Genomic DNA, 57,671 nt, shown 5'->3' on the forward strand with positions numbered 1-57,671 from the left:
TAATGGTGCTGGTGTAGCAGTAGCACCTGCTGGTTGTGTCAATTTAAAAGAACTGTCTCCATTTTGCGTAATCGTATATTCGATAGGTATGCTCTTCGTTGGATCTGGATGAGGATCAAGCTTACCGTCACCGTCATCGTCCTTTAAGAAGTTAGGCACGATAATTCTTCCTGTGACACTTGCTGAATTCAAATCCGTAACTAGTAGGTTTGGATTGTACTCTAAAGGCTCCGCCGTATTAACCGCACCATTTTTACCATTAAGATTCACATCTAAAAAGGTCACTTGTCCGTTATAAAAGGCGATCTCGCGTGTTGTCTCAACTGTCTGATTCGCGTTTTTTACTTTAATAGTAACCAAGTTTTTTCCTTTGTTCACCGTAATCGGAGAAGCGGCAAACTGATAATTGTTGGAGCTGTTAACCGAATAGGTTTTGCTGCTCCCGTTCACATCCACCGTTACTTGCTGCGCATTTGGAGCGAAACCAGTAATACTGATATCAGCGGATTGTCTGCCAGCGGAAGTCGTTGAATGTACAACCGTTGTTCCAACTTCTTCAATTGCAAATTTGTTACCGTCTAATTGGGCAACTAAATCGTAAAATACAGGCCCGTTGTGATACTCAATATAGATCGAGCTTGTCACTTCGCCGCCGCCTTGAATACCTCTGAACGTAATGCGGTTCAAGCCAGGAAATAATTCTACGTTATATACCTGAATATTAAATCCGCTAATATAAATATTGCTCGTTATGTTCTCACGTTTAGAGCCAAGATCGTCATCTGTAGGGTCAGCAGTGCCCTTGTTATTAATAACTTGAACAATACTGTAAGAAACCGAAGTAGGATCTACACCAGTGATTGATCCATTCAATGTAAAACGCGGATCGGTTGTGACTCTTGCTTCCGTAGATAGTTCCTTTTCCGTCGGAAAGCTGAAGCTTCCTGTTGCAGCTGTTACCGTTTGTGAAGCTCCAAGCGGCGGCAACAATGTAATCAACAGTGCCAGCGTTAGCGCTAATGATAGTAATCTTTTCAAAACAATGTTCCTCCTTTATGTATATGACGAGCATGGGTATTTGAATGATAGATGGCCTGACGACTATGCGGCTTACCTTTGAATAAATCTTCCTCCCTTTTCCTCTTTAGTCAGCTTTGATGCAATTGCAGTTAAGAGATCTGACCGCAGAAAAGTTCTGTACAGTTGTTATCGGCTTTTGGCTCCCAAATTTTTAGCTATTTGGTCGATTTTCAACAAAAAAAGAGCCCTGATTCCGTTAAAGGATTCAGAGCTCTTATTTATTTGGAACGGGATTCAGCATCCAGCTTGAGTCTAAGTCTCATTCGAGCTAGGAAATTAATAAGCGGCCTGCGTGTTTTGTCCACGATACCGGTTATTTCTGCTCCGATCTGCAAGAAAAACATTAGCATACATATGACGGCAAAAGTGATCCAGTTCGCCGCACTCGACTGTACGACAGCCGATTGCACGATTGCGAGTCCGCCGAATATAGCAGCTACTCCCCAAATGATAAGTACGGTACGACGGTGGCTGAAGCCAAGGTCGCGCAGACGATGGTGCAAATGCCCTTTGTCTGGTGCAAATATCGGTTTCTTGTTTACCCAGCGGCGAACGATTGCGAAGAAGGTATCCGAAAGCGGAACGCCGATAATGAGCAGCGGTGTTACAAACGATACCATCGTTACCTGCTTGAAGCCAAGCATCGAAAGCGTTGCTAGACTGAAGCCGAGAAACAGCGAGCCCGAGTCGCCCATAAATATTTTTGCGGGATGAAAGTTGAAAACGAGAAAGCCGACAATTCCGCCCAGCAGCAATGTACTCAGTAAGATAACTGGTTGGAAGCCCATCAGTGATGCCATCACAACAATCGTTGCAATCGCGATGCCTGACACGCCGGCAGCAAGCCCGTCCAAGCCGTCGATCAAATTAATTGCATTCGTTACACCGACGATCCAGAGAATCGTAAGTGGAATGCTGATCCATCCAGCAATTGGCTGCATCGTTTCGCCGAACGGAATGTTCAGCAAGTCGATCTTTACGTCGAAAACGAAAACGACTACGCATGCCGCCGCGATTTGACCGAGCAGCTTCACTTTAGCTGAAAGCTCGAAGCGGTCATCGAAAGCACCTAAAATAATAATCATCGTACCGCCGACTAGCAGCGCGTTGATCATATTGGAATCCTGCGGACGGAGCAAGCCGTCTGGTATAAATGGCGATAAAATAAAGAATGCGCCAACGAATGCAATATAAATAGCTAGACCGCCAAGACGCGGCATAATGCGCGTGTGTACCTTGCGGTGATTTGGTTTGTCTATTGCGCCTACTTTGAAAGCAAATTTCTTAACAAGCGGCGTCATCGCAATGGCTAGAACAAGAGCGATTATGAACCCAATTGAATACAGCAAGCCTACCGGCATGTGTGCAACTCCCCTTTTCTTTCTACCGAAGTGAATTATACTCCGATTGGAAAGGAAACTCCAACCCCGTTTTCAACCAATTTTGATGGTTTTAACGAGAATTTCACGGTGTAGGTCGAGGTTTTGTAACGTTTTCTTTGTCGCGAACCACTTTCACTACGAATTTCGGCAAAACAAGCATTCTTTTGTAGCGTTTAGGCTCTTGCAGCAAGCGATAAAACCATTCAAGCCGAAGTTTTTGGAAAATATTCGGAGCTCGTTTTAGTTTACCCGAAACAACGTCGAAGCTTCCGCCAACGCCCATAATCAATGGTACGCCCAGCTTTTGCTTGTATTTCACAATCCACGGCTCCTGCGTATCCGCACCTCGTGCCACAAACAATAAATCAGGAGCAGCCGCACGGATTTCTTCGATGACTTCCTCATCCTGATCAGGGCCAAAAAATCCGTTCCGATAGCCTACAATTTTCACTTGAGGATATTGCAGCTGCAGCTTCTCTGCTGCCGCTTCAATAATCTCCTGTGAGGTGCCAAGCAGGTAAGCCTTCCATCTACGCTTTTCACCCTCATGCAGCAAGCGATGAAGGAGATCAAACCCCGTCACACGTTCTGCAACAGGCTGTCCTACGTATTTGGCCGCCCATACAACTCCTGCACCATCAGGCACAATAAGATCTGCGCGCCGCATCATCGCACTATACTTGGGGTCCTCGACGGCAGACATAATCATGATCGGATTAGCGGTAATCACATGGGTTACGCGTCTTTCTTCGATCGCTTCTATTAAGTAATTGACTGTGTCATCCATGCCCACTTTGGAGAATGGTATGCCGTATAACGGCACAGTTGGTAGTTGTTTCGACAAGAGGAACTCACCTCGATAATGTATGACGCAGCAAATGTACAATTTGTTGCGCCGGTCTTTGCGATTGTTGTTTTAAAAGATCGATTGCTGGCTTGTGCTTTGCCTGCCAGCCCTCTTTGTCAGACAGCAGCAAACTCGCTGCTTCTGCGAATTTTTCGGCATCGAGCTGCTCCGTCGTGCCGATGGCTTTGATGCCAAGTCGACCCAGAAATTGGTCGATCTTCGGGTCGTACGAGAGGCCAAGCATGGGAACCCTTTGGCCGGCGGCATAAATAAGCGCATGGAGGCGCATGCCGAACAAAGCATCGCACCGGCTGACCTCCAGCAGCATTTGCTGGGGGTCGTCGCCGGGCGCGGCCAGCTCGGCGGTGGAACCGTCGCCGAGCCTGCCGCGCAGCCGTTCCAGCACCTGCTCTGACGCTACAGTGTCGGAGGGTGTGTGGAACGGCAGGAAGCGCAGCCGGACAGGCATGCGCTTCGATAGCGCGACTAGCGCATCGGCGGCGCGTTCGAGATCGGCGCCGTCACTGCGCCAGGGGCGCAGCGATACACCGACCAGCGGCGCAGCAGCAGGGTCGGAAGCTTGTCCAGCCGCTGATGAACCCGCAGGGAGCGGCAAGCCCATGACCGGATCAGGAACAACATCGATCCGATCACTAGGCACGCCGATTCGTCCAAGCAAAGCAGCGGATTCCTCATCTCTAACGGATACATATGCGCTTTGCTTCATTACTCCGCGAATCATAGGGTCCATCCAGCGCCGAATCACAGGGCCAATCCCTTGCGAATAAGCGAATGTTGGCTTACCCAGCAATTGGGCCAGCTTCATGACGCCAGTATAATAAGGAATCGTTTTGGCGCCTGTAACGTCCTGCAGGAGGCTTCCGCCTCCGCTTATTAGACCGTCGCTGCCTTTCAATGCTTTCCATAGATCTCCTGGATGCATGCGGCGGACAGCTTCAACCCCGTACATACGGCTTGTCCAATCTGGATCACCTGATAAAACGATCGGCTGAATTTGTACGCCCTGCGCCTTGCCTTCTTCTTCTAGTGCTAGCAATATCGATTTGAGTACCGCTTCATCACCGCTGTTGTAGAAGCCATAATAGCCTGAAATTACTATTCGACGAACTTGCGGATGATGGCTGGTGCCCATTTACGAATTGCTCCTTCCACGATCTGCCATGCCAAAATCAAGATACATCCGATTATGATACCTGTACCCAAGCCGAGCGCTACACGAATCATCGAAATGTGAAGTGGTGTATGAAGATGTGCAAACGTATCAACCATCGTCAATTGACCGATCGAACCAATGATAACAAGCAGCCATGCCGCACGATAACGAAGTGCAAGGAACAAGCCAAGCAGCAGCGGCGGATGACCAAGCATGAACTCTTTAAAGCGCGGTCGTACGCCGAATGTATTTTCCAGCCAACCGCGAATAAGCAGCTCAATAGCAGGTGCTTGTCCACCATTCCCTGTACGAGACAAGTAATAGAAGCCGATAACGCCAATAACTCCAGCTACTATAATCCATGTTAAAGTAATAGGTTGAGAAAGCAGCTTGCGCAGCTTTCCGATTGATGTTTGACCGTTATAGAAAAACACATAAATGGCCACAAGGATAATCGGAGCCAAATGCAGCACACTTACGCCGCGGAATTGTTCCAATACAAGATTGTACGTAATATTGTTCAACAATCCGAATATCATCGGCGCTCCCATAAGAGAGATGAGCGTCGCCACAATAAACCAATTCAGAGCAAGACCAAAACGTCTTCCCGTAGATATGGCAGGGAATATCCATTTCATACGATTGCCGTTCTCATATACAGCACCTGGCTGCTGAGGAGTCTGCCCTTGCTGGCTTCTTCCTACTGACCATTTCGTTCCGCCAATAACACGACGCTCGCCAACGGTACGGGAATAAATCCGATTCATTACCCATATAAGAGCCAGCGTAGGGGCTGCAATTGAAGCACCTAATGCAAGTCCTTGCTCCATAAGCGAACTGTTTAGCTTGTACAAGCCTGCGCTTCCAACTAAGCCAATCGCATAAACTGGAATATAAACGCCTGGAATAAATGCGCCGATTAACAAAGTAATCAGTGCTACTGCAGCCGCAGCAACGATTGCACGCAGCGGTTTATTCCAAGAAGGCTGCTCATGATCAAACGGTTTTGGCTTGCCTGGCGTAAAGCCGGCGTCCGAGAGCTTATCTACGATTCCGCCCTCGTCACTCATTGCCTCAGCAATGCGGTCCAAGGAGTGAACTACCTTTGCTTTATCCGTATTGGACTGAGCTGTCCCGTTCAAGAAAAACATCCGGATATTACGATCCTTCGCCGCTAAAAGAAAACGATCAGCAATAGCTTCCGGCGTCATCGTCATACCGTCGTTCTCCGACAATGAATATAATCTCACTACATTATAATTTGTAATATAAGCTAATTTATTTATGCCTTGTTGCGGTTTTTTCAAATTTTCTATGGTCGCTACGCCCATATCGTATTTTTTGAGTAGTTCTCCGAACTGATAAAGGCTGTTATCCATCGCTTGATCGGATGCACCCTTTACTTTGTCACCGTCGAACAATACGCGGTCTACATCGTATTCCTTCAATTTCGCAAGCATAGCATCTGTTGCCTGCTGATCATAAGGCTTAATACGGTCAGATAAGCGAGGCAATATTTGAAGTCCGGCATTATGAATCGTTTCAAGTGAAATCGGATCAAAATCCATCGTCTTCATAACTGCCTCTGCAATAGGCATCTCAACGACTAAGCCATTTCGGCCACCGTACGACCAATTGCTATACACAGCCTCGGAACGATCAAGCGCTTCGCGAACAATCGGTCCAATCATTTCTTCTTCTTTGGGCCCATTGAACAAAATATAAGTAAAGTTTTGGCCTACCGGCTCAAATTTACTTTGAAGCAATGCAGCATCTCTGGAGCTGTAAAAAGTAAGTCTGCCGGAAATTTGCAGATCCTTCAGAGAGCTCTCATAAACAGCCATTGTAGTGACGCCAGCTTCCTTGAGCATCTCCAGCTTTTCCGTTAAAAATTGCTGCGGACGAGCCTGACGCTCCGCCACCTCAATAATATCCCGATAATCAAATACATATTCTACTTGCTTCGACGATTTTTCCATTTCCATCCGAACGGCACCGAGCGGCAATGCTGCCGCCACCCCGATAATTGCAATGATCCATAATGCGAATCTTGCGCGCCGATTCCATTGCTGCCAACGTAAAAACACACAATTCCTCCGTTCTAAACAGGTTAATTATTGTACTATTCGGTAGAGTCTACCCGTTCCATAACGGAGGCTTGCAATGTTTGCAGTGCCTCAACAGCAGCATCCTTCGACTCACTTTTAACCGCAAAATAAACTTTGATTTTTGGCTCCGTGCCAGATGGACGAAGGCAGAACCATGAGCCATCTGCGCGCAAATATTTCAATACATTTTCCGGACGCAAGCCATCTTGGCCTTTGCCGTAATCAAGCACACGCTCCACTTTGACGCCGCCGATTTCTGCAGGCGGGTTTTGACGCCAGTCATCCATAATAGCGCCAATTTTTTGCACGCCATCAAGTCCCTTAAGTGTACGCGACTCCAAGCCTTCCAAATAGAAGCCATGCTCAGCGTATAACTCTAAAAGAACATCATATAGCGTTTTTCCTTGACTGCTATAATAAGCTGCAGCTTCAGCAATTAATAGCGCAGCAACGATCGCATCTTTATCACGCGCATAAGTTCCAGTTAAATAACCGTAGCTTTCCTCGTAGCCAAATAGGAAGGTATGCTCTCCTGTTTGCTCATAACGAGTCATTTTCTCACCAATATATTTGAAGCCGGTCAACGTGTTCTCAACCGCTACACCATAGGAACGGGCAATATCTGCGCCTAGTTCACTAGTTACGATCGTTTTGATCACTACGCCATTGTCTGGCAGCTGTCCACGTTCCTTCAACTGGCTTAGCACATAATGAACCATTAGCGCACCCGATTGGTTGCCAGTGAGTACCACGTACTCGCCCTCATTGTTTTTCACAACCGCACCCATACGGTCTGCGTCAGGATCAGTACCGATAATGATATCGGCATTCACCTGCTGCGCCAGTTTAATCGCAAGCGTGAACGCTTCGCGCTCTTCCGGGTTAGGAGACTTTACCGTGCTAAAATATCCATCCGGCTGCTCTTGCTCCGGTACGATGTGTACATTTTTAAAACCAACCTTTTTCAACACTTCGCGAACAGGCATGTTGCCAGTGCCATGTAGAGGTGTGAAGACAACACTAATTTTTTCTCCAACTTCACCTTTAATAAGGTCAGCATTCAAGCTCTGAGCAACTACCGTATCAATAAATTGTTGATCGGCGTCATCTCCAAGCCAGCGCAGCAAGCCTTTTCCTTCAGCTTCTTCACGGCAAACCCGTTTTACTTCATCGAAACCCGCGATTTGGCTGATAGCAGAAATAACTTGTTCAGCTTCCTCAGGAATAAGCTGGCAGCCGTCAGCGCCATATGCTTTGTAACCATTATATTCAGGTGGATTGTGGCTTGCCGTAATGACAATTCCACTGGCTGCATTCAGCGCACGTACCGCAAAAGAAAGCTGTGGTGTTGGACGAAGCGCTGTGAACAAATAAGTAGTGATGCCGTTGCCCGCAAGCACAAGCGCTGCATCGAGTGCAAACTCAGGTGAGTTATTGCGGGAATCGTGAGCGATAACAACAGAAGGAGCCGCTCCATCCGCCGACTTGCCAGCAAGCAGCCAATTTGCGAGTCCCTGTGTTGCTTTACCAACCGTATACGTATTCAAACGATTCGTTCCTGCACCCATTACGCCGCGCAAGCCGCCCGTACCAAATTCAAGGTCACGATAAAAGCGATCCGTAATTTCTTTTTCTTGTCCTTCAATACCGCGAAGCTCGTCCTTTGTTCCTGCATCAATCAACGGATCATTAAGCCACGCCTCATATTTAGCAATAACATTAGCATTCGTTTCGTTCGTCATATTTAGCAGCCTCTTTCATTCATGAATTTTAATTTATGAAGGATTAGATAAAGCAAACATAAGCTCGCCTTCGGCAACGATTTGATCGCCAACCCGTGCTGTTCCTTGTCCTTTTCCAATAGAGCCCTTCAGCCTTGTAATCTGGACCTCAAGCGTCAACGTATCGCCAGGCTTAACTTGACCGCGAAAGCGGAAGCCGTCGATGCCTGCAAAAAAACCAAGCTTTCCACGATTGGCTTCAATCATCAGCATCGCTACAGTACCTACTTGCGCAAGCGCTTCTACTATAAGCACGCCTGGCATAACCGGATAACCCGGAAAATGACCTACAAAGTAAGGTTCATTCATCGTAACATTTTTAAGACCGACTGCGCGTACGCCTGGCTCAACCTCCAAAATACGGTCGATTAGCAGAAACGGCGGGCGGTGCGGAATGATTTCTTGAATTTGGTTAATATCCAACATGAAAAAAAAGCCCCTCTCAATAGTTAAGTTAGGTAGTATAAAAAGTGTCATTCTGTACGACACTATACATATCCCTCATAAACTGCAGTTTATGAAGGTTAAGATAAGAGGCTTGGCTGCTTGGACCCGAAGTGTCCTCCGCCAAGCCTCTTTGTTCATATGTAGTGACTTGATGATCACGAATGTCCAGTAGGTGTTTCTGTTATGTGTTTATTCAGCGCTTTAAACATGACGATATACATCATTGAAGTAATGAATGAAAAGCCAATAACGCCCCACAAATAAACATGAGCATTCGGCGCTTCAAAGAAAATGAGCATTATCGCTGCATAAAAGAGCACAGTTGTCAGCTTTCCCATCCAGTTGGCAGGCACCGTCTTTTTCCCTCGGAAGTGAAAATAGAATCCCCCCGCTATCATGCCCAAATCGCGCAAAAACATCGCTGCAGCCGCAGCCCAGGAAATATGGCCGGATACGAGCAGCGATACAATAACAGTGATCAGCATCATCTTGTCCGCAAGCGGATCAAGCATCATTCCAGCCGTTGTAATCTGACCGGTTCTGCGCGCGATATAACCATCAAGAACATCGGTTATTCCGGCTGCTACCATAATCAAAAAGGCAGGAATCATATGTCCTTCCGCAAAAATCACGATGTAGACAGGGATTAATAAAAAACGCAATGATGTTAATAGATTCGGCAGATTCAACTATTCACGCTCCTCTACCTATAACTGACGGTCCACCATGGTTCCCAACTATTATACAACTACCTCCCGTAAAAATAAAACTATCCGCTGTTCCTAATAAGCGGAACAAATTGCAGAAGTTAGTTCTAACTGACTATTTGCAATTTTTTTATGTATACATTTTGTGATCGTTATTCATTTTCACCATCTTCTTACCGTTATAAATAGAATACCAATTACTTTAAACAAGAAAGGACAGGGATGTAGTGAATTTTAGTTTACGCTTGAATAAGTCGTTGAAAATAACTCGCAGGTGGCTTGCAGCTACAATTGCAATCGTAATGGTTATGACTTCCATGACCGGCATTGTCAACGCCGCAGAAGATACGGTTACCGGCCTTGATTTCACCTATGACCCATCGGACTACAACAGCAACACATCATCACTGGAAACATTTGTTGAAGATGATAAGGTTAATCTAGCCGTTTTCGCAACAGGCTCAGGCACTAGAAAAGAAGTTACTGCCGATGCGACATGGAAATCATCGAATACCGCTTTCGTCAAAGTGGAAAAAGGCGTCTTAACGGGTGTAGGCAAGGGAACCGCAACGATAAGCGCTACTTATAAAGGCTTCACCATTTCTATCAAGTCTTCATCTGACTATATCTATGATTCCGTAAGCCTCATGCAGAACGGAGTAACCGCTCCAACAACGCTGGATATCGAGATTGGTCAAAATCTAGCCTTCACGCTAAACGGCTTGAAAGCAAACAAAGAGCCGCAAAATGTAACAGGTGACGCTGTCTGGACAACATCGAACGCAGCGATCGCAACCGTGGATGAAGGTATTATTAAACTGTTAGGTGTTGGAGCTGTTACAATTACCTCCAAGCTTAAAGGTAAATCCGATGCGATTACATTAAATGTAACCTCCCCTTACAAATCAATTACGATTGATTCAGGTACTTCTGGCAAGCTAGTCGAAATCGACATCGGCAATGATGATAAAGTATTAACGGCATCCGTCAATCCAAAGATCGGTTCGATCCTTGATGTAACAAAAGATGCAAAATGGGTTAGTGCTAATGAAAAAGTTGCTACAGTTAAACAAGGCGTAGTATCTGCAGTAAGCGCCGGAAAAACGACGATCACCGTATCTCATAAAGGGGTTAGTACAACGATCGATGTGGTCATACGTACGCCTTACCAATCAATCAGGCTCTCTCCAGAGAAGGAATATCATCTGCAGCTTCAGGACGCAAATCTTCAAGTAACAGCCGATGTTCTCGACAATAAAAATTTCTCTTCTCCAGTAACCACCTTAGCCGATTGGACATCTTCAAACGTTGTAGTCGCTACTGTATCAAATGGATTGGTTAGCCCTAAATCCGTCGGTACAACTAGAATTACAGCCAGCTACAAAGGTGTAAGCCGCAGCATCGAGATTACAGTGTATCCGAGCATAACTGAACTTAGTATTGAAACGGAAACGATCGATGGTTATACCGATATTAGCGAGGATCTTCCTAGAGTCATGGCAACAACATTTGATGGCTCGAAGGTAGATGTATCCAAAATCGTAAAATGGTCATCCGCAGATGAGAAGATTGCAACAATTAAAGATGGTCAATGGACAGCCAAAGCACTCGGAGAGTCCGTTCTTACAGCATCTCTTCAAAACTATAAAGCGGATGTAAAATTAGTCGTTCACATGAAGCCGTTAAAGCTGATTGCCGACGTTAAGGAACTTAGCATTATTTTAGGTAAAGAAACGCCTTTCCCTTCCGTAACCGTTATTAATGAAGACGGAGAAGAAGAGAATATTTCGAGCAGAGTGAAATGGAAGGCTTCATCAGATGATATCGTATTGAAAGAAACGACGATGAAGGGCTTAGATGTGACAAGCATCACGCTCACTGCTACTTACCTGACTAAGAGTGTAACGGTACGTGTAAGAATAGAGGAAGAAATCGTCAAGCTTGTTGTTGACCCTATCTCTCTAGATCTTTACCCTGGAAAATCCAAATCCGTTAAGGTTACAGGTTACTACAAGAGCGGCAAGCAGGTTTCACTAGGTTCAAAAATGAACTGGGAGTCTGGCAATCCTAATATCGCAACCGTTAGCAGTACCACTGTTAAAGGAATTGCCGTAGGAACAACTAAGATTACTGGTTCATACCAAGGCAAAACGGTCACCGTTCCTATCGTGATTTCACCTAAACTGAAATCACTTGTACTATCCAGCAAATCGGTTCAGCTCAGTCCGGGAGGAAGCTATTCGGCTAAGCTGCAAGCTAACTTTACGACTGGAAACCCGGCTGACGTTACCGACAATGCCGTTTGGACATCCTCCAAAGCGAGTGTCGCAACCGTGGTTAATGGTAAAATCATTGCAGTTAGCAAAGGTTCTGCCTCCATTAAAGCAACCTATGCAGGTAAAAGCGTTACGATTAGAGTAAGTGTAAAATAGTTCAAAAATGCAGCAAGTGAGAAGCTCGTTACCTCGTTACACGACGAGTTTCTCACTTGCACAAATAATGTAGGCTATCAAAAAAAGGGATGCCCGCTGCGCAGCATACACTGCAAAGCGGGCATCCCTTCTTCTATTTAATTGATTACGATTCAGCAAACACTAAGTCATAGAGATGCTGCCATGTAGCCCAGCTAAAAACCTCATCCTCAGGCTGCTTGCCTATTACAGCGTAACCAATGTACAAGCCTGCCACAAGCATAATGATCATTATGAGCGGTACGATGCTTTTGCGCAAAAGCCACAGCAGCATGCTTACCCCTTTGGGCCGTTGCTTCTTATTGGAGCTCTTCTCTTCAGCCTTCACGCGACTGGCGCGCTTCTGCCTCCCTGAGCTTTTCTCTTCCGCTTTACTCCCGGATCCGCTTGCTTCGTGGTCCATTCGCTCATCGGCCATACTCATTCACATCATCCTATCCTTATGCGCGCAGCCCGTTGGTAAGACTCATCATCGTATCACTTGACGATAACGCTCTAGCTGCCAATTGATAAGCGCGCTGCACATTAATAAGCTCGGTAATCTCGTCCGTCAGCTCGACATTTGACTGCTCCAAGTAACCTTGACGCAGCACAATGTTATTTTCAGAGTTCGGCACGGTCTGCTGCACGACATCACCAGCATTAATTCCGTTTGCAACGACAAACAGGTTATCAGAAACAGCAGTCAATGCCGCAGGACGCGAAGCTTGGAGCAGCTTAATGCTGCCAAGCGGAATTGTGCGCTCGGAAGATACTCCTAGCACCGTTCCATCTGGATTAACCCGCAAACTGTACCCTTGTGGTACTACGATATTGCCCTCAACCACGTTTCCTGTCACAGCATTTCTTACATTAGCTACGACTGGATATCCGTCTTCCGTTGCCAAAATCGTATCACCGTTTGCGCCGACCGTCAACTGAAACGCTCCATTGCGTGTATAAGCACGGTTGCCAGCGTTGTCCACTTCCACCTCGAACAATGCATTTCCCTCGATCGCAATATCCGTGTCCTTATCGGTTCCCTGCATTGGACCTTGGGACAAATTGGGCTGAACCATTGTCATTCTTGAGCCCCAGCCTTGTGTGAAATCCATCGGCGTTTTACGGCCAGGCTGATTGAAAGCTTCCGGCTGAGTTCTTAAGTTCGTAAGAAGATCCTCAAAGGTAGCTTCCTTCTTTTTGTAACCAACCGTATTCACATTAGCAATGTTATCCGCAAGAAGATCCAGCTTTTGTTGAAGACCATTCATGGATACCATAGCGTTAATCATTGAACTGTTCATGTTTCGTGCACCTCCGCTACTTCAACCTGTTGTTACACGCGACCGACTTCGTTGACGGCTTTGCTTAAGCTTTGATCATAAAATTGGATAACCTTCTGGTTAGCTTCATAAGCACGCAGCGCTGACATAAGGTCAATAGCTGCTTGCGCGGTATCAACATTAGAACGTTCTATGTAGCCTTGTCTCACTTCCACGCGTTCATTCGGAGCGATAGCGACAGCTTCGCCGCCCTCTCCCGAGAATCGGAAGCTTCCGTTCCCTTCGCGCACAAGCATATTCGGATTATCAACACGGCTAATTAGCAATTGAACGCCGATATCTTGCCCATTGGCATCAACGAAGCGTTGATTATCAGTCAGTACGAGTCTGTCTAGACCTACACCGGCAGGCATCCGAATCGGCTGACCATTCGTTCCAAGCACGCTCGAGCCGTCACTTCCCATAAGAAAGCCATCCTCGGTCAGCGTAAACTTCCCGCCCCGCGTATACCGAACCTCGCCATTTTGATCCTGTAGTGTAAAAAAGGCTTGAGGCTGAAAAGTAATCTCTCCGTCCGGGCTTATATTTTTACCGGAAGCGTCAAAGGACAACCCGTCTACTTCAATGTTGGAGATCAAAGCAAAGTCAGACGAGTTGTTCGTCTGTGTTAGATCGCCCTGCAAATGAATAGACAAGCTTTCTTCCGCAAATACACCGTTAGTCAGTTTACCGATCTTGGTAAAATTCTCCGGACCCGCGCCTGTCAATGACAGCATCATTTCCGGAAACGAACGAGTTACAGCGTTTGTCTGCTTATAACCAGGCGTATTAATATTCGAAATATTGTTCGTCACCGTATCATGTCTGCGCTGCTGAGAAATCATGCCTGACGCCGCGGTGTACAATCCTCTTAACATCCGTTGTTACCCCCTTAGTGCTTCCAATCGATCCTAGCTATATATGTTATCGGTTGAAAGCAAGGCTGCCTGAATAGCTTGTCCATGCGACCTATGACTCATTTACGCCTCGGCTACGCCCCCCTAAGGCTCCCTACCCGCGCAAATCATCTATTATATAGGCCGCATACGGTCTTTACTTCTTCCCGAGCTTGTCCAAGTTATCTAGAAGGATTCCCGTTCCCTTAACGACGCAGTGCATCGGATCTTCCGCAATAAGCACAGGTACTTTAAGCTCTTCTGCTAGAAGCGAATCTAGTCCGCCAAGCAAAGCGCCTCCACCTGTCAAAATAACACCACGGTCAATAATGTCCGCTGACAGCTCAGGCGGCGTGCGTTCCAGCACAGCCTTAGCAGCCGATACGATGGACATTACGGAATCCCATAGCGCCTCACGAACTTCTCCTGAACGAATCGTTAATGTGAGAGGAAGCCCTGAAACCATGTCGCGACCGCGAATATCGATCTCTTCCTGTTTTCCGCCCTCTAGCACAGTACCAATTTTAATTTTAATATCCTCGCTTGTTCTTTCACCGATTAGAAGCTTGTATTTGTTCTTGATAAACTTCATAATCGCATCGTCAAACTTGTCCCCTGCGACTTTAATGGAGGAGGCAGTGACAACGTCGCCCATAGAAAGAACGGCTACATCTGTCGTGCCTCCGCCAATGTCAACGACCATATTGCCGCTAGGCTGGAAGATATCCATTCCAGCCCCTATCGCAGCGGCTTTTGGTTCATCCTCAAGAAATACTTCTTTTGCTCCGCTGCGTTCTGCAGCTTCACGAATAGCCTTCTGCTCCACAGAAGTAATGTTGGTTGGAGCACAGATAAGAATACGGGGACGGCTAAACCATTTCCGTCCCTCCACGCGATCAATAAATGCTTTAAGCATAATTTCCGTAATTTCAAAATCCGCAATAACACCATCACGCAGCGGACGAATCGCAATAATATTGCCCGGCGTTCTGCCTACCATGCGATGCGCTTCCTCGCCAACTGCCAGCACGCGTTTTGAATCACTCTCAATGGCAACTACAGAAGGCTCATCGAGAACAACGCCTCTTCCTTTTACATGTATGGATACATTAGCAGTACCAAGATCAATCCCAATATCCTTGCTCAACATAAGGCTTAAGTCCCCCAACGAATAATAATTACAAAACGTACATTTGGTTCCCTTGACACAGAAACCGCTAACGTTTATTATTCGCCAAAAAAGACAAAATTCCTCTATAATTCGTGAAAAAACTTCAATGCTTGCCTGCTGCGAGTACTTCACGCTTTTTTGTACTCGTTTTTTTATATTTAATTTTGGTCGCTTCTCCTCCCCTCAGATGCCTAATCGATTTGTGGTACTCGAGAATGTGCTTTACCTGATCGGCCAAATCGGGGTTTATTTCAGGAAGCCGCTCAGTTAAATCCTTGTGCACAGTGCTTTTAGACACACCAAACTCCTTGGCGATCGTCCGCACCGTATGCTTCGTTTCCACGATGCAGCGGCCTATTTTAATGGTTCGCTCCTTAATGTAATCGTGCACGTTCCCGCCTCCCTACTCGAGATAGTTTGGTACATTATATGAGTAGGCACCGTATATATTCGTTGTGGCCAAGCTTGACAGGCAGGAATGTGAATAAATTTTCATAAAAACGTAAAACAGGCAGGGAATTGCTCCCCGCCTGTACGACTAAAGTCCTATTTTTACTAACCTGACGTTATGGTTTAACTTGTATTACTCTTGGACTAACGAGCTTGGGTTTATCGCCTTGCCATTGCTTCTTGTTTCATAATGAAGGTGGATACCCAAATCGCGTTCCAAATCATTGCGACCGGCTTTTGCGATTATTGTTCCTTGCGTAACATCATCGCCTTCTTTAACTGTTACATCCGCTAAGCTTTGGTAAACAGTCACTAGACCGCCCTCATGTGTGATTTCGACGGAGTTGCCGTTAGTTGGATGCTGCTCCACATAAGTAACCTTGCCTGATAATGCTGCAAGCACATCAAATGTTTTTCCATTTGGGTCAACAAAGTCGATACCCATATGAGGAGAGAACTTGTCACCCGTTTGGATCAATGCAGCTTCGCGTTCTGCGTCACTTGCTTTTGCATCGTAGAATGGAAGCTCTTCTTTAAGTACTGTTTTGTCAGCTAGCGGCCAATGGATCGATTCGTTGGCAGCAATAACTTCTTGCACTTCTTCATCCTTGCCTTGCGTTCCTGACGCTTCCCCTTGTGTAACTTCAGAAGGCTCGGTTTTTCCTGTTGTCGCTGTCGGTTTTGTATCCGCCCCCTGATAGATCCACATTAAGGTTACGATAATTGCTGCCGCGGCCATGAAGATTGCTGGAGATACCCATCGCTTTGCAAAAAGGTTCTTCCATCCACTGCTAGATTTGGCGGCAGACGTTCCTCCCAGAACAGTTTTGGGAGTTTCTTCTGGTCTTTGCTTCGGTTTACTTTGATTTTGATCATTCATTTTCTATCACCTCACTAGCCATTGTTACCAGATCTGCTAGGTTTATACGTGAGGTGAATACGAAATATTGAAAGAGTTCAAATTACGAGCGAGCTCTCAGCTCTTCCGATAGCTTCGAAGCTTGTTCCACTTGAACGCTAGAATAATAATGAGCCAGAATAGCTTCGGCTTTTGCCCCTGATTGCGCCATTCCATTGGCTCCCCACTGGCTCATGCCGACTCCATGCCCATAACCAAAAGTCGTTATGGATATCGATTTATCTTTTATATTCCAAATAAATTGAGAGGAAGCAAGTCCTAGCAGCTCTCTCACTTCTCGGCCTGTGAACGTTTTGTCTCCGATAATCATCTTGCTGATTCGATTTCCTTCCGTCTTCTCTATTACACGAATGGAAGGTTTGGCAGAGTTCTTCTTTGCTACTCCTAGCTTACTGTAAAACTCGTTAAGCGACAGCTTGACCGTTTCTTTATATTTCGGCGACAGCTCTTTGTCCCATGGGCTTGCTACGCTGCGCAAATACGGAATTTCTTGCGTCCAATAGTCCTCCGAGTTTTCGGTGAATCCATTGCTGGTAGAGAAGAACGCAGCATCTATCGGTTCGCCTTTATAAGTGATAACCTTGCCCTTCGTCTGAAGGATCGCTTCATTAAGCTTACTCATATTGTTTTTCTGCTCATTCTTTGGCCATTTGGCTGCGAGCTCTGCAACTGAAATATACACTTGATGATCGGTCGTGTCCGTCACATCCGCTCCTTTTACCGGAACTCCGCTATCATTGCCAAGAAAAATTCTACGAATCATATACGTACGTGCTGCAATGGCTTGCGCCTTTAACGCCTCAAGCTCGAATCCGATTGGCATTTCCGCAGCTACTACACCGCGAACATACGCTTCAAGCGGAACTCGCTCTATCCGCTTTTCCTTCGTTAAATAAACACGAATAACGAGACGATCAATCACATCCAGCGTTTCACCGTTCTTCCCATCACCAGCCGTTGGCCGATTTAAAAGATCATTTTCAGAAGATGGAATGAGCGCATCCGCATCATCCAACATGTCCGTTTTCGGCATCGTTTGATTACCCGCTTTAATAGATGCGTTGTCTGTTAAAGACCTAGCAGCCTTCGCATCGTGAAGCTCGTCAACTGAAAGCCTTACTAGAATGACAGATGCGCCAAGCATCGCTCCGATTGCAAACAAGGCCATCGGTCTGCTTGTCCGCATACGATCGATCATCGAAACTATTGAAAACGTCCCTCTTCTTCGCCTCATGAGCTCTCCTTCCATCTTGGCCGGAAAAAGGAAGCAGGAAGCAGCCACTGCCGCCCCCTCTCTCTTAATACGGGTCCTGATGGTTCATTCTATGAGCACAAATAATAGGGTAGAACCTAAAAGTCTAATCATGGCGAAGCGCGTCAACCGGCCGCAGACCGGCCGCTTTATTTGCAGGCAAATAGCCAAATATAACGCCTACGAGGGCAGAAAAGACAAAAGCTAACCATACAGTATCTAAAGGTACTTCCGTTTCCGTCTTCATAATCATTCCAATAGTATAAGAGGCGATATATCCAAGCCCAATTCCTAGTGCGCCTCCCAAACCGCTGATGCACACCGCCTCTACTAGAAATTGAAACATAATATCCCGCTTTTTTGCTCCCAATGATTTACGAATGCCAATCTCTCGCGTTCGCTCTGTTACAGACACTAGCATAATATTCATGATGCCGATGCCACCAACGATAAGAGAAATGATCGCTACATAAATGAGCTGCCTGTTCATCGTTTCATTAACGGAATTTAATGTTTTCATCGCTTCCTCTTGATTAAACACCCTGTAGGCATTCTCATTGCCTCGGAATTTCTCATAGAGAACAGCTTCAACGGCAGTAACCGTCGCAGCCATGCGATCTATATCCGAGACAATTAAGTTAATAGTAGAAACGCCGCTTGTTTGAAATATTTTCTGAGCTGTCGTTATCGGAATTAATATTTTCTCGTCATTTGAGCCGCTGAGTGAGCTTCCTTGCGATTCCAGCAATCCAACAATCGTAAAATTATAACCGTTTATAGTTATCTTTTTCCCTACTGCCGCCGCAGGGTCCACTCTCTCGTCCTCAAATAAATCCTTCGCGGTCTCCACGCCAATAAGCGCAACCTTTGTGTTGTTTGTTATATCTGGAGAGGCGATATACCTGCCATCCTGTACGGGAAAGCTTTTCACTTCCTCATAAGCGGCGGTTATTCCTTCTACGGTAACGGATACCTGCGTCTTGCCGTATTTCGCATATCCTGTTGTGCTCGTCACAGGCGCAACACCCGCAATATTCATGACATCGCCAAGCTCATTCGCTTCATCGACTGACAGCGTCGTAACTGTTCCACGTCCAAGAATATTAACGGAGAGCGAGTTAGGGCTGCCAAGGGAAGATACCTGCTTAGCCACTTCATTGGAGGAAGCCTTCCCCATAGCTACAAGCGCAATGACCGTTGCGACACCGATCAATATACCGAGCATCGATAATATTGTTCTAAGCTTGTTGGATAAGACGCTCTTGACTGCCATCCTGAGACCTTGCGTAAGCTTCATCGCTGTCCCTCCTCTCTTGCTCCCGCTCCGTCAACACCCCATCCCGAATAATGACCGTACGGCTTGCTCGTTTGGCTACTTCCATATCATGAGTAATCAAAACGATAGTCTGACCCGCGCGATGCAGCTCATCCATCATATTGAGCACTTCCATGCCTGTCTTAGAATCAAGCGCGCCTGTTGGTTCATCGGCAAGCAGTATAGGCGGATTAGTCGCCAGAGCGCGCGCAATGCCAACACGCTGCTGCTGCCCGCCCGACAGCTCGTTTTGGCGATGGTTTATTCGATCACCTAGCCCTACTCTATCCAGCGCTTCCATCGCGCGCATACGTCGCTCCTTGCCCGGCAGCCCCCGATAAATAAGCGGAAGCTCGCAGTTCTCAAGTGCTGTGAGCTTCGGAAGCAAATGATACCCTTGAAAAATAAATCCAATTTTTTTATTTCGTATTTCTGTCAGTTTATTATCGCTTTGTCCAGTCACCTCAAGTCCCTCAAGCTTGTAGCTTCCTTCGCTCGGCAAATCAAGACAGCCAATAATATTCATAAGCGTCGATTTTCCAGAGCCGGATGGACCCACGATGGCTAGAAAATCACCGCGTGCAACCGTGAGTGAGACCTCATGGAGCACTGTCATTTTTTCACGCGCCATCGTATAAAACTTCGTGATCTTATTCATTTCTATTAATGGACCATTCAGCGTTGAACTCATCGTGGACCACCTGTTCCTGTCCGCATTCCTCCGCCCATGCCTCCTGGGAAAACCATAACGTCGCCAGCAAAGCCGCCCTGCCGCATTGTCGTCTCCGCAGAGCTGCTGCCCATGCCAGCCGTTCCTTGGGCAATCGGAACAAGCACACTGTCCCCTTCTTTTAACCCTGAGACAATTTCCACAAAGTTTTCATTGCTGAGTCCTGTGGTCACCTCAACCAGCTGACCGCCAAGCGCATCCGGCATGCGGCCGCCACGACCGCCAGCTGCAAATCCGCCGCCAGCAGCTGCACGACCTGCTCCCGATTGTCCTGCTGAAGCCGAACCGTCTGCTGCAATGGATTGACCTGTGCCTGCTCTTACACCATTGCCTTGCGCACCCTGAGCACCTTGCCTCGCTGCCCCTGTTCCTGTTCCCCCCGTCGGAGCTTTCTGCGCTCCGCTTGTTGTAGTGCCTTGTCCGGTCGCCGTTCCTTGTTTCCCGTCTACAGCTCCACCAGGAGCAGCTGCCCCTTCTTGCTGCTGCCCAGCCTGTCCAGCGCCTGCCGATGTACCCGCTCCGCTATTGTCAGATGGAATACGAACGAAAGACCTTGTGCCCATTTCGACGACAGCATTTACCGGTACAAGAATGATGTTTTCCTTAGACGCAATTGTAATGGCTGCCTCACCTGACATCCCCGCCTTCACGCCTTCGATGTTCTTTAGCAATAAATTCACTTCAAATGAAGATGAACCGTTATTGGAAGTACCCTCCATCGCAATATCCGATACGGTTGCATTAATCTTCTTGTCAGTCAGCGCGCTTAAGGACAAATCTGCCGATTGATTAACCTTTAAAGCAGATATATCAAGCTCATCCACAGATGTAACAAATTCCAGCTTCGTATAATCTACAATTGTAGCTATTGCCGTATTGGCATTCACCTCATCGCCTACCTCAATAGACATTTCGGTAACTTCGCCATCTATGGAGGCTGTCACTACTTTTTCCTCTTTTGCTTGTGCTTCATAGATATCTTGCAGTTGATCTTGGTAGTCTGCAATCTCATCGTTTGCATTTTCAATATTCTTTTGAAGCGATGCCTTCGTGGCCTCTTCGTTTTCAGTGCCCGTTGCTTCCTTATAGCTTTGTTGGTATTCCGTAATCGTATCTTGTAGTTTTGTGATGCTCTTATTGATCGATTTAATTTTGTCATCATTGTCGTCCGCAGACTCAAAAGTAACAAGAATTTGTCCCGCTTTAATCTTATCTCCTTTTTTGACATTCACAGTAGCTATGGTGCCGCTCTTGCCGGCAGTCACCGATTCCCTCGAATTAGCTGCTACCGAACCTGTCCCGTTAATTTGTTTTACGATTGACCCTTTTGTCGCCTGCACCGTCAGTGACGTAGGCATTACACCTGCTGCTTCCTTATCCTTAGCAAAATAAAAATAATAGGCACCTGCTCCAGCTGCGGCTAAAATAATTAAAATGCCGAGCCCTATCGTCCACTTCTTCATCTGCTTTAATCCACCTTCCATTGGTCTTAGTGAGATCGACTATAGCATTCAAAAATGAACGGAAGATGAACAAGCTTGACGACAAAAAGCCCCCATCTAGTGTTCATATGGGAGCAGGAGTATGATGTAAAAGATTACGTAAGGCGGCAAAAGTTCAGTAATAACAGGGTTCCTACTGAATAACGATATAAACGGACTAAAAAAGAGCGGAGATCCCTCTCCGCCCTCATTCTTTATATTCTAGTGAATTGGTGGTATGTTTTGCGGTCAATGAAGTTACTCATGACAGCCTTAATTTCGTCCTCCGTCAATCCAACGGGCTCGCCATCTTCATCCGTTCCAGTGAAAATAGCATTTCCAATAACTGATACTTTAGGCTCGTATTCATCTTGGTTTGTGATTCGCGATTTCTCGGTCAGATGGAAATTGAATGCCGATCCATCGGACTGCAAATCCATGTTAAACCATAAAACAACGTCATTCCATATCGTGATAGATTCTACGTTGCCTTCAGCTATTTCATCTAAGGCGTCATAGATGTTTCCCTTTATCTCTATTTCTTTAACTTCTAATTCTTTTTCGATTTCTGCAACAATGACTTTCATCGTAGCCAATGGACAACACACCCTTCGTTCTGCCAAAACCATTATTTTAATTCATTCTATGACAAGTGCTTACCCAATTACAAACTTTCACTTGAATGCACATTTATCAACGTTTGCGAGGAGTTATAGCCATTCAGTCATCCATTCAAAAAAAGAGTATGTTTCATTCTCCCGAATTGGCGAGAAAAAACATACTCTCAAAACAGATACAGCGTTGATTACAAAGGAGGAAGCTCCTGCAAAACAGGCAGCGACGAAATCGCGCCTGCTCTTGTTGTCGTAAGAGCAGCGGCGGCGTTCGCAAACGAAACCAAACGTTTGGCCGTATCGGCATTCATTTCGCTTAACGCCTCTTCACTTCTCTGCATCTGGTACAGCAGCGCTCCGATAAAAGCATCGCCAGCCCCAGTCGTATCCACAACGGCTACTTTCTGGCCAGGAGTAGATACTTCGTAGGAAGACGTATACCACACCGCACCATCCGCTCCCTTTGTGTATACAACAGCTTGAACGTCTCCGACAAACAAAGAAGCAATAGCCTCTTTCTCGTCTTCAATTCCCGTCACAAAAGCAAGCTCATCCGAGCTTATTTTGACAAGATGGCTCAAAGGAATGAATTGCAGTATCGTTTGTCTGCACTGCTCGTGATCTGCCCATAGCGGCAGGCGCACGTTAGGATCAAAGCTGATGAGTCCTCCTGCTGCTTTCATCCCAGCAATCGCTTTGAGATGCGCATATTTCACAGGAGCTTCAATAAGATCTACTGAGCAATAGTGCAAAATATCTCCTTTAGCGAACCACTCTTCGTTAATCTCATCCTCTGAAAGCAGCATATCGGCACTTGGATTTCGGTAGAATGAAAAATCGCGATCCCCGTCGGCTTTTAAACTTACAAACGCAAGAGCAGTATTTGCTTCATTCGTTTGGAGCACATGCTGAGTATCAACACCTGACGCTTTCATCGTTTCCAAGAGAAAGTCACCGAAAGCATCTTTACCCAGCTTACCTATGAAGGCACTGCTGCCGCCTAGCTTCGCAACCGCACAAGCAACATTAGCTGGAGCGCCGCCTGCTTCCTTCGTGAAACCAATGACATCTTTGAGCTCAATGCCGCGAGTATCCGGAATAAAATCAATTAACGCTTCACCAATCGTATATAGTTTAGACAGATTAAGCCCCCCTAGCTGATGTCCCATTTTTTAAAGGATACCATAGTACAAGCACCTTCTGCGTAGGCGAATATGCCGAGAGATTCAGTACCTGGGTAAATACGGCCTGTCATCACCTTCTCGCCGCCTTGAATGAACACCTCGACGGAGGATTTATCAACGAAGATGCTCAAAGCCAGCAAACCATCCTTTAGTTCAACACTCGTCCTGCGCTCACCGCCAAGACCAATTCCTGACTTATCGCGATTAAAACGGAATTTGCCTTCTGCTTGCTGATAAGACAATACGGTTTCTTCCTCGCTGTGCACCCTCAGCTTCAAACCAAATTCCTTGGCTTGATCTGCCTGAAATACGACCTCTAGCTCATAACAATCTCCGCTAACTCCCAGATCTTTAACAACATCTGATAAGTTAATATCGCTTGCCTCATAAGCATTTTTCCGGTAATTTTTCATTTCCTCAAGCGGCTTGAACAATAACGACTCACCCTGCAAAATAACTTCGCGCGGCAAAGTCATAGCGCCGGCCCAGTAATGCCCAAGCTGCGTCGGAATTTCTTGTTCCCATGCCTCCATCCAGCCGATGATAATGCGTCTGCCTTTTTCATCAACTGTTGTTTGCGGAGCATAAAAATCAAAGCCGCAGTCAACCGGCTCATACCGATCATACTGAAAGCTGCTTTGCTTAATATCCAAGCGTCCAATCATATAGGTAGTGGAATGTAGATTACAATAGTCATCTCCTTGCGCTGGCATACGCTGCGGCGACATTACCAGCACATCGCGTCCTCCGAGCTCAAACAGATCAGGACACTCCCAGTTGTCGCCAAGCTTCCCATCACTGCGCGCGATTTCCCCGCTAAAACTCCAACTCACAAGGTCCGTTGAACGATATAGCAAAATAAGTCCGCGGCCCTGTCCATCATTTGACCCTAAAACTGCATAATAAATACCGTCACGCTCGAATACCTTCGGATCTCGGAAATCCTTCTGGCTGAATCCTGACGGTATTTGGTCTGAACCAATGACAGGATTGCTAGCCAGCTTCTCAAAATGGATACCATCGTCGGAAACAGCGATATTTTGATTTTGACTATAATCAAGCTCTCTATTAGGCCCCGTTATCAAATGTCCCGTATACATCAAATACAACTTGCCATCGCGTTCAACAGCACTGCCAGAGAAGCAGCCGTCACGGTCATAGTCCTGATCGGGCGCAAGCGCAACTGGGAGGTACTTCCACTTGATGAGATCATGGCTAACCGCATGTCCCCAGTGCATAGGCCCCCATACGGGCTGATATGGATAATGCTGATAGAACATATGGTATTCACCGTTATAATAAACAAAACCATTCGGATCATTCATCCACCCAAACTCGCTCATTAAATGATAAGCAAGGCGGTATTCCTCTTTCAACAAATACTTGCGTTCTGAAATAAATGTGTCGGCATTTTCTCTTGTATACAAAATAAAGCATCCAACCCTTACTTATTATTTAATTGAGCCTTGCATGACCCCTTGGATAATATATTTCTGCGCAAACAAGTAGACAACAAGCACAGGCAATATGGTCAGCATAAGCCCTGCCATTAACGGTCCATAATCAACCGAATACGTACCGAAGAAATAGAAAGTAGACAATGGCAGTGTCCGCTCATCCGGCGAAATCAGCACGAGGGAAGGCAATAAAAAGTCATTCCAAATCCATAATACATTCAAAATGGCAATCGTAACCGTCGTTGGAGCAAGCACCGGAAATACGATACGGAAGAAAGTTTGCGTCCGCGTGCAGCCATCGATAAGCGCCGCTTCTTCCAGCTCGGCTGGTATGCTTTTTACAAACCCATGATAAATAAATACGGCCAGCGGACTGCCAAATCCAACATACATATAAATAAGGGCCCATTTGCTATTAAGAAGACCAATGGTTCCGTATATTTTGACGAGAGGGATCATAATGGCTTGGAAAGGTATGATCATGGCCGCAACCATTAGGAAAAACATGTATTGGTTCGTCTTCGTTTGGTTTCGCACAAAATAATGAGCCGTCATTGCAGCTAAAATAGAGATAAGCACCACGCTAAGCACAGTTATGACTACAGAGTTCATAAATGCCGATATGAAATTCATTTTTTCAAATGCATTTGTGTAGTTCGTGAAGCTTAGGCTATCCGGCAAGGAAAGCGGACTTGATGTGATTGCCTTGTTTTCCTTAAATGAGTTGATGAGCAGCATAAAGAAAGGAACGACGAACAGAACTAAAATAACGAAGAGGGCGATGAACTTCGTCCATGCGAGCCACTGGTTCTTTTTCTCCATCACGCCTCAACCTCCAGCTTCTTGCTAAAATAAACCTGTGCTATGGTAATCGTCGCCACCAGCAGGAACAGGACAAATGCTTCTGCTTGGCCTACGCCATAATCCCGCGATAGAAATGCCTTCTCGTAAACATGCATCGATACCATTTCCGTACTTTTGAAAGGTCCGCCTTTTGTGAGTGAAACGTTCAGGTCATAAACCATAAAGCATCTTTGCAGTGATAGGAAAACACAGACGATAAACGATGGAACCATCAGCGGCAAAATCATTTTGCGCATTTTCGTCCATAGGCTCGCACCATCAATACTTGCTGCCTCCAAAATATCCTTAGGCACATTCATAAGCCCAGCTACATAAATAACCATCATATAACCGGCATATTGCCATACCGTGACGATAATCATCGACCAGAAGGCTTTGTCCGGGTCAGCCAGCCAGGAGGAGCTGAATAACGGAATACCCCATTCTTTGCCTAGATACACGAGTACATTCGAGAAAATAAATTGCCATACAAAGCCGAGTACAATGCCGCCTACCAAGTTGGGAATAAAGAAGCCTGCTCTAAAAATACTTTGCCCCTTTAATCCTCTCGTTAATACGTAGGCTAGCAAAAACGCAACTACGTTAATAAGAGCAACTGAAATAAAAACATATTTTAACGTAAGCAAAAATGATTTCCAAAAAACAGCATCCTTGAATACCGCTGCGTAATTCTCAAATCCAACCAAACTGCTTGTCGTCGATATGCCATCCCAATTCGTAAAGGTCAAATAAATCCCATACAAGAATGGAATAATCATTACAGCAAGAAAAGCAAACAAAGTCGGTCCGGTAAACAGCAGCCGCAATCGCAATCGATTCCACAGCCCTTTTTCCGTTATCATCATGATCCCTCACATTCAAGCATGGTTTTGTAAGTCAAAATACGATAAAGAGTAAACAGCTTACCCCGTCGTTTGGCGGGGTAAGCCTTCTATAAGCTATTAAGGATTATTTAACCGTCTTCCAATACTCCACAATATCTTTCGTCAACTCCGCACGATCCGAAGCACCAGCTAAATATTTCTGCATCGATGCGCCAAGCTTAGCCCAGTGGTCAGCTGGCAGCGTGCTGATGGAATCCTCTGTTTTGCCGTTTGCGATATGTTCAGATATGGACTTTGCAAGCGGATCTTTGGCTTCAAGCGTAATGTTCTTGAACGCCGGAATAATATTCGCTTTGTTCACGAGGAAGTCTTGACCCTTCTCGCTGTATACCATCCACTCCAAAAACGTTTTTGCAGCAGCCTGCTGCTCCGCCGTATTTTTTTCCTTGTCGATGACCAAACGCTTCGAAACCGCAGAAGACACTTGTGTATTGCCAAAATCATCTGGATTGTTGCTTATAGGGACAGGTAAAAAGCCGTATTGTCCGCTTGCCGTATCAAAGCTGCTAATTTGCGGCCAAGCCCAGTTCCCTTGGAACCAGATGCCCACCTCGCCTTTACCGAGCACCTCTGGACCGCGCTCATAAGTTCCAGACAATGGGGAGGCTTTGTCGATATTGTATTTTGTCATGATGTCAAACGTATCCATTAGTCCATTGAAAACCGTATTGCTAGCTAAATCGATTGTTCCAGCCTTCAAATCGTCTATGAACTTTGCAACTGCAGCCGTATCAGCAGATTGACCCGCGTAAGCCAGCGGCAAATAGTGTGCTCCCAGCGACCAATCCATCGGTGAGATAATAAGCGGAGCTTTACCTGAAGCTTCGATTTTCTTGAACAGCTCTTCAAGTGCGCTTGTTGTGTTGATCGTTGCTGGATCAAATGTTCCGCCTACCGCTTGATCTACTACCGCTTTGTTATAAATAAAACCATAACCTTCAACTGCAAGCGGGAAAGCGTAGTTTTTACCATCAAATGTCGTTAGCGCCGTGCTGCGGTCAACGGCATCCGCCATCCACTTCTCACCGCTAAGATCAAGAACACGATCCTTGAATTTCTCAACATCTCCTGTATCGAGCATCGTAATGGTAGCCGGGTTTCCTGATGCATAAAGTGCAGACGCTTTCTCAAAAGGTGACTGTCCAGCCGGTACCGGTATAATTTCAAGCATAATGTTAGGATTATCCTCTTTAAATACTTTCGCAGCCTCTTCGAGCTGGGCTTGAATCTCGCCCTTCGAGTTAAGCAACGATATCTTTACTGCAGAACCTCCATTAGACGATCCCGCGTTATTCGAATTGCCACATGCCGTTACAACCATAACTACCATTAGCGATAATGCTATCGCTTGCATCCATTTCAATGATTTCATTTGATTGCCCCCGATTTTATGAGATTGAAAAAGTTTGAAAGACGATTTACCGATCGTGTAAACCGCTTACAAAACGTATTATATAATTGTGATTAAGAGTATGTCAATCGTTTGACATGTTAAACGATTGACATAACTTTTAAAAAAATAAAAAACCCTTGCTGTGCTTGGGTTTTTCACATTTTTTTAATCTATGTAGAAGCTCGTTTAATCAGCTCAACCGGTAAAATATTTTCGAATTCGAAAGCTTCCTCGTTCATCTGCTTCATAATCAGATCAATCGCCATTTTCCCAATTTCTGCAATCGGCTGTTTCACCGTTGTCAGCTCCGGCGTGAGCCATCTGGCTGCGCTAATATCGTCGTAACCGATAATTTTCACATCCTCCGGGATTCGTTTGCCGGCGATCACACACTCCTTAACTGCAAAAGCAGCAATAATATCACTCGTTGCGAAAATGCCATCCAGATCGGGATGATCCTGAAACAGCTGATGTATAATTTGCTCGTACTGGAGTTGATCAAACACATTCATATCCGTCTGAATGATGACATGCTCGATCCCCTTCTCCTTCATCACGGCTTGAAACGCTTCTGTACGCTGATTCGCGAGCAAATGAAGCTCCAAATTACCGCATATATGCGCAATTTTTTTGCAGCCCTCACCAACCAGCAATTGTGCCGCAAGGCTCCCGCCTGCATAATTATCGGAAGAGATATACGGAATCTCACTGCTGATCTGACGATCAATCGTAACAATTGGCGAGTTCAAATGTTTGTACTCATCCACCTGAAGCGTATGGCTTCCCATAATAATGCCATCCACACGATTGCGCTTCAGCATTTCGATATAATCCTTTTCTTTCTGCGGGTCAAGCTGGGAATTGCAAAGCAGCATTTTGAACCCGAGCTCATAAGCATAGTTTTCTATGTGATTCGCGAGCTCGCTAAAAAAAGGATGAGCTACACTAGGTATAATAAGACCAATGACGTTAGATTGTTTTCTTAGTAAAGAGCGGGCAATCTCGTTAGGCTGGTAATTTAATTGCTCCATCGTTTGATAAACCTTCGTTCTCGTTGCTTCACTAATATAACCCCGATTGTTTAAAACGCGGGAAACCGTCGTCACGGATACGTTCGCTATTTTTGCCACATCGTGTATCGTTGCCATGGCCGCCCCTTTGCTTATTGCAGTAGTAGTAACCATTATAGCTAAATGGTTAGCCTTATTATACTTAATAAATATTTCAAAAGTATAGATTGTCCAAACAAAAAGAAGCTGTTTCAGATAAGCCCTTTGCGACTTATTTGAAACAGCTTCTTTATCTTGTTCTTAACGGAAAATTAAGCCCACGTCGGCTGAACTTTGAGAACCGCAACCTCTTTCTCACGCTTAAAGGAAGCAGCTGTATCCACATCAGAAGACGTTGAAGAGATCGCCACTACAGCAGCCGAATCACGCACTGCCGATGTAACTTGGACCGAAACGGATGGCTTGCTTGTCGCCGTGTCTTCCTCGCTAATCAGCTCAATACGATGAATATCAGCCCCAAGAGCTGCAAGCTTGCCTGTAATGTTGACATAACCACGATCCACATGATGCAATCCTGTTACTTCAGTCTCGCCTTCCGCGCGCAAAGCCGCACAAATAAGTGCTGCTCCTGCTCTTAAATCGGTAGCGCATACCTTTGCACCCGTTAACGGCATACCGCCATTAACGATAGCTGTACGTCCATCGACTTTAATTTGAGCGTTCATTTTCTGGAATTCCTCGACATGCATAAAACGATTTTCGAAAACCGTTTCCGTCACAACGCTTGTTCCCTCAGATACGAGAAGAAGAGCCATCATTTGAGATTGCATATCTGTCGGGAAACCTGGATGCGGCAATGTTTTCACATCAACCGATTTCAATTGCTTGCTCGATTGTACACGAATTCCGTTATCGCTCTCCGTAATTTCTACGCCCATTTCCTGCAGCTTAGAGATTACCGGCGTCAAATGATCAGAAATTGCACCTTCAACGAATACGTCACCGCCTGTAATAGCGGCCGCAATCATGTACGTGCCTGCTTCAACACGGTCAGGAATCACATTATGAGCTGCGCCATACATCCGGTCCACGCCTTCAATACGAATAACTCCTGTACCAGCGCCACGAACTTTGCCGCCCATAGCATTGATATAGTTGGCCAAATCCACGATTTCCGGTTCTTTGGCTGCATTCTCAAGAATCGTTGTGCCATCTGCTAAAGCAGCTGCCATCATAATATTTTCCGTTGCGCCTACGCTGGCTACGTCTAGGTAAATTTTCGCACCCTTAAGACGCGTCTTTGTGCTGGCTTCGATAAAGCCCTGCCCAAGCGTAATTTCAGCGCCCATCGCTTCAAAGCCCTTCAAATGCTGATCAATCGGACGAGTGCCGATCGCACAGCCACCAGGCAATGAAATTCTCACCTTGCCTATCCGACCAAGAAGAGGACCCATAACTAAGAAGGATGCCCGCATTTTTCGAATAAGCTCATAAGGAGCTTCATAAGTCGTAATGGTCTGCGCTGTAATGCGCATCGTTTCATTATTATAGGATAATTGTGCGCCTAAAGAGGCAAGCACCTTCTGAATCGTCATAACGTCGTCGAGGAGGGGTACGTCATAGATGACGCTGTCTCCTTCTGTCGCCAATAATGAGGCCGCTAAAATGGGGAGTACTGCATTTTTTGCTCCGCTAACACGGACCGTTCCCTTCAAACGCTGGCCTCCGCGGACGATAATTTTGGTCATCTTTTGGTTCCCTCCGCGAACTGCATTTTCTATTTCCTATTTGTGAAAAAAAAGGTTTATCTCACTTTACCCAACCTTCATCTTATCACTCAATTACACCAATCGACAAGCGTTATATTATTACCATTTTTTACATGTCATTCCCAGCGCATTTTATGACTTTTTTCTCCAAAAACGTCTCTTTTTCAAGAAAAAACTACGTTTCCGGTTCGATTACGGGTCCTGATTTATACCTATTCGCAAGCCATCAGCTTTTTGAGACCGTCATGTATTACCCATTGTTGACATGTTTCGCTTTTGTTATTCGACAAACGATTTGAGAAGAACGGTGTAGCCCCAATATTCCAAGATGAATTTTGCTAACAAATGACCCATTATAATAGCAACAAATACTTGAAACAAACGGGCCTTTGGACTCTTTGGAAAACGAAAAAAAGCTTCCCACTTCACCTCTTGCAGTACAAACCACACCAGAATAATGCTGAGAATAACAATGATTATAGAAAACAACCCGGTCATTCCGGTGTAGTTTTGCAAACCATTTATAAGACCGTAATTTACGTCCATGATGCCTCCTGAGCTTTTTCATGTTTTAAGCTTCAAACTCAAGCAGCATTTATCTTGCTTCATATTATTAACGTAACTGGAAGCCATTTTGTTTGATGAAAATATTAGGCGATAAATCGGTGGAGCAGCACCGTGTAGTCTGCACGGCTAGCCTGCAGGCTTGGTTTGAACAGATTTGCTTCTATTCCTTCAATTTGTTTGTTCAACTTCATAGCATACAGCATGGGTGCTGACCAATGAGACTTTGGTACATCGGCGAACGGATCAATGACAGGCAGCTTAGGCCGTACACCTTCCGCAGAACCGATAATCATTGCCATTTCCGCCCTTGTAATCGGCTGATCCGGCTTGAACTCGCCATTCGGGAATCCTTTTACCCAGCCTTGCTCTACAGCCCTCGTAATCGCATCATTAGCCCAATGTTTTGATGGGACGTCTTTGAATCGTTTCCCTTGCACGCGACTTGATGATGCTGGCTTATATGCCTTCACAACCATTGAAACGGCCTCGGCTCGCGTTATGGAGCGTCTAGGCTCAAATCGATTTTGACCTGTTCCGTTAATAATGCCTTTTTTGTTTAATGCGACGATTTCATTTTGAGCCCAATGACCTTTAATATCACGGAATCCAGCAACCAACTCCTCTGATTTCACCTTTAAGCGATAATACTGCTTGTCAAAAGGAGCATCTGCTTCCAGCTTCACGTAATACACACCAGGCTGCAGCAGCTTTTCTTCGGTTTGCAGCTTCCCGCTTGCTTTTGTTTTGGATGCCGTAAGCTGCTTCATCCGTTTATCATAGAGCAAGAGGCTCAAATCAACGTCAAGCGGCACACCGTTTACCGTCATGCTGATGATGCTGGCGTTTGAAACCCGGATTTGAAACCAATCTACGTCGGAGTAGCTGCTAATTACACCAAGGTACTCCGTACCTGGATTAATCATAAACGCCTCGTACGATTTATCGTTTGGTTCATTCGGATCATCATATTTTGGCATATAATCCATCTTCAATATGTAGGTGCCTATGGTCGGACTAGCTTCTGAGGAGATCGCATTGTGAACACGAATATAATATTTACCAGGAGTCACAGTTATGACTGGTGACTGCTCAGTCTCCCCTTCACCCTCATCATCGTACACCATTAATTGCTGGCCTGCCTTCTGTATAGCAAGCCCAGGATCAATACGTGCCGTATTCGTACTAAGCGTAAGACTTAGCTTCCCGCTCTGCGTAAAGGTTACCGTAAACCAGTCGCGATCGGCGGTTTGATGAAAGTTGCCCGTAATCGACTGCGTACGAGGCTGCAATGTATAGGCTTCAAACGATTTATCATTTTTCTCGTAATCGTCCGGCTTCATCGTAAAAGTAGACGTGAGCAGATAAGGCAATTCATCGTTGCTGCTCTGATTGATGAGCTCCAGATGAATGAGCTGCCGCCCTTTTTTAACCTCAAGATCAATGGACCTGCTTGCAAGCTTCGTATCGCTCGTACTTTGCTTCACGCCATTCATGTAATGGGTGAGCCTAACAGGCGGAACAATCTTTCCGCTAGGAACAAGCCCTTCGTATTGTATGGTTAGCGTGCCATCATACGGCGCATCGATTTGGTACCAATCATGGTCGGATACGCCCTGCAGCAAAGCCGAAATTTGGCTGTTCAGCGGAAACCGTGCAGCAGTTGATTGGGTGTCATTCGGTTCGAAGCCGTCTGGCTTCAAGGTTGAACGTACCGCTTGGTCGATCTGCAGCACACCGTAGCCTGACGTGCTGTCCGCACCTGGCGGCCCAATATCCTTAGCTGTTTGGCGCAGCAGCTCGCGTATCTGGTAAGGCTTCATGTCCTTGTAGCGAGCCCATATGAGCGCTGCAGCAGCTGCGGCTTGCGGAGCCGCCATTGAAGTTCCTTCTTCTTTCTTATAGAGTCCACCAATGGCTGTTGTATATACATTCCAAGGCGCGACAAGGTCAAGCTCAGTGCCTCGATTCGATCGACTATCGACCGTATTATTCGACTTGACGCCACCGACAGCGAGTACCGTCGGATAAGCTGCCGGGTATTTTACCGCAGCTTTCTCTCCAAAGGTGACGCCGTCATTACCTGCCGCTGCTACGAGCAGTACGTTTTTGCTTTCTGCATATTGTACAATGTCGAGCATGTACGGAGAATATCGATGAAGGCCAACCGACAGCACAACGATGCTTGCTCCGCTGCGAACGGCATACAATATGGCTTCGCCGAGCTCCTGCTCTGTTCCGTCACCTCGGTGATCCAGCGCTTTTATCGGCATGATTTTGGCTTTCCACAGTATGCCTGATACGCCAATGCCGTTATTTCCTACAGCTGCGATAACACCCGCTACACTTGTACCGTGCCCATTGTCATCATCGGGCGACTCACCAGGGCTCACTAGATTAGCGCCTGGAACAAGATTAGGCTTCAAATCCGGATGTTCCAAATCAACACCTGTATCCACGATCGCTATCGTAAGCTGCTGCTGCTCGCGAACGGTTTCCCACGCCTTTTGCGCGCCGATCTGGCTGAGATAAAGCTGCTTAGACAACTCAGGATCATTTGCTTTCAATGCTGTAGCTGCAGCCGCAATCTTCGCTGTGGAAGCAGCCTCAGACTCCTGCGGCGCCGCTGGCGGTGTCGATGGAGTCTCTGCGGGTGATGCTTCGTTAGGCACAGAAGCTGCCGGTGATACATTGGATGGTGAAGAATCTTTAGTCGACACATCAGTAGATGCAGCTCCAGGGAGTGATGCATCTGAAGATACAGAGCTTGTAGGCGACAAATCAGAAGACGCAGTTCCTGGGATTGATGCATCTAAAGATACAGAGCTTGCGGGCGATACATTGGATGGTGAAGAGCCTGTAGGCCGCGCATCGCTGCGCGCGGCCTCTGAGCCTGCCGAGGCTGCGTCCTCCGACTCGCCAGCAGGCAGAGCAAGCATATGCACCCTATTGTTCGGGTGCACGTACTCTACGCCCGGCAGGCTTCGCAGCCGGTCGAGCCATTCCTGTACGTCCGCGCCTTCAGCGGCCGGACGTACGAGCATGACCGCCGCCTCATTCTGGCGGCGGAGCACCTCTGTCCCGCGCAGCTCATGCGCTAGCGCGGGGTCGCGCCATTTGAGCAGCCAGCTTTGCGGCTGCTCTGCATCGGCGCCTTCGGCGCCCTCAGCCGCAGGGGATGCTGCGGCCAGCGCCGTAGGCGCCGCTCCGGGAGCGAACCCTGCGGGGGCTATGCCCCCGAGGGTGATGCTCCCGATGAGCAGCGCGGGCAGCGCGCGACGAAGGAGCTTGCGCGCGGCGAGCGTGGCAATGGCGATTGCTTGCATAGACAAGCGAGCTTTATGCTTTTTGAGCGCAGAGCCCTGTCGATCAACAGATGGGCTCTGACTAATCATTTGTGATTTTCGTAATCGCTTTGGTTCTTTTTGAGTGCTCATCATTTTCTGCCTTTTCGTATGAAACGGGTTATGGTTTGTTCCCACTTTCAATTGGATATTCCTTCACTACAATTTCTCTTCACAGGTATCAATTCCCTTGTTTCTGTAAGACAAAAAGGACAAAAGTCCTACAACTATCCCGCTCCATAGCTTGGAACGTCAGTATTCGGCACAAACTATTATTTCCCGGTAAATATAGACGAGCGGCAACACAAGTTCACATAGATAGAATAGTACTTCATGTCTACTATACGATGAACCTATACTCCCCCTGCTGCACATTACCCGCAACATTCTCCGCTGAAACACTGTAACTATATTTCTGCTCATAATCCCTGATTAAAACAGCGTCAGACAGCTTCCTCTCTTCTTGCTATTTGCAAGAAATGACTATAATCCAGCCGTTACTATCATCATATCTAAAACTTCTGCTGCAGTCTGTGTCCTTAACAGTAACTTTAACTATCATGCTGCTTTTTAGCTTATAAACTACTTTCTATTTCCTCTGTGCCGCCTCGAAAATCCCCTTCATCGATTAAACAAAAAAATAGGTCGTTTAAATAGACATCAGTTCCTCATCTACTTAAACGACCTATTATTTTCACACCTTTAGAGAACAAAGGTTTAATATCACTCTACTACAATCTGCTTATCCCATTATCATTAAATCGCCCTTGATCGAGAATATGGCATCAATCCATTGCATTAACGGTCCTGGGAAAATACCTAGTGCAATCGTTGCAGCTGCACACAGCCAGATCACAACTCCCGTTGCTCCCGATATTCGCACTTCATTATTTTCTTCTCCGCTGCGCATGAACATTTGACGAACAATGCCAAAGTAGAAATAGTAAGAAATGACGCTGCTCACGACGATAACAGCTACGAGCCAATAAGCTTTAGCATTCGCTGCTCCGAGCAAGATAAACAGCTTCCCAAAAAATCCGCCGGAAATCGGCAAGCCCGATAAAGACAAGATAAATACCACCATAGCCGCTGCCGTCCAAGGCGCTCGGTAGTACATGCCCGCGAAGCTTTTCAGCTCCTCATGCCCCGATGCGCGGCTAACTACCGTAAAGACAGCAAACGCTCCTATCGTCATAAACAAGTACGCAACCAAATAATAAACAAATTCAGAGAAGTTGCTGCTATGAACCATCGTTATTGAAATACCGATAGGCACCAGCATGTAACCCGCATTGGCTACTCCTGACAGGGCCAGCAATCGCTTCACGTTCCTTTGTTTAAGCGCAGCTGTCGTTCCGACGAGCATCGCTGCAGCAGCCAGCACTAGCAGGACCAGGAAGAGATCATTTGATATTTTTGCCGCTTCTCCCGCTGCGCTGAATAAGCTAGTGCTAAACATAACCCTAAATATAGCAGCCAGCGCAGCACCTTTGGCAATGACCGCTAGAAAAGCCGATACAGGCGTTGGAGCCCCTTGATATACATCAGGCGCCCATGCGTGAAACGGAGCCGCTGCAATCTTAATACCGAATCCAGCAATCATAAATAGGAAGCCCACATAAGCAAGCGCTTTGAAATCCTGCATCGCCCGCGGCAAAGCATCCCCAATTACACCCAAATCAACTGATCCGGTTATGCCGTAAATGTACGACATGCCGAACAACACCATCGCCGAGGAAATCCCGCCCGTAATGACATACTTGAATGCCGCTTCAGCAGACAAAGTTGATTTGCGTCTAATGCCAACCAATACATAACTTGTAATACTAAGAAGCTCTAATCCGATATACAACGTAACCAGGTTTCCTGATGAAGCCATCATCATCGCGCCCATAAGCGCGGGAAGCACCAAATAGAAATACTCTGATTTGTCTGTTATCTCCTCTTCATCCCGATCCGATCCAATTGCGAGCAGAATGATAAGCGCAGTACCCGTTAAAAATACTATTTTCAGCAGGCTGGCGAAATCATCAATGCGGTAGCTGTTGCTTAGCAGATGGATAGAGTCGGCAGATGCTCCGCCCTGATTCATATCCAACATCCGGAGCACGACTAGCAGCAGCGATGCAAGAATGCCCGCTAACGTCAGCCACCCTGTAAATTTTCTGTTCACGCGCTTCGGCAAGAACAAATCCAATACAACAAGAAACAAAAACATGGCGGCCAGCATAAGCTCAGGGGCAAGGTAGAGCATATCCGTCCATGTCAGTGGTATAAATGAAACGCCTTCGTACATGGTTTATCCCCCCGCCCTTGATGCAAGTAATTGTCCGAACAGCTTATCCATGCCATGCTGCACAGTATCCGTAAGGACGGAAGGAAAACAGCCGAGAAGCACAATGAATGCAAGCAGCACAATCATGGGAGCCGCCTCAATTAGCCTTGCGTCCTTAAATGCTCCAAACGCCTCACGCTGTGGACCAAATGTAATCTTAAGTACAGCGCGAAGCATATAGACAGCGGTCAAAATAATGCCAAGCGCCGCAGCCGCAGTCAACCAGCGATGCGACTCGAATAGGCCGAGCAGCGATAGAAACTCCCCTATAAAACCGGATAAGCCCGGCAAACCGAGTGAAGCGAGCCCCGCAGTTAGCAGTACGCCGCTTATAAATGGCATTGAGCGCGCTAACCCACCGAGCTCTTGCAGTTCAGTCGTTCCCGTTCGTTCATAGATGCTGCCAACGATCAGAAATAACAAGGCAGATATAAGTCCGTGCGATACGAGCTGGTATACAGCTCCCTGCAAGCCAATCTCGTTTATTGCAGCTATCCCGAGCAATACGATACCCATATGGCTGATGGAGGAATAAGCAAGCACTAGTTTAAACTCACGCTGCCTGAAGGCTAGCAGCGCTCCATACAGTATATTTATGACGCCTAGCACGGCCAGTACTGTCGCAAATTGTCGCGCTTGATCAGGGAAAAGCATAATCCCAAATCGCAGTAAACCGTAAGCGCCCATTTTCAGTAATACCCCGGAGTGAATCATAACAATCGAGGTCGGAGCTTCCGTATGCACCTTAAGCATCCAAGTATGGAATGGAAATATCGGAAGCTTTATGCCGAAAGCAACCAGCAGCATAATAAACAGCACCCATTGCATCGAATCCGTCAACTGGAATGGATTAATTGAACCAAGCTGCTCATTAGTCAGGTTAACCCAAGCAGATGCGTCCGCCATGTTGCGGAAAATGTCTGTGTAGCTGCCGCTGTAAATAAAGCTAACTTGTTCGCCTACTTGATCCACGCGGAAGCCTGCTGTGTTCACAAGAATAACGAACGCAATCAGCATAATGGCTGAACCAATTCCGTTATAGATTAAAAACTGATTGGCTGCACGCTCGCGATTGAAGTAACCCCAAATTCCAATTAAGAAGTACATCGCAACAAGCGTAATCTCGAAAAATACAAAAAACAAAAATAAGTCACGAGCTAGAAACACGCCAAGCATTCCGAGCTCCAGCAGCAGAAACCATATGAAAAAAGATTTCCACCTTTTCTTGATATGAACTGCTGCAAGTGCAGCCATTGCAGATACGAGCGTTGCGAGAATCAGAAGCGGAAGCGACAGGCCGTCTATGCCGAGCTCATATTGAAACGTAAACTTAAATTCAGATACGCCCGATGGCACCTCTTTATTTAGCGGCACTTCCACCCAGCTATATTGCTCGTCATATGCCGCCCCGCCCTGCTGCTTATTATAATCAGCATAAAGCCACAAGGAGAGCAACAAAGGAACCAATGTGGTTATGACAACCGTGGTTTTCATCCAGCTGCTGCGCTGCTTCGGAAGCAGCAGCAGAACGATGATACCAAGCAGCGGTGCCAGTAATATAAGTGATAATATCGGAATGTCACTCAGGATGCTCATGGCAGGAACCTCCTTCCAACGATAGCAGCCACAAGAATGACGAACCCGATAACAGCTGCCAAACCGTAGGTTTGTACTTGACCGTTCTGCAGACGAGCAGCCATTCTTCCAGCCGAGGTAACAGCCGTGCCTGTCAACCTCACAATTCCGCCTATGACATAAGAATCAAACGCCATAAGCGCAGAGCCAATCAGCTTCAGCGGCTTCACTATGATAACGGCATAAAGCTCATCGATGTAATAACTATTTTCCAGCAGCTTGACTAGCTTAGGCATTTTTTCTTGCAGTACATCTTTGTTCACACTGTTTTTTCCATAGATGAGCCAGCCAATATAGATACCTAGAAGGCCAACCGCAATGGATGCAACAATGGCGATGCCGCTTTTATGCAGCGACTCTCCCCCATCGGTGATCCATGAGCCAAATGCGCCGTTCCATGGCGTCTCAATAAACCCAACTACAATGGCGAGAGCAGCCAGCACGATCATCGGCAGCGTCATCGAAACTGGTGATTCTTTCGCATGAGAAGAGGCCTCGTTTGGTTTTCCCATAAATACAAGGAAGAACAACCGAGACATATAAAGCGCCGTACAGAAAGCGGCTGCCAAACCTACAATAAATAATAGTGGATTCGTCTCCCAAGCAACCGTCAGAATTAAATCTTTCGACCAAAAGCCGGATAATGGCGGAATGCCAGCAAGCGCTAAAGCGCCGATCGCGAACGTCCATGTCGTCACTTTCATTTTCGAGGCAAGTCCGCCCATCTCATGAATGTTCTGTGTATGTACCGCATGAATGATGCTGCCAGCACCAAGGAAGAGCAGCGCTTTGAAGAAAGCGTGCGTGAACAGGTGGAAGATGCCGCCTGTTAAGGAACCCAGACCAAGCGCCATCATCATATAACCCAACTGGCTGACCGTAGAATAGGCTAATATCCGTTTAATATCCTTTTGTACGAGTGCAATCGTCGCAGCGAATATAGCTGTAAAACCGCCTACATATGCGATGGTCTCCATAGCAGCTGCAGAATCCTGAAAAATATCATACGTTCGTGCAATAAGGAATACCCCTGCCGCAACCATAGTAGCAGCATGAATCAGTGCACTGATCGGTGTCGGGCCCTCCATTGCATCAGGAAGCCACACATGAAGCGGAAACTGGCCTGATTTGCCGATCGCGCCTACAAAAATAAGCAAAGCAATCAACGTCGTAATCCCGTTCGTAATCGCACCCGATTGCCCATCAAATACGCTTTGAATCGTAGTGAAATCAAGGGCATGATCCGGCATATACCAGAAAAGGAGCATAATAGCAATCAACAAGCCAACATCGCCGATTCTTGTCACAATAAATGCCTTCTTGGCCGCCGCTCGCGCTTTAGGCAGTGTAAACCAGAAGCCAATTAGCAAGAACGAGCATACGCCAACTAGTTCCCAGAAAATATAAAGCGATAATAAATTATCGGATAATACAAGTCCCAGCATAGAGAATGTGAACAAGGCAACATAACCAAAAAACACAGTTATTCGCTCATCATTTTTCATATAACCGGCCGAGTATACATTCACGAGAAAGCTGACGAGTGTCACGACCACCAGCATAAGCGCTGTCAGGTTGGTCACCTCGAAACCAATCTTCAACGTATAATCTCCGATAGCAATCCAATCAAAGGAATAATTATAATCCACTTCATTGGTACCAAGTCGATCAATCATAATAAGCAAAGATAGAACGAAAGCGCCAAATGATCCAAGCGAACCGATGATAACGCCCGCTCGTCGATAGCTGCGACCGAGCGCCGTCAAAACGAGGAATGCTGCCAGCGGAAACAGCGGAATTAACCAAGCCGTCTGTGAGTACATATTCATACGCCGCGCTACCTCCTCATTTTGTCAAACTCATCGACATTAACTGTCCCGCGCATTCTGAACAATGCTATTAATATAGCTACCCCAATCGCTGCTTCTGCCGCTGCGACTGTAATTGTAAATAATGCAAAAATTTGCCCCGTCAATGACGGAACAACACCATATTTGGAGAAGGCAATAAGATTCAAGTTGACCGCATTCAACATTAGCTCAAGCGAGAGCAGTACGACGACTGCATTTCTTTTCACTAATGCGCCATATAGCCCAATGCAAAACAAAATAGCCGCCATCGTTAAATAGGAAGGAAGCATGTAATTATTCCTCCTCCTTTTTGGCAAGAACGATTGCTCCAATAAATGCTACCGTCAGCAGCACCGAAAGCAGCTCGAACGGTATCACATACCCTGTGTATAAGAGCTCGCCAATTGCCATCGTATTGTCTTCTCCAGCTTGAAAAGACTGCGGCTCTGGAAAAGTTGTTGAACGGATTGCATAAAACAATAAGCCAAACAAGCTGAGCGCGCCTACGGCAGCAAGCGTTTCATGGAGCGGCTTCACCGGCTCACGCTCGCCTGGCTGATGTTTCGTCATCATAATACCGAATATCATCAGAATCGAGACTGCTCCAGCATAGATAAGCACCTGAACAAATGCGACAAACTCAGCTTCCAGAAGCACGAACATTCCGGCTAAGCCTAGAAATACAGCAGCCATAGAGATGACCATATGTACGACCTTCTCTAAGCTGATCATTAGGACAGCGCCGCATATCATGATGGCTGAGAAGATAAAAAAAGCGACAAATTCGCCTGTAAAATCAATATTGAACAACTATTTTGCGCCCCCTTTGGCCGGCGCTCCGATATTGTTATTGTCCTGCCGAGTAAGTGTATTATTGTCTGTCAGCCATTCTGCATCCTTGAACAAATCATCGCGGCTGAAGGTTGCCAGCTCGAAATGATTGGACATCACGATCGCTTCGGTCGGACAAACCTCGGTGCACAGATCACATAAGATGCATATTTCAAAATTAATATCAAAAGTATCAATCACCTTGCCCTTTTTATCAGGGTCCGGGTTCGGTTTGCCGGTCAGCGTAATGCAGTCGGTTGGACAAATGCGAGCGCATTGGTTGCAAACGATACATAAATCCGGGATAAAGTGCTGAATACCACGGAAGCGGTCCGGCATGACAAAGGGCACATCAGGATAGGAGGTGGTCACTTTTGGAGCCGTCATTGATTTGAGCGTTACACCCAGTCCTTGCAGCATTCCTTTCATTTCCTTCTCCCCTTTGCTAATTCTTGATAAACAACTCTAAATATACAGCCGTTAGAAACACATTAAGCAGCGACACCGGCAGCAGCACCTTCCAGCCAAGACCCATAAGCTGATCTACCCGTATGCGCGGCAGTGTAGCGCGAATCCAAAATAAGAAAAACACAATAAACGCAAACTTGAGCAAAAACCATATAATGCCCGGTACAAAATCAAGAAATGGCGCCGGTGCGTGCCAGCCGCCCAGAAACAATACGGTTGTTAACGCAGCAATGGCATAAACGTATACGTATTCCGAGAGCATAAAAAATGCAAACCGAAAGCCGCTATATTCAACATGATAACCTGCAACAAGCTCAGATTCCGCCTCCGGCAAATCGAAGGGCGTACGATTGAGCTCGGATACAGCTGCAATAATAAAGACAATGAAACCGATAATTTGAGGGATGAAGTTCCAATTCCAAAACCAGCCGCCATCCTGCGCCGCTACAATATCGCGCAGATTCAAGCTTCCGCTAAGTAAAATAACGCCTACTACCGAAATAACAAGCGGTACCTCATAGCTTATCATTTGTGCCGCCGAGCGCATACCCCCAAGGAGCGCATACTTATTATTGGAAGCCCATCCGCCAAGTACGATGGCAAGCGTAGAGATGCCTGACAGGGCTACATAATAGAGCAAACCGACATTCAGATCTGCGAAATATAAGTTTTGTGTATAGGGAAGTACAGCGAGTACGGAGAATGCCGGTATGTATGCTAGGGCAGGCGCAAGAATGAACAATGCCCTATCTGCCTTGCGCGGAATCGTGTCCTCTTTAATGAGCAGCTTAAAAATATCCGCTACCGTCTGCAGCAAGCCAAAGGGCCCTACGCGATTGGGACCGATGCGAAGCTGCATCCACCCGATTACTTTACGCTCGAAATAAATGGCGTACGTGACGAAACCAAGCACAATGAATAAAAATACGACAGCCCAAAGGAACAGCACAAGTGCATTTCCCCAAGTTAGCGATTGGTTAAGCCATGACTGCATTAGCAATCGACCTCCCCGACGACAATATCAATGCCGCCTAGTATCGTAATGAGGTTTGTCATCGTTTCGCCTACAAGCAGCTTCGGCAGTATTTGCAAATTAACGAATGACGGTCTTCTGAATTTGAGCCTATAGGGTTCTGCTTTCCCTTTGGATACGATATGGCAGCCAATTTCGCCGCGCGGCGATTCGATCCGCACATACACCTCGCCAGCAGGGGGCCTTATTGCGCGCGGAACCTTCCCCATCGTCTCCCCGCCAGAAGGGAATTGCTCCAGCGCCTGCTTCAAAATACGCAAGCTTTGGCGGATTTCTTCCAGCCGAATCCGATAGCGATCATAACAATCTCCCACTTTTCCAAGCGGCACATCAAATTCAAATTGGCTGTACAAGCTGTAGGGCTCCGCTTTTCGAATATCAAAGTCTACACCTGTACAACGCAAGTTGGCTCCAGATAAGCCATAATCAATCGCTGTTGCCGCATCATATTTCCCTATCCCTTTAATGCGGGCAAGGAAAATTTCGTTGCCGCTGACGAGTTTATCATACTCTTGCAGCTTATTCTCCATATAAGGAATAAAGTCGCGCACTTTGTCCAACCAACCCGGAGACGCATCCCACTTCACTCCGCCAACTCGCATGTAGTTGTAAGTTAATCTTGCGCCACACAGCTCATTAAATAAATCGATAATGATTTCCCGGTCACGGAATGCGTAAAGAAACGGGCTCATTGCCCCAATATCAAGCAGATAAGTTCCCCACCATACTAGATGGCTGGCTATACGCTGCAGTTCCATAACGAGAAGCCTGAGATACTCCGCCCGCTGCGGTACTTCAAGCCCCATCATCGTTTCCACTGCATGTACGAGAACATAATTATTAGTCATTGCAGAGACGTAATCCATTCGATCGGTGTAGGGGATGATTTGCGTGAAATTCAAGTTTTCTGCGATCTTCTCGGTGCCTCGGTGCAAATAACCCATGACAGGTGTCGCTTCGGTTATGACTTCACCATCGAGCTTAACGATAATCCGGAATACGCCATGTGTGCTTGGATGCTGAGGACCTACATTTAGTAGCAGTTCTTCTGTACGAATCAAGGGCTGCCTACACCTCCGAATCTATCGACTCATAATCTTTGCGCAGCGGATGGCCCACCCAATCATCAGGCATCATGATCCGCCGCATATCGGGGTGTCCAGGAAAATCAACTCCCAGTAAATCGTAAATTTCACGTTCATTCCAATTCGCTGTTGCCCAGACTGGTGTTGCCGAATAGACGGCTGACGCTTCCCGCTCTGTCTTTATCTTAATTCCGACCTCTCTTTTGGTTCCAAGCGAGATCATATGATATACCACTTCTATATGGGTCTCGTAATCGACACCTGACACATTACGCAAATAATTAAATTGAAGCTGCTCGTGCTCCTTAAGCAGCTTTGCAGCTTCCCGCCAGTGTTCATTGCGTAAGATAATCATCGGCATATCGCCGTTCAGTTCATTTACATAGGCGTCCTCAACCGATGCTTCTGCGACTTCCTGCTTCAGAAGCGCGACTATGGCATCAAGCTCAGGCTGCCTTGGCGAAGGTGCTTTCGGCTGCTCCGGCTCTGCTTCACTCGCTTCTGCTTCGGCCTTTGCTTTTGCTGCCGCTCTCGCTGCGCGTGCTTCCGCAGCTGCCTTCAGCTTGGCTTCCTTCTCCGGGTCTACGGGAGGCGTCTCTGCGACCGGTTTATCCTCTTCGCTCATCGACTGGTCACCCGCTTCCCAGTCTTCGCTTCATAGCGGATTTTCTCCTGCAGCTTATTAATGCCATAGATCAGCGCGGCCGGATTAGGCGGACAGCCCGGAATATACACATCAACAGGCACGATCTGATCGACGCCTTTGATGACTGAATAGGACTTAATATAAGGTCCGCCAGCCGTTGCGCAGGATCCCATTGCGATAACCCACTTCGGCTCTGGCATTTGATCGTAAAGCCTGCGTAAAAGGGGACCCATCTTCTTCGTCACTGTACCGGCCACAATCATCACGTCAGACTGTCGCGGCGAGGTACGGAACATCACTCCAAAACGATCCAGATCATAATGCGATGCGCCCGTTCCCATCATTTCAATCGCACAGCAAGCAAGACCAAATGTGAGCGGCCATAACGAGTTGCTTCTTGCCCAAGCCTTCAATTGCTCCAAGGTGCCCATAAATACGTTGCGTTCTAGCTCTTTGCGTTCCTCTAACGAAATTGATTCTAAACTGAATTCCATTTCAGCACCTTCTTTTTCCAGGCATATAGAAGACCAATAAGCAGCATTCCCGCAAAAATCAACATTTCGACTAGCACAAATAAGCCGAGCTTATTATATGCGACGGCCCAAGGATATAAGAAAACGGTTTCTACATCAAAGATGACAAACATTAGTGCAAACAAGTAATAGCGGATGTTAAAACGGACCTGTCCCTCACCTACCGGCTCATTTCCGCTTTCATAGGTGGTTTGTTTGAGCTCACTTGGCTTATTCGGCCTTAGCAGTCTTCCTACAGTTAATGCAACGACGGGAAGCATAATGCCAAGCACGATAAAAATAGCCACGACGACATAATTATTGGAGTAGTGTTCCACACGATCGCCTCCGTAAATTTGAGTAGGTAGCCGCTTGGTCAATTTTCCTCACAATTATAACAAATGCTTCCACTGCCGTCTATGATGGAGTTGTGCCTAGGGCAGGTTCCTTGTTCGTTATATCGGAATCCCCTTCTGCTGCTTCATTCCCTTTTTGCCTGCGGCTGCTGGACTTCTGCTCATCTTGAAACCGACCGTCGCTCGTATCCTTTTTCCCCCTAATAACAGCAACCATGAGCAGCAATAATGGTACAACACAACCATGCAGCAAGCTGTAAACCGTCCATACTCCTATGCCAAACTCATGCGCATGAGCCGCATTTCGATATACCATGAGCGAGATAGGCACAATGACAAAAGCATAGGGAATGACCAATGGTCGATAGGTAGAAAGCTTAAGCATTTGAGCCGTTAAGACCGTCAGTACATAAACGCAAAGCGCAAGCTTCATAAAGACCGTCCCAATCCAAACCATCGCAACTAATATTTCAACACGCACTAATATCTCTTCGATATTAATGTTTTTCGCCATATCATAGACGGCAAACGGACTTCTGCTCGCTTCTTGCACACCCATTACAGCAACCAGAAATATCGTAATCAGCGTACTTACAAACGCAATGGCAAAAACAGAGAGCTTCAGTTTTTTTCTTAATTTTTTACGATCCTCCTGACGCACAAGCGGGAAAATCGTCGTTATAAAAACGAATTCTGCAATAGGGAACCCGAGAATCGGATAGACCCCCTTAATCGGCCTTATCCAGCCGTCGTACAAGAATGGCTCAAAATTTTGAAAATTAAATTGATTGAACAAAGCAAGGAGAACAATCCCAATAACTAAGGCCGCCCATCCAAATAAAATCTCACCCGTTCTCGAAATCGTCTCAATGCCTAAAAGAACGCCATATACAACAACAATCATAAAGGTGAGGTTAATGAACCACTCTGGTGTCTCTGGCAATACGGATAAATTCAAAAAATCGGATATATTGCGCAGTACCAATGCGCTTAACAACAAAAAATAAAAAATATACAGTAAAGTTACTACCTTACCGAGCCAAACCCCCAGCAGTTTTTCTGAGTATTGCGCCAAAGTCAGCTTTGGAAAACGATCAGCAAGCGCTAGATAAATGAGCAGTATGAAATAATTAAACGGTCCTGCGAGCACCATTGAAATCCATCCATCCTGCTTGGCAATCGACGTCACCATTGTTGGCAATATGAGCGCTGCACTTCCTAGTGCAAATAAAAACAATATTTTGGCGCATTGCCCCGAAGTAATCTCGGCATTGTTTATTCCCGCAAATTTGCTCATTTATGTTATGCCCCCTGCTCGATCCACTTTAATATAGGTTTATATACGGGTGAGAATATAGCTGTAATCCAATCTGCCGGATTGGGTATCGGTAGATGCATATGCTTTGCTGCCATAATTCCAACCCCTATGATTAAAATGACCAAAGCCCAGCCACCTTCACGCTGACGGTTATTTTTGCTATTCCTTCTCCATATTGCCGTTCCAACCATAACGGAAGATAAGAGGAGGACAATGAGAGCCATCATGCTAATCACTCACTTCGATATAGATTCGCCTCGTACACCTGAGCCTGTTATTTGAGTCGTACAGATGACTTCGCTTTTCACTTGAGGGAAAATATCTTCCCAGTCCGCTTCGATTTTCCTCCAAATATTAGGTTTTTGAAAATAAACCTCTTTTCCCCACCCTAATACATCCGTGTGGAATTTCTTCTGTACGCTATTGATCGTGCCCGCTATCTCTTCCTCGATGGCTTTATCTGTCATTTTGCCGATCTTGATCAGTACACTTTCCTCCGTGATGTTGACGCCGTGGCACATGATTTCTTGAATTCCACCCCCTACACTAATATGGACCTGTATAACTGGATGACCATCCGGATCTTGTTTAACCTTATACACGGTCGCCGTATCCTGCACCTCAACAATGAGCTCCCCTTCTGACTCCGGGCATCCAAGTTTTACGACAGTGCTCTCCACTTTATTTTGAAGCCAAGATAGACCTCTTGAATCCTTGGACTTCAAATAACCAACAAGCTTGCCATCGCGAAAAACAGCCATAGTCGACAGCACTGGAATCGCTTTTGCAGGAATGCTGTTTAAATTGTCATTTGAATGTCCCACCTCCTCATTTCCCTCTATCAGAATAGAAGGCAATACAGCTTGCTGCTTCCCTCTTCCCAATAGTCTCGTTAAATCTTTGACTAATACGACATAACTCGACGCATACGCAGACTGATTGACTTCAACTATTTCCCGAAGCTGATTAACAGGAATTGATTCTGTTTGCGTCGTTAATCGAAGCAAACTCTCCGCTCTCATCCCTCGTGTAATAAGCACTGAAATATCAGTGCGTATATCTGGATTTCTCTCAATTAAATCAACTAAGGGATAGATGCCTTTTCTAGCCATACTCTCACTAATAATAAGCATTTGTGTGTGGGAGAAAAAAAGCCGTCTAGAAGTTTTTGTCGACATTTTTCGAATCGCCTCAAACAATGTATCCCCTTTTTCCGTAAACGTCGTCACCGCAGTGCCGCCAATGGCCCCTTTGGTTTCCGCTGCAACGTTTTGGGGCAATACGACCTGAACGGTCAACTGAAGCTTGTTTTTTCCTGTTGGGTCATCGTCAACTCCTATGGCGTATACGACGCCAAGCTTGTCCAAATAACGTAAATCCCAACAGCCGTTTAATACCGCCAGCATACATACTGTCCATACAAGAATGAGCTTCCGTCCTATTTTCCTGAATGAAAATATCCGTTTCCTTGCATTGACGCTGCCATCGCTCATTGCTGCGGCTCCTTCCTATGCTCCGTTTCAATGTCTTGTCTAACTCTATTACTCGAAGCAAGCTTCTCTGGCCGTTCCCGCATCATCCAAAGTGGCGCCCTAACCAGCGTATCCTTCATATCCTTAAAATACATCGGGGCGAATGGTTTGATATAGGGCATGCCAAACGATCTTAAATTGCTCAAATGCAGCAGAAGCAGCAGCACAACTAATCCAATTCCATAAAAACCGAGTGTCGACGCTGCTAGAAGCAGCAGAAAGCGCAGCAGCCTAGCCGCAATTCCAAGACTGTAGTTAGGAGATACGAAGCTGGCAATCGCTGTGAAGGAAACGACGATAACGACGGCTGGCGAGACGATTCCTGCCTCTACGACCGACTGTCCGATAACAAGACCTCCAACAATCGATATCGTGTTACCCGCAGCACTAGGCATTCGTACAACGGCTTCCCGTAATATTTCAAATACAAATTCCATAATAAAAGCTTCCAAATAGGCGGGAAAAGGCACGCCCTCCCGCTGTGCCGCAAGCTTTAGCAGCAGCTGAGTCGGTATCATTTCCTGATGATATCCAACGATCGCGACATAAATCGACGGCATAAGCAGTGCGATTAAAAAAGATACAAAACGAAGCAGCCGCAGAAATGTCGCGATATCAAACCGCTGATAATAATCTTCTGAAGCCTGAAAAAACATATTTAAAATCGTGGGTACGATCAGAACAAATGGCGTCCCATCAACAAAGATCGCTATTCGGCCTTCAAGTAAATTGCCCGCTACAGCATCCGGCCGCTCTACACTCATGATGGTAGGAAACGGCGACCACTTCTGATCCGTAATTAATTCCTCGATATAACCGGATTCAAGTATGCCGTCAATTTGTATTTCTTCCGAACGTTCTCTTAAATCCGTAAGCACATTCTCATCCGCTAAATCTTTGACATACATGATGCATACAGGAGTTTGTGAAATTTCTCCGATCGTCCATTGCTCCATCCACAGCTTCGGGCTTCGTATCTTCCTGCGAATCAGCGATGTATTTGTTCTAATCGACTCCGTAAACCCTTCCCTAGGACCACGTATGGCCATCTCGGTTTTCGGTTCTTCTACACTTCTTCTTGCTCCCCCTACTACATTGGTTCCTATTGCCTGAGTTGCACCCTCTATCATGATGACGCAATAGCCCATAAACAATTTTTGAAACAATAGCTTCCAATCGCATAAATCATTAATAATACCAGTTGAGAGCAAATTGTTTTTCATAAATGCAAGCAGCTCAGCAGGCTCTAAATTAGCCTCCTCCGGGTATTTGCCTCCATGCATCGGTTGAATGACAAAATGGTCAAGACGTTCATCGTCAATCATCCCTTGTACATAAACAATTAGCGCCTTCGTGTGGCCTCTATCCGTTAACGTCAGCTCACGATAAATAATATCCTGACTCTCACCCAGCTCACGCTTCATGGTCTCCATATTTTGCTCCAGAGAAGTGAAAAGGGCCTTCTCCGCAAAAGGCTGAAGCTGCTCCTTTTCATGCATCTCTGCTTTGGTTATACGCTTATCAGCCTTTTTGCCAGCGCTGCCATTGCCCTGCTTATAGGTTCGGAACATTTACCCATCTCCTTTCTGTTGCACAATCGGATTGATGCTTAGGATAACTCTTCCATGGCATAATTATGTATTGAGTCTTAGTTGATTAAAGAATGCATCGCATAAAAAAAAGAGCCGCAGCTCCGTTTTACACGGACTTCTGCAACCCTATCTCGTTCACTTATCTTATTCGTGATTCTGTCAGCTTAAACTGGCCAACAAGCTGTTGAAGCAGCGTCGTTATAGACTCCACACTCTGAGACGTTTGTCTCACATTCGTCATTTCGCCTATGAGCTCTTGCACTTTGCTCTCTACATCAGAAGAAATCTTCCGATTCTCTCTGCTTACCAGCGCGATTTTCTCCATCAGCTGCACGACCTCATCAACGACCTGCGTCTTGCGATGATCCTCGGCATGTGCGGAAGCAAGCGTACTGGCAGCGGCTGCTACAAGCTGATTGCCCTCCTCAACCACGCGAGTACCTTCATCCATAGAGGCGTACGCTTGTTTCGCTTCATCATAAATGTGACGAGTAATTTCATGCACTTCCTCGGTCGATTTTTTGGTCATATCGGCAAGCTTGCGAATTTCCGACGCCACAACGGCAAAACCTCTGCCTTGCTCACCAACCCTTGCTGCCTCGATTGATGCATTAAGCGCTAATAAATTCGTTTGTGCAGATATTTCTTCAATGACATGCAAGACCCCTTGTATTTCTTGCACCGTATCCATAAATTTATGGATTGTTCCGTTGGTTTCCCCTACCTTGGCAGAAATGTGGAGCATTTTGTCCCCGATGCGATCAACCTCGGCTTTGGCTACCTCAATCTGCCCAGCTGCCTGCTCTTCGATCTGTTTCAGCGTTGCCTGCATATCGCCTGCAGCATCCTTCGCCATATCAATATCCTTCAATTGCAATCTAATGCTTCCAATCATATCGGATACTTTTCCGCTGACTCGTTCCGTTGAAGCTGAAGTGACAGCCGCTGATTCGTTTAGGACATACTGGCTGGATAAAACATCAGAGGAGGCAAGCTTAACCTGCAGCATAATGCCTTCCAAGGAATCTATCATATTATTAATCCATTTTGCTAATTCTTTCGATTCATCATTATCAAAATGATTAAGCTGCAAGCGCTGTGTCAGATCGCCCTTTCCTTCTGCATTTATGCGAATAAAACGATTAATTTGGCGCAGATGCGATACGACACGCTTCGATTCCCTATTTTGAAAGGTAAAACTGAATAACAATCCAAATACAAGATTGAATAAACCTGCCGCTGTTGCAGTCACCCAGATTGGAGCATGAACGGCAATAAATAACATAAGCAATGCCGACAAAATACTAACACTCGTAATCGATATTAGCTGCTGCTTGCGTTGTCTCCAGCCTATACTGCGAATGCGGTATACTTCCTCCAAGTCACCCTCGCACATCATCCCCCATTTGTCCGGACAATGCGGCAGCTGAAAGGTCACTCCCTTGCCAATAACCGATATATGCCTATAATCCGAATAACCTGGATATTCAACGAATAGATTGCTGTCGCTTGCAATGGTATTCGCAACCCCAGGATGAAGCTGCCCAGTTGCCGGATCATTAAAAACAATTTCAAGCTCTGTATGCTCCTTGATCGAAACTTTGCCCCAATCAGTTGTTACGCCATCCTTAAGATTTTCACCATGTGTGAATGTTCGATCCTCGAACCTGCTTCGAGATAAAGCCGTCCCTGGCGCTATATGAGTATTCAGGCCTGCCTTCGCCATAAAGATATAATTATCACCCGAATCTGGATAGACGTGGCCCGATTCTCGCTGAATTAAATCTCCTAGTACATCATTCGGCACACGCGCGCATAACGTCCCTGCAAAGCTGCCATTTAACGTAATTGGAAGCATAAATAATAGAGTCATTTTGTCATGAAAAGAGGAAGAACGCGCTCCTAGCTTTAAAGTGAGAGAATCACTATAAGGCCCAAACAAGCATCGACGAGGGCTGCTCAACTGCTTAGTGTAGCTCAGTCCAAGCTGCAAGCTGCTATCTTCTTGATAGATTGTCCCAATATGCGGACTGTGTGTGGAGCTGATAACGGTTTGCTTCACATCGAGTAAAAACAGCTCGGTTATATCGATCGCTCGAGCATATGTTCTTTCAAATAATCGTTCTATTTGTGACTGTTCAGTAGAAGTAGAAAAATCCTTGTTTTGAGCGAGGAGCTCTGTCAGTTGGCCACCCAATTGATCGATGTAATTCCAATACTCCATTGCCCACGCAGTTAGCAATTCCTTACGTGTCTCCGCAATCCCCTCAAAGCTTTGCTCGACATCTGTTTTCATATCTTTATTCAATTGCCATGAAACCCAGAGCGGAAACCCTACTTTCATACCTAGCCAGTCAAACATATGATTCTCCCCCCGCTATTTTCATTGTCTATGATGTTAACTATATTAACATATATTAGGGAGAATTATATACAAATAATTAGTTTTTTTGTCGAAAATAAGCGTATTTCAGAATACATAACACCGAATAGGGGGTTAAACACGAATATTCGAATCAACCTGACATTGAAAATCAGCGCTGACTTTTATTCACACTATAATATGTTACATATTAGCTATCTTTACATCTAACCTCTCTTTTCCTATAAAAAAAAGCACCGCCAGCGCCTTAAAGGCGCTGACAGTGCTTTAGTGGTTGTTGCTTATTTGTGTTTAATATGCAGACGATTCATCGCACGCTGCAAAGCAAGCTCTGCACGGCGGAAATCAACTTGGTCTTGCTTCGCAGCAAGACGCTGCTGAGCACGCTGTTTAGCGGCTTCTGCACGTTCAACGTTAATATCAGTTGCAAGCTCAGCGCTCTCAGCAAGGATAACGATCTTATCCTTGCGTACTTCGATGAAGCCTCCATTAACTGCTACTACATCTACTTGATTACCGCGTTTAATAACGACAGGTGCAATACGAAGCGGTGTGACAAGTGGAATGTGATTTGGCAATATGCCAAGCTCACCTTCAACGCCTGTTACACTAACCATATTAGCAGTCTCTGCGTATACTTTACGCTCAGGTGTTACAATCTCTACTAAAAAAGAACTCATGTGGATTCCTCCCGCCTTTCGCTATTAAAGCGTTTTGGCTTTCTCCACGGCTTCTTCAATCACACCAACATATCGGAAAGCTTCTTCCGGAAGGTCGTCATGTTTGCCCTCGAGAATTTCTTTAAAGCTGCGAACCGATTCTTTTACAGGTACATATTTACCTTTAGTTCCTGTGAACGGCTCAGCAACGTGGAACGGTTGAGAAAGGAATAGTTGAATTTTACGTGCGCGAGACACGGTCAATTTATCTTCTTCACTTAGCTCATCCATACCAAGGATTGCGATAATATCTTGAAGCTCTTTGTAGCGCTGTAGAATTTTCTTAACGCCTTGAGCTACGTTATAGTGCTCTGCACCCAATACAGATGGGCTTAGGATACGTGAAGATGACGCGAGTGGATCAACCGCTGGGAAGATACCCATCTCGGAAATTTTACGCTCCAAGTTCGTTGTAGCATCCAAGTGGGCAAACGTCGTTGCTGGAGCTGGATCCGTATAGTCATCGGCAGGTACATAGATCGCTTGGATCGAAGTAACCGAACCTTTTTTCGTAGACGTAATACGCTCTTGCAATTGACCCATTTCAGTTGCCAATGTTGGCTGGTAACCTACCGCGGAAGGCATACGGCCTAGAAGGGCCGAAACCTCGGAGCCTGCTTGTGTGAAACGGAAGATGTTATCGACGAACAATAGTACGTCTTTTCCTTCTTCGTCACGGAAATACTCAGCCATTGTCAGACCAGTCAAAGCAACGCGTTGACGTGCGCCTGGCGGCTCATTCATTTGTCCGAATACCATCGCTGTTTTGCTTAGTACGCCGGAATCTTTCATCTCGTGGTAAAGGTCATTACCTTCACGAGTACGCTCACCAACACCCGCGAATACGGAGATACCGCCGTGCTCTTGTGCGATGTTGTTGATAAGCTCTTGAATTGTAACCGTTTTACCTACGCCCGCGCCGCCGAAGAGGCCGATTTTACCGCCTTTTGCGTATGGAGCGAGAAGATCGATTACTTTAATTCCTGTTTCAAGAATTTCCGCTTGCGTGGACAATTCGTCGAAAGCAGGTGCTGCGCGGTGAATCGGAAGGTTAACTACCGATGAAGCATCGCCAGCTTCGTCAATCGGTTGGCCTAGCACGTTAAATACGCGACCAAGCGTAGAAGCACCAACCGGAATAGTAATAGGTGCGCCTGTATCTACGGCAATCATACCGCGTACAAGACCGTCTGTCGTACTCATAGCTACGGCACGTACCTTATTGTCACCGAGGTGAACGGCTACTTCAAGCGTCAAGTTAATATCAATGCCGCCTGCTTCGCCCTTTTGCTCGATTTTGACAGCGTTCAAAATTTCCGGCAAATTGCCGCGTTCGAACTCTAAGTCTACGACCGGACCCATGACGGATACAACATGTCCTTTTTTCATGGTTTTCCCTCCTGGTTCCTTCTTGTAACTGCACGCCGGTCAGCTTATCGCAAGCGCCTGGCCCTTGCAGTGTATATATTAAGATTGAGCATTTGCCCCAGCAACGATCTCGGAAATTTCTTGTGTAATCGCTGCTTGACGCGCCCTATTGTAAGTGAGCGTCAATTGGTTGATGATTTTCGTCGCGTTTTTCGTGGCGCTTCCCATGGCAGTCATACGTGCCCCGAACTCACTTGCTTTTCCGTCTAGAACTGCGCTGTAAATGAGCGTTTCCGCATATTTAGGCAGCAGCACTTCAAGCACGCCCTCCGGTGATGGCTCGTATTCATACGATGTGACAGCTGTGTTCCCGCCTACTTCTGCAAGAGGCAGCAAACGTACGTCTGTCGGCACTTGAGTAATCGCATTTACGAATTCGTTATAGTACAAGTACAACTCATCATAAGCGCCTTCTGAGAACATATTAACGGCTGAATAAGCAACCGATTTAATGTCAGCGAATGTAGGAGCATCCGGCAAGCCGATAACTTCCTCAACGATTGTCATATTGCGGCGGCGGAAATAGTCGCGACCTTTCCGTCCGATAACGAACAATACATATTCATCCGTCGACTTATGATTCTCTCGAATCGTTTGCGTTACTTTACGAAGAATATTCGCATTGTAGCCGCCCGCTAGTCCACGGTCCGATGTAATAACGAGATAACCCGTTTTTTTCACTGGACGCTTCTCTAGCATCGGATGCTTCACATCTTTAGTGCCAGCTGCGATGCTTGCTACAACTTCCTTCAGCTTCTCAGCATATGGGCGTGATGCTTGCGCTGCTTCTTGTGCCTTTCTTAGGCGGGAAGCGGCAACCATCTCCATCGCTTTCGTAATCTGCTTCGTATTTTGTTTACTCTTGATTTCGCGTTTAATATCGCGCATACCTTTTGCCATTTGGTTTCACCCGCCTTTGTTGCTTTGGACCTGCTCCAAAGCCTGGTGTTGGTGGAGAAAGTTATCTAGGCCCGAACATTAAGAACGGGCTTCGATTTATATTGGATTATAAGAAGGTATAAGTTTCACCCGTATATGCTTAATTATGCCGATACAGAGAAGCTTTTCTTAAATTTATTGATAGCTTCAACGAGAGCTTTCTCGTTGTCAGCAACAAGATCCTTAGTATCGCGGATCGATTGGCCAATTTCAGGGCTGTTCGAATCGAGGTACGCGTGGAACTCTTCCTCAAAGCGAAGGATATCGCCAACTGGAATCTCATCCAAATGACCTTTAACAGCAGAGAAGATTGAGATAACTTGCTTCTCAACAGGCATCGGCTTGTTAACGTCTTGTTTAAGAATTTCCATCGTGCGCGCACCGCGGTTAAGGCGAGCTAACGTCGATTTGTCAAGGTCGGAACCGAACTGCGAGAACGCTTGAAGCTCACGGTAAGCCGCAAGATCCAGACGAAGCGTACCAGCAACCTTTTTCATTGCCTTGATTTGAGCGGAACCACCTACACGGGATACAGAGATACCAACGTTAACCGCTGGACGCTGACCGGAGTAGAACAGATCTGCTTCTAGGAAGATTTGACCGTCTGTAATCGAGATAACATTCGTAGGAATGTATGCCGATACGTCTGATGCTTGTGTCTCAATGAATGGCAATGCCGTCATTGAACCGCCGCCTCTAGCGTCGCTTAGTTTAGCCGCACGCTCTAGCAAACGGGAGTGAAGGTAGAATACATCACCTGGGTATGCTTCACGACCCGGTGGACGACGAAGCAATAGGGAAAGCTCACGGTAAGCAGCAGCTTGTTTCGATAGATCATCGTAGATAACAAGAACATGCTCGCCTTTGTACATGAAGTACTCGCCCATTGTACAACCAGCATAAGGAGCTAGGAAGAGCAATGGAGCCGGCTCAGATGCACCAGCAGTTACTACGATCGTGTATTCAAGAGCACCGTGGCGACGAAGTGTTTCCACTACGTTTGCAACAGTGGATTGTTTTTGACCAACAGCTACGTAAATACATTTTACGCCGTTGCCTTTTTGGTTGATGATTGCATCGATTGCAATGGATGTTTTACCCGTTTGACGGTCACCGATGATAAGCTCACGTTGTCCGCGGCCTACTGGTACCATTGCGTCGATAGCTTTCATACCTGTTTGCATAGGCTCATGAACCGATTTACGGTCAATTACGCCTGGTGCTGGAGATTCAATCGCACGGAATTGAGTCGTGTTGATTGGACCTTTACCATCAAGTGGCTGTCCAAGTGGATTTACTACGCGGCCAAGAAGCTCTTCGCCGACAGGTACTTCCATGATACGGCCTGTACGTTTAACTTGATCGCCTTCGCGAATATCCGTGTATGGTCCAAGGATAACGACACCGACGTTGCTTTCTTCGAGGTTCAAAGCCATACCGACTACACCGTTTGAGAATTCGAGCAATTCACCCTGCATCGCATTTTCCAAACCGTGTACGCGGGCGATACCGTCACCGACATTGATTACGGTGCCGACGTCTACGACTTGAATTTCGGATTTAAAATTTTCGATCTGTTGTTTAATCAGCGTGCTGATTTCATCAGGTCTGATACTCAATTCGTTCACCCCTATCTACAGTGCATTAGATTTTAAACGATTTTTGTAAACGTTCCAACTTGCCGGACAAGCTTCCATCATAAAGACGGTCGCCGATGCGCACTTGTACGCCACCTAGCAATGAAGGTTCTACTATTTGCTCAGCAATAATAGCTTTGCCAGTCAATTGTCCGAACTGCGCCGCTACGTTAGCAAGCTCAGCATCAGACAAAGCTTGTGCGGAATAAACCGTAGCATGTGCTTGACCGAGCGAATCTCCCGCAACCTTCGTATATGCTGCATAAACCTCAGCAATAATATCTTGGCGTCTGCGAGTAATAAGAATCTGTACAGTGTTGAATACCAGTGTAGATACTCGATCACCGAATGCTGCTTTAAGAACAGCAATCTTTTGTTCTGGAGCAATACTTGGAACAGACAGGAACTTTTCAATGTCAGCGTCCTGCTCAAGAGCTTGCACGATCAGCTTAAGCTGCTCCTGAACCTCTGAAACAACCTTTTGCTGCTGTGCAACCTCGAACAGTGCTTTAGCGTAGCGCTTCGCTACGACTGCATCGCGGCTCATTTATTTCCAACTTCTTTCAAATATTGACCAACAAGCTGTTCTTGTGATTTCTCATCCACTTGCTTCTCAATAATTTTCGATGCGATTTTTACGGAGATGCCGCCAACTTCAGTACGAAGCGCTGCAATTGCTTTGTTTTTCTCGCTTTCGATATCTTTGAGAGCATCGTCTTTCAGACGGGATGCTTCTGTTTTTGCTGTTTGAACGATCTCGTCTGCTTGCTTCGAGCT

Annotated in this window: 51 protein-coding genes (2 of these 51 cut by a window edge); 1 reads left to right on the forward strand and 50 read right to left on the reverse strand. The window is 46.3% G+C overall.

The window, feature by feature from the left end:
- The 8 genes from AC0VYE_RS31960 to AC0VYE_RS31995 form a co-directional block, all read right to left on the reverse strand.
- A protein-coding gene (locus AC0VYE_RS31960) for an S-layer homology domain-containing protein (RefSeq protein ID WP_475444816.1) crosses the window boundary here: on the reverse strand, window positions 1-1,038 show its 5' end (the start). The gene continues 3,102 nt to the left of window position 1, outside the view; only the first 1,038 of its 4,140 coding nucleotides appear in the window; the start codon lies at window positions 1,036-1,038; its stop codon lies off the left edge, out of view.
- Window positions 1,039-1,298: 260 nt separating this feature from the next.
- Entirely contained in the window at window positions 1,299-2,441 is a 1,143-nt protein-coding gene (locus tag AC0VYE_RS31965; RefSeq protein ID WP_054025418.1) for a glycosyltransferase family 4 protein, read from the reverse strand.
- A 103-nt stretch (window positions 2,442-2,544) separates the two neighbouring features.
- Complete coding sequence (locus AC0VYE_RS31970; RefSeq protein WP_339209776.1) at window positions 2,545-3,249, reverse strand: WecB/TagA/CpsF family glycosyltransferase; 705 nt, start codon at window positions 3,247-3,249, stop codon at window positions 2,545-2,547.
- A 64-nt stretch (window positions 3,250-3,313) separates the two neighbouring features.
- Complete coding sequence (gene csaB / locus AC0VYE_RS31975; protein ID WP_475444819.1) at window positions 3,314-4,462, reverse strand: polysaccharide pyruvyl transferase CsaB; 1,149 nt, start codon at window positions 4,460-4,462, stop codon at window positions 3,314-3,316.
- Entirely contained in the window at window positions 4,426-6,570 is a 2,145-nt protein-coding gene (locus AC0VYE_RS31980; RefSeq protein ID WP_076266216.1) for a DUF5693 family protein, read from the reverse strand. The genes csaB and AC0VYE_RS31980 overlap by 37 nt, the downstream gene beginning before the upstream one ends.
- A 35-nt stretch (window positions 6,571-6,605) precedes the next feature.
- Window positions 6,606-8,333: a phospho-sugar mutase gene (locus AC0VYE_RS31985; protein WP_475444821.1), complete on the reverse strand. Its 1,728-nt coding sequence runs from the start codon at window positions 8,331-8,333 to the stop codon at window positions 6,606-6,608.
- A gap of 33 nt (window positions 8,334-8,366) precedes the next feature.
- Window positions 8,367-8,798, reverse strand: a complete 432-nt coding sequence (fabZ, locus tag AC0VYE_RS31990; RefSeq protein ID WP_056631018.1) for a 3-hydroxyacyl-ACP dehydratase FabZ — start codon at window positions 8,796-8,798, stop codon at window positions 8,367-8,369.
- A gap of 176 nt (window positions 8,799-8,974) precedes the next feature.
- Window positions 8,975-9,508 carry a CDP-alcohol phosphatidyltransferase family protein gene (locus AC0VYE_RS31995; protein WP_475444823.1) on the reverse strand — a complete coding sequence of 178 codons (534 nt, stop codon included), beginning with the start codon at window positions 9,506-9,508 and terminating at the stop codon, window positions 8,975-8,977.
- 245 nt (window positions 9,509-9,753) lie between these two features.
- Between AC0VYE_RS31995 and AC0VYE_RS32000 the strand changes: the two genes are divergently transcribed.
- Window positions 9,754-11,958 (forward strand): Ig-like domain-containing protein, encoded by a 2,205-nt coding sequence (locus AC0VYE_RS32000; RefSeq protein WP_475444825.1) that lies wholly within the window; start codon window positions 9,754-9,756, stop codon window positions 11,956-11,958.
- A 145-nt stretch (window positions 11,959-12,103) separates the two neighbouring features.
- On the opposite strand, the gene AC0VYE_RS32005 is transcribed toward AC0VYE_RS32000, so the two are convergent.
- The 42 genes from AC0VYE_RS32005 to atpF all read right to left on the reverse strand — a co-directional run.
- Window positions 12,104-12,421: a DNA-directed RNA polymerase subunit beta gene (locus tag AC0VYE_RS32005; protein ID WP_083681610.1), complete on the reverse strand. Its 318-nt coding sequence runs from the start codon at window positions 12,419-12,421 to the stop codon at window positions 12,104-12,106.
- 16 nt (window positions 12,422-12,437) lie between these two features.
- Window positions 12,438-13,280 (reverse strand): flagellar hook-basal body protein, encoded by an 843-nt coding sequence (locus AC0VYE_RS32010; RefSeq protein ID WP_076266220.1) that lies wholly within the window; start codon window positions 13,278-13,280, stop codon window positions 12,438-12,440.
- A gap of 32 nt (window positions 13,281-13,312) precedes the next feature.
- Window positions 13,313-14,176 (reverse strand): flagellar hook-basal body protein, encoded by an 864-nt coding sequence (locus AC0VYE_RS32015; RefSeq protein ID WP_076266221.1) that lies wholly within the window; start codon window positions 14,174-14,176, stop codon window positions 13,313-13,315.
- Between the two features lie 175 nt (window positions 14,177-14,351).
- Complete coding sequence (gene mreB / locus AC0VYE_RS32020; protein ID WP_076266222.1) at window positions 14,352-15,344, reverse strand: rod shape-determining protein MreB; 993 nt, start codon at window positions 15,342-15,344, stop codon at window positions 14,352-14,354.
- A 124-nt stretch (window positions 15,345-15,468) separates the two neighbouring features.
- Window positions 15,469-15,756 carry a sporulation transcriptional regulator SpoIIID gene (gene spoIIID, locus AC0VYE_RS32025; RefSeq protein WP_054025430.1) on the reverse strand — a complete coding sequence of 96 codons (288 nt, stop codon included), beginning with the start codon at window positions 15,754-15,756 and terminating at the stop codon, window positions 15,469-15,471.
- Between the two features lie 192 nt (window positions 15,757-15,948).
- Window positions 15,949-16,695 (reverse strand): M23 family metallopeptidase, encoded by a 747-nt coding sequence (locus AC0VYE_RS32030; protein ID WP_076266223.1) that lies wholly within the window; start codon window positions 16,693-16,695, stop codon window positions 15,949-15,951.
- A gap of 82 nt (window positions 16,696-16,777) precedes the next feature.
- Entirely contained in the window at window positions 16,778-17,968 is a 1,191-nt protein-coding gene (gene spoIID / locus AC0VYE_RS32035) for a stage II sporulation protein D (protein WP_475444831.1), read from the reverse strand.
- A gap of 124 nt (window positions 17,969-18,092) precedes the next feature.
- Window positions 18,093-19,283, reverse strand: a complete 1,191-nt coding sequence (locus tag AC0VYE_RS32040) for an ABC transporter permease (RefSeq protein ID WP_475444833.1) — start codon at window positions 19,281-19,283, stop codon at window positions 18,093-18,095.
- Window positions 19,225-19,992, reverse strand: a complete 768-nt coding sequence (locus AC0VYE_RS32045; RefSeq protein ID WP_475444835.1) for an ABC transporter ATP-binding protein — start codon at window positions 19,990-19,992, stop codon at window positions 19,225-19,227. The genes AC0VYE_RS32040 and AC0VYE_RS32045 overlap by 59 nt, the downstream gene beginning before the upstream one ends.
- Entirely contained in the window at window positions 19,989-21,494 is a 1,506-nt protein-coding gene (locus tag AC0VYE_RS32050; RefSeq protein ID WP_475444837.1) for an efflux RND transporter periplasmic adaptor subunit, read from the reverse strand. Before AC0VYE_RS32050 ends, AC0VYE_RS32045 begins: the two co-directional genes overlap by 4 nt.
- Window positions 21,495-21,727: 233 nt before the next feature.
- Window positions 21,728-22,099: a DUF3846 domain-containing protein gene (locus AC0VYE_RS32055; RefSeq protein ID WP_475449793.1), complete on the reverse strand. Its 372-nt coding sequence runs from the start codon at window positions 22,097-22,099 to the stop codon at window positions 21,728-21,730.
- Window positions 22,100-22,317: 218 nt separating this feature from the next.
- A complete protein-coding gene (locus AC0VYE_RS32060) occupies window positions 22,318-23,268 on the reverse strand; it encodes a carbohydrate kinase family protein (protein ID WP_475449795.1) in 951 nt (316 codons plus the stop codon).
- 11 nt (window positions 23,269-23,279) lie between these two features.
- Entirely contained in the window at window positions 23,280-24,737 is a 1,458-nt protein-coding gene (locus AC0VYE_RS32065) for a glycoside hydrolase family 32 protein (RefSeq protein ID WP_475444839.1), read from the reverse strand.
- 24 nt (window positions 24,738-24,761) lie between these two features.
- Window positions 24,762-25,589: a carbohydrate ABC transporter permease gene (locus AC0VYE_RS32070; RefSeq protein WP_441910255.1), complete on the reverse strand. Its 828-nt coding sequence runs from the start codon at window positions 25,587-25,589 to the stop codon at window positions 24,762-24,764.
- On the reverse strand, window positions 25,589-26,473 hold the full coding sequence (locus tag AC0VYE_RS32075; protein ID WP_475449797.1) for a carbohydrate ABC transporter permease: 885 nt from the start codon (window positions 26,471-26,473) through the stop codon (window positions 25,589-25,591). The genes AC0VYE_RS32070 and AC0VYE_RS32075 overlap by 1 nt, the downstream gene beginning before the upstream one ends.
- Before the next feature lie 106 nt (window positions 26,474-26,579).
- Complete coding sequence (locus tag AC0VYE_RS32080) at window positions 26,580-27,887, reverse strand: ABC transporter substrate-binding protein (RefSeq protein WP_475444842.1); 1,308 nt, start codon at window positions 27,885-27,887, stop codon at window positions 26,580-26,582.
- A 191-nt stretch (window positions 27,888-28,078) separates the two neighbouring features.
- Complete coding sequence (locus AC0VYE_RS32085) at window positions 28,079-29,056, reverse strand: LacI family DNA-binding transcriptional regulator (RefSeq protein WP_475444844.1); 978 nt, start codon at window positions 29,054-29,056, stop codon at window positions 28,079-28,081.
- Window positions 29,057-29,229: 173 nt separating this feature from the next.
- Complete coding sequence (gene murA, locus AC0VYE_RS32090) at window positions 29,230-30,666, reverse strand: UDP-N-acetylglucosamine 1-carboxyvinyltransferase (protein ID WP_475444846.1); 1,437 nt, start codon at window positions 30,664-30,666, stop codon at window positions 29,230-29,232.
- A gap of 300 nt (window positions 30,667-30,966) precedes the next feature.
- Window positions 30,967-31,233: a DUF1146 family protein gene (locus AC0VYE_RS32095; RefSeq protein ID WP_076266234.1), complete on the reverse strand. Its 267-nt coding sequence runs from the start codon at window positions 31,231-31,233 to the stop codon at window positions 30,967-30,969.
- A 104-nt stretch (window positions 31,234-31,337) separates the two neighbouring features.
- On the reverse strand, window positions 31,338-34,691 hold the full coding sequence (locus AC0VYE_RS32100; protein WP_475444849.1) for a S8 family serine peptidase: 3,354 nt from the start codon (window positions 34,689-34,691) through the stop codon (window positions 31,338-31,340).
- Between the two features lie 646 nt (window positions 34,692-35,337).
- On the reverse strand, window positions 35,338-36,891 hold the full coding sequence (locus AC0VYE_RS32105; protein ID WP_076266236.1) for an NADH-quinone oxidoreductase subunit N: 1,554 nt from the start codon (window positions 36,889-36,891) through the stop codon (window positions 35,338-35,340).
- Between the two features lie 3 nt (window positions 36,892-36,894).
- A complete protein-coding gene (locus tag AC0VYE_RS32110) occupies window positions 36,895-38,526 on the reverse strand; it encodes a complex I subunit 4 family protein (RefSeq protein ID WP_475444851.1) in 1,632 nt (543 codons plus the stop codon).
- Window positions 38,523-40,394 (reverse strand): NADH-quinone oxidoreductase subunit L, encoded by a 1,872-nt coding sequence (gene nuoL, locus AC0VYE_RS32115; RefSeq protein WP_475444853.1) that lies wholly within the window; start codon window positions 40,392-40,394, stop codon window positions 38,523-38,525. Before nuoL ends, AC0VYE_RS32110 begins: the two co-directional genes overlap by 4 nt.
- A gap of 8 nt (window positions 40,395-40,402) precedes the next feature.
- Window positions 40,403-40,705, reverse strand: coding sequence for an NADH-quinone oxidoreductase subunit NuoK (gene nuoK, locus AC0VYE_RS32120; protein ID WP_475444854.1), 303 nt, complete (start codon window positions 40,703-40,705; stop codon window positions 40,403-40,405).
- 4 nt (window positions 40,706-40,709) lie between these two features.
- Complete coding sequence (locus AC0VYE_RS32125; RefSeq protein WP_076266240.1) at window positions 40,710-41,225, reverse strand: NADH-quinone oxidoreductase subunit J; 516 nt, start codon at window positions 41,223-41,225, stop codon at window positions 40,710-40,712.
- A complete protein-coding gene (nuoI, locus tag AC0VYE_RS32130; protein WP_054025448.1) occupies window positions 41,226-41,675 on the reverse strand; it encodes an NADH-quinone oxidoreductase subunit NuoI in 450 nt (149 codons plus the stop codon).
- A gap of 16 nt (window positions 41,676-41,691) precedes the next feature.
- Window positions 41,692-42,708 (reverse strand): NADH-quinone oxidoreductase subunit NuoH, encoded by a 1,017-nt coding sequence (nuoH, locus tag AC0VYE_RS32135; RefSeq protein ID WP_441874694.1) that lies wholly within the window; start codon window positions 42,706-42,708, stop codon window positions 41,692-41,694.
- Window positions 42,708-43,808 carry an NADH-quinone oxidoreductase subunit D gene (locus tag AC0VYE_RS32140; protein WP_475444858.1) on the reverse strand — a complete coding sequence of 367 codons (1,101 nt, stop codon included), beginning with the start codon at window positions 43,806-43,808 and terminating at the stop codon, window positions 42,708-42,710. The genes nuoH and AC0VYE_RS32140 overlap by 1 nt, the downstream gene beginning before the upstream one ends.
- 7 nt (window positions 43,809-43,815) lie before the next feature.
- Window positions 43,816-44,457: an NADH-quinone oxidoreductase subunit C gene (locus AC0VYE_RS32145; RefSeq protein ID WP_475444860.1), complete on the reverse strand. Its 642-nt coding sequence runs from the start codon at window positions 44,455-44,457 to the stop codon at window positions 43,816-43,818.
- Window positions 44,454-44,972 carry a NuoB/complex I 20 kDa subunit family protein gene (locus tag AC0VYE_RS32150; RefSeq protein ID WP_076266244.1) on the reverse strand — a complete coding sequence of 173 codons (519 nt, stop codon included), beginning with the start codon at window positions 44,970-44,972 and terminating at the stop codon, window positions 44,454-44,456. The genes AC0VYE_RS32145 and AC0VYE_RS32150 overlap by 4 nt, the downstream gene beginning before the upstream one ends.
- On the reverse strand, window positions 44,957-45,271 hold the full coding sequence (locus AC0VYE_RS32155; protein WP_256710814.1) for an NADH-quinone oxidoreductase subunit A: 315 nt from the start codon (window positions 45,269-45,271) through the stop codon (window positions 44,957-44,959). Before AC0VYE_RS32155 ends, AC0VYE_RS32150 begins: the two co-directional genes overlap by 16 nt.
- Window positions 45,272-45,407: 136 nt before the next feature.
- Complete coding sequence (locus AC0VYE_RS32160) at window positions 45,408-46,643, reverse strand: GerAB/ArcD/ProY family transporter (RefSeq protein WP_076266246.1); 1,236 nt, start codon at window positions 46,641-46,643, stop codon at window positions 45,408-45,410.
- 5 nt (window positions 46,644-46,648) lie between these two features.
- A complete protein-coding gene (locus AC0VYE_RS32165; protein ID WP_076266247.1) occupies window positions 46,649-46,891 on the reverse strand; it encodes a hypothetical protein in 243 nt (80 codons plus the stop codon).
- Between the two features lie 9 nt (window positions 46,892-46,900).
- The gene (locus AC0VYE_RS32170) at window positions 46,901-48,157 is read right to left on the reverse strand and encodes a Ger(x)C family spore germination protein (RefSeq protein WP_475444862.1); all 1,257 of its coding nucleotides are present in this window, start codon (window positions 48,155-48,157) and stop codon (window positions 46,901-46,903) included.
- On the reverse strand, window positions 48,154-49,767 hold the full coding sequence (locus tag AC0VYE_RS32175; protein ID WP_475444864.1) for a spore germination protein: 1,614 nt from the start codon (window positions 49,765-49,767) through the stop codon (window positions 48,154-48,156). The genes AC0VYE_RS32170 and AC0VYE_RS32175 overlap by 4 nt, the downstream gene beginning before the upstream one ends.
- A gap of 160 nt (window positions 49,768-49,927) precedes the next feature.
- Window positions 49,928-52,150, reverse strand: coding sequence for a methyl-accepting chemotaxis protein (locus tag AC0VYE_RS32180; RefSeq protein WP_475444866.1), 2,223 nt, complete (start codon window positions 52,148-52,150; stop codon window positions 49,928-49,930).
- Between the two features lie 302 nt (window positions 52,151-52,452).
- A complete protein-coding gene (locus tag AC0VYE_RS32185; RefSeq protein ID WP_076266251.1) occupies window positions 52,453-52,851 on the reverse strand; it encodes a F0F1 ATP synthase subunit epsilon in 399 nt (132 codons plus the stop codon).
- Between the two features lie 24 nt (window positions 52,852-52,875).
- Window positions 52,876-54,279 (reverse strand): F0F1 ATP synthase subunit beta, encoded by a 1,404-nt coding sequence (gene atpD / locus AC0VYE_RS32190; RefSeq protein WP_076266252.1) that lies wholly within the window; start codon window positions 54,277-54,279, stop codon window positions 52,876-52,878.
- Window positions 54,280-54,357: 78 nt separating this feature from the next.
- The gene (gene atpG / locus AC0VYE_RS32195) at window positions 54,358-55,218 is read right to left on the reverse strand and encodes an ATP synthase F1 subunit gamma (RefSeq protein WP_054025458.1); all 861 of its coding nucleotides are present in this window, start codon (window positions 55,216-55,218) and stop codon (window positions 54,358-54,360) included.
- 143 nt (window positions 55,219-55,361) lie between these two features.
- Window positions 55,362-56,876, reverse strand: a complete 1,515-nt coding sequence (gene atpA / locus AC0VYE_RS32200; protein ID WP_076266254.1) for a F0F1 ATP synthase subunit alpha — start codon at window positions 56,874-56,876, stop codon at window positions 55,362-55,364.
- Between the two features lie 25 nt (window positions 56,877-56,901).
- A complete protein-coding gene (locus AC0VYE_RS32205; protein ID WP_475444869.1) occupies window positions 56,902-57,441 on the reverse strand; it encodes a F0F1 ATP synthase subunit delta in 540 nt (179 codons plus the stop codon).
- Window positions 57,438-57,671, reverse strand: partial view of a F0F1 ATP synthase subunit B gene (atpF, locus tag AC0VYE_RS32210; RefSeq protein WP_076266256.1) — the final stretch only. Its footprint extends 249 nt past the window's final position; the window shows 234 of its 483 coding nt (coding positions 250-483); its start codon lies off the right edge, out of view; the stop codon is at window positions 57,438-57,440. The genes AC0VYE_RS32205 and atpF overlap by 4 nt, the downstream gene beginning before the upstream one ends.

It is taken from the genome of Pristimantibacillus sp. Z349TD_6 (assembly GCF_056173205.1).

Coding starts and splice junctions, on each gene's coding strand:
- atpG (WP_054025458.1), bottom strand. CDS start 55,218: ATGGCAAAAGGTATGCGCGATATTAAACGCGAAATCAAGAGTAAACAA.
- nuoK (WP_475444854.1), bottom strand. CDS start 40,705: ATGCTTCCTTCCTATTTAACGATGGCGGCTATTTTGTTTTGCATTGGG.
- nuoL (WP_475444853.1), bottom strand. CDS start 40,394: ATGAATATGTACTCACAGACGGCTTGGTTAATTCCGCTGTTTCCGCTG.
- mreB (WP_076266222.1), bottom strand. CDS start 15,344: ATGTTGAGCAAGGATATTGGGATTGATCTTGGTACTGCTAATGTATCC.
- AC0VYE_RS32105 (WP_076266236.1), bottom strand. CDS start 36,891: ATGTACGAAGGCGTTTCATTTATACCACTGACATGGACGGATATGCTC.
- AC0VYE_RS32005 (WP_083681610.1), bottom strand. CDS start 12,421: ATGAGTATGGCCGATGAGCGAATGGACCACGAAGCAAGCGGATCCGGG.
- AC0VYE_RS32110 (WP_475444851.1), bottom strand. CDS start 38,526: ATGAGCATCCTGAGTGACATTCCGATATTATCACTTATATTACTGGCA.
- AC0VYE_RS32150 (WP_076266244.1), bottom strand. CDS start 44,972: ATGGAATTCAGTTTAGAATCAATTTCGTTAGAGGAACGCAAAGAGCTA.
- AC0VYE_RS32080 (WP_475444842.1), bottom strand. CDS start 27,887: ATGAAATCATTGAAATGGATGCAAGCGATAGCATTATCGCTAATGGTA.
- AC0VYE_RS32040 (WP_475444833.1), bottom strand. CDS start 19,283: ATGAAGCTTACGCAAGGTCTCAGGATGGCAGTCAAGAGCGTCTTATCC.
- AC0VYE_RS32030 (WP_076266223.1), bottom strand. CDS start 16,695: ATGAATGATCAAAATCAAAGTAAACCGAAGCAAAGACCAGAAGAAACT.
- AC0VYE_RS32055 (WP_475449793.1), bottom strand. CDS start 22,099: ATGAAAGTCATTGTTGCAGAAATCGAAAAAGAATTAGAAGTTAAAGAA.
- AC0VYE_RS31985 (WP_475444821.1), bottom strand. CDS start 8,333: ATGACGAACGAAACGAATGCTAATGTTATTGCTAAATATGAGGCGTGG.
- AC0VYE_RS32170 (WP_475444862.1), bottom strand. CDS start 48,157: ATGAGCGATGGCAGCGTCAATGCAAGGAAACGGATATTTTCATTCAGG.
- AC0VYE_RS32075 (WP_475449797.1), bottom strand. CDS start 26,473: ATGATAACGGAAAAAGGGCTGTGGAATCGATTGCGATTGCGGCTGCTG.
- AC0VYE_RS31965 (WP_054025418.1), bottom strand. CDS start 2,441: ATGCCGGTAGGCTTGCTGTATTCAATTGGGTTCATAATCGCTCTTGTT.
- csaB (WP_475444819.1), bottom strand. CDS start 4,462: ATGGGCACCAGCCATCATCCGCAAGTTCGTCGAATAGTAATTTCAGGC.
- AC0VYE_RS32175 (WP_475444864.1), bottom strand. CDS start 49,767: ATGTTCCGAACCTATAAGCAGGGCAATGGCAGCGCTGGCAAAAAGGCT.
- AC0VYE_RS32050 (WP_475444837.1), bottom strand. CDS start 21,494: ATGAAGAAGTGGACGATAGGGCTCGGCATTTTAATTATTTTAGCCGCA.
- AC0VYE_RS32010 (WP_076266220.1), bottom strand. CDS start 13,280: ATGAACAGTTCAATGATTAACGCTATGGTATCCATGAATGGTCTTCAA.
- AC0VYE_RS32160 (WP_076266246.1), bottom strand. CDS start 46,643: ATGAGCAAATTTGCGGGAATAAACAATGCCGAGATTACTTCGGGGCAA.
- AC0VYE_RS32070 (WP_441910255.1), bottom strand. CDS start 25,589: ATGGAGAAAAAGAACCAGTGGCTCGCATGGACGAAGTTCATCGCCCTC.
- AC0VYE_RS32015 (WP_076266221.1), bottom strand. CDS start 14,176: ATGTTAAGAGGATTGTACACCGCGGCGTCAGGCATGATTTCTCAGCAG.
- AC0VYE_RS32205 (WP_475444869.1), bottom strand. CDS start 57,441: ATGAGCCGCGATGCAGTCGTAGCGAAGCGCTACGCTAAAGCACTGTTC.
- murA (WP_475444846.1), bottom strand. CDS start 30,666: ATGACCAAAATTATCGTCCGCGGAGGCCAGCGTTTGAAGGGAACGGTC.
- AC0VYE_RS32185 (WP_076266251.1), bottom strand. CDS start 52,851: ATGAGTTCTTTTTTAGTAGAGATTGTAACACCTGAGCGTAAAGTATAC.
- AC0VYE_RS32180 (WP_475444866.1), bottom strand. CDS start 52,150: ATGTTTGACTGGCTAGGTATGAAAGTAGGGTTTCCGCTCTGGGTTTCA.
- AC0VYE_RS32145 (WP_475444860.1), bottom strand. CDS start 44,457: ATGAGCGAAGAGGATAAACCGGTCGCAGAGACGCCTCCCGTAGACCCG.
- nuoI (WP_054025448.1), bottom strand. CDS start 41,675: ATGAAAGGAATGCTGCAAGGACTGGGTGTAACGCTCAAATCAATGACG.
- atpD (WP_076266252.1), bottom strand. CDS start 54,279: ATGAAAAAAGGACATGTTGTATCCGTCATGGGTCCGGTCGTAGACTTA.
- AC0VYE_RS31970 (WP_339209776.1), bottom strand. CDS start 3,249: ATGGATGACACAGTCAATTACTTAATAGAAGCGATCGAAGAAAGACGC.
- AC0VYE_RS32095 (WP_076266234.1), bottom strand. CDS start 31,233: ATGGACGTAAATTACGGTCTTATAAATGGTTTGCAAAACTACACCGGA.
- AC0VYE_RS32100 (WP_475444849.1), bottom strand. CDS start 34,691: ATGATGAGCACTCAAAAAGAACCAAAGCGATTACGAAAATCACAAATG.
- AC0VYE_RS32155 (WP_256710814.1), bottom strand. CDS start 45,271: ATGCTTCCCGTCGTTGCATTAACTGTAGGAAGACTGCTAAGGCCGAAT.
- AC0VYE_RS32165 (WP_076266247.1), bottom strand. CDS start 46,891: ATGATGGCTCTCATTGTCCTCCTCTTATCTTCCGTTATGGTTGGAACG.
- spoIID (WP_475444831.1), bottom strand. CDS start 17,968: ATGAGGCGAAGAAGAGGGACGTTTTCAATAGTTTCGATGATCGATCGT.
- nuoH (WP_441874694.1), bottom strand. CDS start 42,708: ATGCAGTCATGGCTTAACCAATCGCTAACTTGGGGAAATGCACTTGTG.
- AC0VYE_RS32045 (WP_475444835.1), bottom strand. CDS start 19,992: ATGAGTTCAACGCTGAATGGTCCATTAATAGAAATGAATAAGATCACG.
- AC0VYE_RS32085 (WP_475444844.1), bottom strand. CDS start 29,056: ATGGCAACGATACACGATGTGGCAAAAATAGCGAACGTATCCGTGACG.
- fabZ (WP_056631018.1), bottom strand. CDS start 8,798: ATGTTGGATATTAACCAAATTCAAGAAATCATTCCGCACCGCCCGCCG.